A 57,671-nucleotide genomic window follows, 5' to 3' on the forward strand; every position below is an offset into this window, starting at 1 on the left:
TCAAATTTACCTTTAACTTCTTCCTTTTTACCACAACCTACTAAAGCAAAACATATTAGCAACAATAAAATAACTTAACTGCCCAAATAAAAAAGTGCGATCTCCTTCTTAGAAGTACCGCACTTAACGTTTGTTTTTTATGAGACTGATAAAGAAAAGGAGTAGACGTCTATTTCTACACCTACTCTTGTTTCTATTAAGCTTTAATTTAATCGTTTTTTAGTTTCTATACAAAAGATAATAAACAACCTATTCTTCATCATTTTGAAGAATCGGTTATAATGCCACATTTCTAATTATTTAACTCCCTGGGGTCACCACTGCTCGCCCGCGAAGTTTTCCTTTATGAAGTTTGTCGTAAGCTTCTTCAATTTGGCTGAATGGAAAGATCTCAACTTCGTTACGAATTAAACCAGCTTCAGCAAGTTTTATTACTTCTTTTGTGTCGGAAATTGAACCACCTTGATAGTTAAACACTTCTCCATCTTTCGGTAAGTTTCCAAACCATGGTTTATTATACGTTCCAAAACCTGCACCAACTAAACCGTAAGAGCCGCCTTTACAAACTGCCGCAATACCTGCTTCAATGGTTGTATCAAATCCTGCAAAGTCAAGAACGACATTTGCGCCTTTGCCACTTGTAAGATCAAGGATGTCTTTTGTTGTATTCTCATTTACACCGATAAGTGTCTCATGGGCACCTAACTCAAGGGCAAAGTCAAGACGTGCTTGGTTCGTGTCGACCGCTACTATTCGTGCAGGGCTTAGTACTTTCAACAATTGAATGGCAAAGCTGCCTAGCCCTCCAGCACCAATTACAACCGCGGTTGAACCAGGGTAAAGCTTAGGTAATACACGTTTTACACCATGGTAAGCAGTCGTACCTGCATCTGTTAATGGTCCAGCTTCAACCGGATTTAATTGATCTAGTTTAATAACAAGGCGTGCGGAATCGACTAACACAAAATCGGCTAGACCACCATCTCTTCCATAACCACGGCCATAACCGCCATTATCGCAATTATGATCTTCCCCACGAAGGCAATAGTCACACACCCCGCAAGAATTATTCCCCATTAAAACGACAGGGTCACCTACAGACAAACCGTGTACCCCATCACCTAGTTCTGCAACCCATCCTCCAGTTTCATGTCCTAGCGTAAAAGGCATTTTCCAGCCTAAAGCTTCTCCCTGTTCCTTAGGTAATGTTGCCATTCCAAAATCAGAGTGGCATAATCCATTTCCTGCAACTTTAACTAGAATTTGACCAGAAGCTGGCTTTGGAACTTCTACTTCGACTACTTGTGCTGGCTTTCCCCATTCTAGTAAACGATATGCTTTTATTTTCTGACCCATTAATATTCTCCCCTTTTTAGTAGAATACCCAAGAAGACTTACAGTGCTGTCCAACCGCCATCAATGACTAATTCAGAGCCCGTCATAAAGCGAGATTCGTCGGATGCTAGAAAGAGTGCTCCATATGCAATGTCTTCAGGTTCACCGAAATACGGTAGCTGTGTAAACGCTTTATAATAAGGTAAAGCTCCACCTTCCTCCATGGTTGGCAATGTCATCGGTGTAACAACGATGCCTGGATGTAAGGAATTTACGCGAATTTTATCTTTTCCATACTCAACAGCTGCTGACTTTGATAATACTCGAAGTGCACCTTTTGCAGCTGTATATGGGCTTGTACCGGCCATACCAACAAGACCACCTATAGAAGAAATATTGATAACCGATCCTCCACCCGCTTTTTTCATTTCAGGGATTACATATTTCATCCCAATTACACAACCATTTAAGTCAATATCCAGAATCTTATTCCATTCATCCATCTCCATGTTTGCGATGGTTTTTGGAGAAGATACGCCTGCGTTATTCACAAGGACATCGACTTTTCCGTATAATTTTACCGCTTCTGCAATGACTGATTTCCATTCCTCTTCAGATGTCACATCATGTTTCATAGCAATAGCTTCGCCGCCATTTTCTTTTATTTCTTGCACAACTTGGTTTAGTGGTTCTATTTGAACATCTGTAGCGATAACTTTTGCACCTTCTTTAGCAAATAGTTTTGCTTCAGAAGCGCCCATTCCCATAGCGGCACCAGTAATAATCGCAACTTTTCCTGCTAAACGCGTCATTTATATGACCTCCATTAAATAAATGTTATAAATCACCAAAATCCTTGGGATACTGTGAATACATAAACAACTAGTTGTATTATCAACAACTTGTTGTTAAAGTTATTATATCAACAACCTAAAAAAGGGCAACCAACAACGTTCCTAAATCCGTCGCTTTATCCACGAATCGTTCAGTAGTGTTGCCGAAGTTGAAAAAGTAATACAAGGAGCTTAAAAATGTCGAAAAAATTTCAAAAAATGGATCCGCGCGTTGTACGCACTCGCCAAATGTTGCGGGATGCACTCGTAGAATTAATACGTGAGAGAGGGTATGAGAAAATTACTGTACAAGATATTACGAGACGGGCAACGTTAAATCGTGCCACCTTCTACTTACACTATCGTGACAAATTCGATCTTCTTAGTCAAAGTTCGAATGAAATCTTAAATAATTTATCCGAGAGTATTGCCTTTTCATTTGCGGAAAAAGAGGAATTCGACTTTCAAAGCGGTCAACCACATAGAAGCTTTATCCATTTGTTTGAACATATATCGGCAAATAGTAAATTATATAAAGTTTTTCTGACCGAGAAAAACATGTCTCATTTTACTTCCTCAATGATGGATATCCTTGTCGATTTTATATCAAGAGGAATCAATAATATGCAACCGGAAGATCAGATGCTTACTATACCACGGGAAATCGCTGAAAGATATTTTGCTGCTGCTTTTCTAGAAGTGATTACTTGGTGGTTAGAAAAGGATATGCCTTACACAGCCCAATATATGGCTACACTATTGATGCGCATTACTATTAAGGGGATATATGTCGACAATCCCTTTTTGAATTAATTAGATATGTCTACCTAAATGGGATAAATAAGTAGTCTTACCTTAATTGAAGAAACCAGTAATATTTAATTAGCGGAGATTTTCCGCTTAAACTACAGAATAGAGTCCTGGTTCAGGGATATAAGCGGAGATTTTCCGGTTAGGCAAAGAAAAAATACCCATTTTTACTTTTTTCGAGTCAATAGGCGGAATTTCTCCGTCTATTTAGGTCACTTTCAGTGAAATTTCTTAATTAAGGGAAATTTCTCCGCTTATTTTTTTTCAAACTTGCTAGGGCATATAATGAACTTATACAACTGGTTTAGTAAAATTAAAAAAAGGCATGGGATATTTGTATCCCTACACCTTTTTGACTGTGCAATATACTGTGAATTGCGTTGTGAAATTTATGTGATTAGGTTTGTGATTTAGCGTTTTGCACCTAACAAGTGAACCCGTTCAAATTCGAACGGTATTTTACATTGTTTTATTGGTTCGCTCTAATAACCTGACCATTCATTCCGTCTGCTGGCAGGGTTGCCAACTTTACAATGCCATCAACAACCATAGCCGGATCCCCTTCTCCATAAGGGTTTTGTTCCGTTTTTAGATTTCCAGGATCAAACATATTTACTAATATTCCATGATTTTTTTCTTCGATTGCTACTGTTCGCATTAATCCTTCCAAACCTGCTTTAGCAGCCGAATACGCACCTAAACCTTCGTACTCAAAGTTAGCCATCGCTGATGTAATCGATACAATCCGACCGTATTGCTGTTTTCTCATTAATGGAAGGATTGCATTCGTTACTAAGAAAGAGCTATATAGGTTGAGACGAATCGTATGATCCCATGAAGAAACCGTCATATCATGTACCGTGCTGTAGTCTCCAGTTCCACCAACGTTATTGATTAACACATCACCCCGCCCTACTTGAGCAATCAATTCTTCACGCAGCTTATTAACCTCTTCCGATTGGGTTACATCAACTGGGAATACAATGGATTGTCCACCTATCTGTTCAATAACTTGTGCAACTTCCTGTAATTTTTCCTTACGTCTTCCTGTTAATATAACTTTTGCCCCTTCCGTTGCCATTTGAATGGCTGTAGCTCGGCCGAGACCAGTTCCTGCACCCGTAACTAAAACAACTTGATTCGTCATTAATCCCATCGTTTAAAAGCTCCTTTTCAATTATTTTTTTCCATTAATTCACTTGCTTTGCGAAGTAGGTGAATTAACTGTTGGCTATGATTTTTGTCCAAGATTTCTAAGTGGCGTAAATAAATTTTATTCAAATTCTCATAAATTTCATTGCACAAAGATGTTCCTTCTTCTGTTAAATAAATCAAAATATGTTTACCGTTACGTTTTCGCTCCACAAATTTGTTTTTGACTAACTTATCAATGAACCTAGTACTTGTTGACGGAGCAATCGAAAGCTTTTTACATAGCTCTTTTTGAGAGATTCCCGGATAATCATTGATTGTAATGATTAAATAAGCATAAGAAGGGGGTATATCCATTGATGAAAATGCTTCCTCAGCCAGCTTTTCCATCTGTCTTGCAAACCGAGAAGCGGTAAAATATAGGCAGTTATTTAGCAAATATTCGGAACCTGGTGTCTCCATTGTAACTCATCCTGTTCATTTGAATTTAAGTTCGAAAAAGCTAAACAAAGCAACATTTGTATATACAAATGTTTATTATGCTAATTATATCCATGTATGGCTCTGTTGTAAATAATTATGGTTTTGTACATTCCTAGTTATTTTTCATTTATTTTGGCTTTCGATGACGAAAAATTAGCCCCACCCTTCTCATTGAAATGCTTCCGCACGTTCTTTAGGAAGGGGATTTCTTATTAAATTAAGTAGAAAAACGCCTATACCATGAACTGGCATAAACGTTCCAATAATTAATTATGCATAACCCATATTGATCCTAACACAATGGTAAGGGCGATGATAATACTGTAAATGATATTTACAACTTGAACGACCGAATTGTCACTTTCTTTAATATGCATAAACATGAATAGCTGCATGCCTGCTTGTAAGAAAGCTAAAATACCGATAATCGACATAATTGTTGGTCTTGGAAGATTCGTGTGAAGAGCAACGAACATGGCTGCAATCGTCATCACTAATGATAGAAAGAAACCAACGATGTGCCCAATTGGGTATTTCGAATGATGTTGTTCCATTACTGAATCAACCCTCCTAAATAGACGAACGTAAAGATAAAGATCCATACAACATCAAGGAAATGCCAGTAAAGACTGATGATGAAAAATTTTCTTGATGTTACAGGTGTTAGCCCTCTTTTTACTAATTGGATAATCAACAGAATGCCCCATAAAATCCCCATCGAAACGTGCAAACCATGTGTTCCTAGTAAAACGAAGAATCCAGATAAGAATCCGCTTGTTTGTATAGTTGCTCCCTCATGTACATAATCGATAAACTCATGTAGCTCAAAGTAGATAAAGCCTGCCCCTAATAATAGGGTAATGATAAACCATAATAACAAGCCTTTTTTATTATTATTTCTCATTGAAAAAATCGCAAGCCCACATGTGAAACTACTAACTAAAAGGAGAATGGTTTCTGTCATTACATCTTTAATTTTAAACAAGTCTAATTGATCCGGTCCGCCAGCTGTTGAGCCTGAAAGAACAAAATAGGTAGCGAAGAGAGTCGCGAAAAGCGCGATCTCTGCACCTAAGAAAATCCAAAAGCCAAATATATTTAATCTGCTTTGCTCAGATTGATATTCTAATGGTAAAGATGTGTCTAAATGTTCACTCATCATCTTTCACCCCTTGCTGCAAGTTCTGTACTTAATATTTCATCTACCTCAACATGGTAGCCTTCATCTTTGTCAAATGAACGCCATGCTAGACAGCCAAGGATAATAATTAATCCAATGATCGCCATCCACCACCATGAGAAGACGAGCCCAAATCCTCCGATACCAAAACCGATAGCTGAAATAAATGGCATAGCCGTATTGTTTGGCATATGAATTGGTTTCACATCTTCTTTATTAAAGCGAGGAGTTTTGTTTTCTTTCATTTTCCAATATGCATCGACATCATCAACTACAGGTGCAACGGCAAAATTGTAATGTGGAACAGGTGTTGGTGTTGACCATTCTAACGTACGACCATCCCAAGGATCGCCTGTAACATCACGTTCACCTTTTTTAAGACTGTAAAGAATGTTCCATACTAAGACAAGGAAGCCGATACCCATTAAGACACCGCCGATCGTTGAAACGACATTTAATCCTCCCCATCCAAGGCCATCTTGGTATGTGTACATACGGCGAGTCATTCCTTTTAAACCAAGAACAAATTGCGGCAAGAAACATACATTAAAGCCGACCATCCAGAACCAGAATGTAATTTTTCCAAGTTTTTCATTTAGCATATGCCCAAACATTTTTGGATACCAATAATGTAATCCTGCGAAACAAGCAAAGGCTACACCTGGAATTAATGTGTAATGGAAGTGGGCAATTAAGAAATAACTATTATGATATTGATAATCAGCCGCTGCCATCGCTAGCATGACTCCGGTTACCCCACCAATTAAAAAGTTAGGAATGAACGCTAATGACCAAAGCATCGCTGACGTTAATTTTATTTTTCCTTTATACATCGTAAAGAGCCAGTTAAATAATTTCACACCTGTTGGGATCGCGATCAGCATCGTCGAAATGGAGAAGAACGAGTTTACTGCCGCTGAGTTCCCCATCGTAAAGAAGTGATGCACCCAAGTGAAATAACTAAATAACGCGATCGCTAACATGGAAAAGACCATCGATTTATATCCAAACAAACGTTTCTTCGCAAATGTACTGATAATTTCCGAATAGATACCTAAAGAAGGCAATAATACAATATAAACTTCAGGGTGTCCCCATATCCAGAACAGATTACTCCATAACATCGGCATACCGCCTGATGCCATCGTAAAGAAGTGGGAACCAAATAGTCGGTCAAATGTCATTAAACCTAAAGCTACTGTTAATACAGGGAAAGCGAAGATAATAATGATACACATAATTAATACAGACCAAACGAACATTGGCATTTTCATTAATGACATACCTTTTGCTCTCATCTTAAGAATTGTCACTAAGAAGTTTATACCCGTAATAAGGGTACCGATCCCGGCTATTTGCAAGGCAACTGCATAATAGTTATTTCCAACTCCAGGACTAAATTCAGTACCTGCTAATGGAAAATAGGATGTCCAACCTGCAGTAGGTGATCCACCAATAATAAAGGAGATATTAAAGAGTGCACACCCAGCCGCAAAAGTCCAAAAACTGAATGCATTAAGCATCGGATAAGCAACATCACGTGCCCCAATTTGAAGTGGAACAGCAATATTAATTAACCCCATTAAAAATGGCATTGCCATAAATAAAATCATAATTGTACCATGTGTCGTAAAAATACCATCATAGTGGTTTGCATCTAATAATTTTAAGTTCGGTGCCGTCAGTTGGGCACGCATCATCAATGCATCAACACCACCACGGAAAAGCATTAATACTGCGACTAATACATACATAACACCGATCTTTTTATGATCGACGGTTGTCAACCAGTTTTGCCAAAGCCATTTCCATTTTTTAAAGTATGTTAAGAAAAAAACGACAGCGATCATCGCAAGGGCGATTCCTGCTTCTGTTACATATATAATCGGTTCGCCGGTGACGAAAAATTCATCAAGCTTCATCCTGTTCTCCTCCAATCTATTTAGTGTTGATGTTCTGACATGTCCATGTTCATATCCATGTCCATATCATCCATATTATGTTGTTTTTGATTGGTTTCTTGTTTCTTCATCACACCATGTTGATGTGGTGCTTTCACCCATGGTAAATGTGTACCGGTAAAAGTCATTCGTCCAACTACACCAGGTTTCAAAATCTTGTTGTAATCAGCCTTAGTTAATTTAGATGCTGATTTCTTAACGTCCTTCACCCATTTATCGAAATCTTTTTGCGTTTGAGAAAGAACTTCGAAATCCATATGCGCAAAACCTTCACCATTAAAATTGGCATTTCTTCCTAAATAGGATCCCGGTTTATCTGCAAGTAAGATCAGTTCCATTGAATGATTAGGCATTGTATATTTTTGACCGCCTAGTTCAGGTACCCAAAATGATGCCATTGTTCCAGCTGATGTTAATTGGAATTTAACTGGCGTACCTTCAGGTATATTTACATAGTTCACCGTTTCAATTCCTTGTTCTGGATAACTAAAAATCCATTTCCAATCTGCCGATGTCACATTAATTGTAATCGGCTTTTTATCCTCATAACCTTTTGGTATATCTTCTAACGCGTAGTTTGCTTTAATAGTAGGAATAGCAACAGCAATAATAATGACAATTGGTATTGCCGTCCAAATAATTTCAAGCCACTTGTTACCATGTTGATCAGGTGGGATATAATCTGCAGCTAAGCGTTTTTCACGATATTTAAATACCATGAAAATAAATAATCCCAAAACAACAACTAAAATAATCATCATTAACCAAAATGAATAGACGATTAAATCATATTGCTTTTGCGCAACAGGGCCTTGTGGATTTAAGACAGCTATTTTACTAGTGTCACAACCACTCAAAAGAAATATTGATGATAGCAACATCAATACTGTTATTTTCCATGGGATATGTTTCTTTTTCACACTTTCTCTCTCCTTCCCAATCTACGAAGTATGTATCATCTTTCACAAGTAAAAGAAAATATCATCATTTATTTTTAAAATTTGTTCTGATAAATTGTACTGCAATTTATATCTTTTTGTGCACATTTTCACAATCTCGACAATTTAAATTCATAAATACGTCATAAAAATTTCTCCAATATTTTGTTGACAACTTAAAATTAGAATTCCTATGGTAATGTTGGATTTTACTTGGAAGGAGATTTGAATTGGGGATATTATTTTTATCAAACAAAAAAGACTAGTGACTAAATTACTGGTTAGTTCTAGTCTAATTTACTATTTACAGCTTTGAAATTTAAAAAAGAGGAATTAACCATCATTAACTTCTTAACAAGCGAATTAGTTGCAATCCATCAGACGGATGCCCCTTATATGCCCCCATCCAAGTTGGATAGGTAATAGGAATTATCGTTACAAAAAACTGAGAAAAGTTAAATATAGCGGTCCACCAGAAAAATGACGGTAATTCACCTTGAGGTACTGATATTGCTATCAAACCGCATAATATCGCAACTAATAAGGACATTATTGGTCCACCAGCCAATGCAGTAGCCCTCTGCCGACTTTTTAAAGTCCCTTCCCAACTAGCATAACCTACATATGACCAATGTAGATGAAAATGAAGCCTTCCTAATCTAAAATTTTCTTTATTCTCCTTATTACTATTTCCTAAATAAACATATGCGTGAGATTTTGAAGTTGAGACAACACCAATACCATGTCCTATTTCATGCAAGAGGACACAAAGCGGTATTACTAGAATATAAAACAGTAAGAAAATCAACATTTATTAAACTCCTTTATGTTATTTTTCACTTAAACTATTCATTAGGTAAATGAATGTTCCCAAGGTTTCAAAAGATTTGTATGTATATATTTCTACTCCTTCTTCGATATGTTTTACTTCTATTTACTCTTACGTTTAAATGGTATAAAAGTTACAATTAATTCAAAGGATTTTCTAGAATAGAGCTGTTCGTTATATAATTTAGCCTTATTAAATTTAACGTAATCATCCATATAAACTGAAAGTGAGTTATTCAGCTATATGGACCGATTACAGAAAAAAATCCTGCATATCAATACAGGATTTTTAATCAAACATTATTATAAATTATCGAACCAAAATCCATTCCATTACGAATTTTTAACAATTTTTGCTTTTCTCTCCGTTCGCTTTGGTGCTTGATGAATGGATAATCCCAATGTATCCTCCATCGCTTCAAGAATCGCCTCATTCATACTTGGATGCGGGTAGGTTGGAAATAGAAAGTCTTCATCCCTTGCCACCATTTCCCCACCAATAACAGCCGATGAAATTAGTTCAATCGCACCCTCACCAATGATGTGCATACCTAGTATCCTATTCGTTTCTTCATCAATTACAACTTTTGCAAATCCATCCCGATTTCCTGATAACATTGCAAATCCGCTGCCGGAAAGTTGATAACGACCTATTTTTACTGGATAACCAGCTGCCTTTGCCTGTTCCTCGGAAAATCCAACATGTGCAATTGGAGGTACAGAGTATACAACCTCAGGCATCCATGTTAAATCGATTTCACTTTTTCCTCCAGCAATGATTTCAGCAACCGCCTTTCCTTGCTTGATTGCTTTTGCAGCAAGAAATGGCCCCCCTGACACATCTCCAATTGCGAATATATGATCCATATTCGTTTTCCCGATACGGTCACACACAATAAAACCGTTACTATCAATCGCTAAACCCATTCTTTCCAATCCAAGTTCATTCGTATTCCCTTTAATCTCTTCTTCAATATAAATAGTACTCGAATGAATCATCACTGTTTCATCTTTATGATTTGTAAACGTACAGTCTACTCCAGACTCATTTTCCGAAAAGCGAAGATCTTTTGTATTAGGATATAATGATATTTTTCTTTTTTTCAATTGCCTCTTTAGTTCTTTAAGAATGTCTTTATCAAATGGAAAATCATGATTTTCTTCTAAAATAATACTAACCTTCGTCCCGAGTAAACTATAAGCAAATGCCGCTTCTAAAATTATATAGTCCGAACCAACTAACAGTAATTGTTCCGGGATCGTCTCCACTTGAAATAACTCCCTGGAATTCAACTGATAGTTAGCACTCACTTTATGACTTCCTGCTTTTGTACCCGTGGCAATTATTGCCTGTTCAAAATTAACAACCTCATAATGATGACCATTTTCTATTCCAATTTTATTAGCAGAAATAAATGATGCCCTTCCATACATTACATCAATCTTATTCGCTTTACAAAGTGACTCTATCCCCATTTGTAATTGAGAAAGTAATTTTTTTCTATATGCAAGAAAGGTTGAAAAATCAAATTCCTTCGTTTCGAATTTATAGCCTATTTCTATTAGATGGTCCCATGTATTCGTTTGTTTGGCTGTGTGTACAAATGCTTTAGAAGGAATACAGCCTTCATGTAAACAAATTCCCCCAAGTTTTTTCTGTTCAATTAATAGAACGTCTTTACCTAATTGTGCAGCACGAATCGCAGCAGTGTATCCGCCTGGCCCACCGCCAATAATCACTACTTCTTTTTCTTGTGCAATTTCTCCAACGACCATCCTATTTCATCTCCAATAACATTCTTGATGGATTCTCTATTAAATGAACAAATTCATTTGTAAAACGTACAGCGGTTGCACCGTCCGCCACACGATGATCAAAGGACATTGATAGATTCATCATGCTGCGAATAACAATTTCATCATTTATGACTACCGGTTTCTTTTTTGTTTTATGAAAGGCAATTAAAGCTGTTTGCGGATGATTAATGATCGGAGTTGCGCCGATTCCGCCTAATGGACCAACATTACTAATTGTAAATGTTCCATTTGAAATATCTGCTTTAGTTAGCGTGTTATTTTGCGCTTTTTCAATCGCGATTTTCATTTCTTCATGAATCGCTTTCACGGTTTTTTGTTCAACATGTGGAATGACAGGAACAATTAAGCCATCTTCTACATCAACTGCAATACCAATGTTATACTCTTTCTTAAGTTTGATTACTCCATGATCCTCGTCTAAAACAGAATTAAAAATTGGATACTTTATCAATGTGAGCTGAATTGCTTTTATAAAAAATGCTGCGACAGATACATTAACTCCAGAATCCTTACATTGTTGCTTGCAATCGAGGAGGTTGGTCATATCTACCTCTTCAAAATGGGTAACATGTGGAATCGTAAATAGGGATTTACTCATAAGGGAAGCGATTTGCTTTCTTCGCCCTTTAAAAGGGATTTCATCGCTCTCAACTTCATTGTTTGTTACTTCTTTAATTTTAGGAGCCATTGGTTCTACAGCTTTTGTTCCATAGTTATATACATCTTCATCCGTAATTCTTCCCGCTGGTCCGGTTCCATTAATTTTTTCGATATCAATGCCTAACTCACGAGCTATTTTTCTTGTGTATGGTGCAGCCAGAATTAGTCGGTTAGTCTTTTCTGCTTTGTTTCTATTACTAGATACAGTAACTTCATGCTGAACTTGTTTTGTTTGGCCAGATTCGATAATTAATATCGTTGTGCCTATTGGAACAAGTGAACCTTCACTAACGAGAATTTCCTTTACTATTCCTGTAGTTGGTGAAGGAAGCTCTGCCGTCATTTTATCCGTTTGGACTTCAACTAAAGGTTGATCACTTTGTACACGATCTCCTACTTTAACCAAGTATGAAACGATTTCTCCTTCCGTCATCCCTTCCCCAATATCATGAAGTTTTACCTCTACCAAATCTCTCACCCACTCGCATCATAAGTTTTTAATGGTCGATTTCCGCTCCATTCACTTTAGTTATCACATGACAATGAAATTAACACATGGTTTTAAAAATTCACTGCCCTTTTAATCGCTTCAATGATTCGATTTTCATCTGGCAGATAATGTTTTTCTAATGTATAAAATGGAACAGGCACATCAAATCCGGTCACACGTTGAATTGGTGCCTTTAAATATAAAAACGAAGTGTCTTGAATTAACGAAAGAATGTCTGCTCCCAATCCACTTGTCGCATGTGCCTCATGAATAATTACCGCTCTCCCCGTTTTCTGCACAGATGTTGAAATGGTTTCTCGATCGAGCGGGTATAATGTTCGTAAATCAATGACTTCACAATGTATATTTTGTTTTTGTGCATTTTCAGCAGCTTTCATCGCCAATGGGATCATCGCTCCCCACGCAATAACAGTAACATCTGTCCCTTCTTTTAAACGATTCGCCTTCCCAATTTCAACGGTATATCTTTCAGTAGGAACTTCATCCTTAAATGCACGGTAGGAACGCATCGGCTCTAAAAATAAAACAGGGTCGGGATCTTCAATACTCGCAATTAATAAACCTTTTGCATCATATGGATTGGATGGACAAACGACCTTTATTCCCGGCATATGTGTAAATATCGCCTCCACACTATCCGAATGAATTTCCGGAGCCTTTACACCGGCACCATATGGCGCACGAATGACCATTGGCACGTGAAAACGGCTCATCGTTCTCATTCTGATTCTTGTGGCATGGCTCATAATTTGTTCAAATGCAGGATAAATAAAGCCTAAAAACTGCATCTCTACTACTGGAAGAAATCCGTTAATGGCAAGGCCGATAGCTGTACCGACAATCCCTGCTTCACTCAAGGGTGTGTCGATAACTCGATCCTCCCCGAATTCTTGCTGCAGCCCCTCCGTTGCGCGAAACACACCACCATTTTTGCCAACATCCTCACCTAATACAAGGACTTCCTCTTGATCCTTCATCACTGTCCGAAGCCCATCAGTTACAGCTTGCACTAATGACAACTTTTGCGTTTTTGCTGCAATCACACTCATTGATTCACACCTCGCAAAAATTCATAATATTGATCTCTTTGGTCTTTTATCGTCCAAGTTGGCTCAGCAAATACGTGAGCAAATAGATCATCAATGTTTGGTTCAGGAAAACTCTCCATTTCTTCTATTGCTTTTTCAATTGTTTTTCCCGCTTTAGAAACGATTTCTTCCTTCCATTCCTCATCCCAAATTCCTTCATTTTTCATGTATCTTTCTAATCGAATGATTGGATCCCCGTTTTCCCGCCTTTTTTCACTATTATTTTGATCTCGATATTTTGATGGATCATCTGCTGTCGTATGTGCCCCATATCTCCATGTCACTGCTTCAATAAGCGTTGGTCCTTCTCCACGTCTTGCCCGTTCGATCGCTTTTTTCGTTTCAAAATAAACCGCAAATATATCATTTCCGTCAATACGTATACCGGGAATACTATAAGCTACTGATTTTTGCGCAATGGTTTCTGAATTCATTTGCTTTTCAATCGGCACCGAAATTGCAAATTGATTATTTTGATTAAAAAAGACTACAGGTGCTTTAAAAACGCTGGCAAAATTTAATCCTTCGTGAAAATCACCTTCAGATGTTGCCCCGTCTCCAAAATAGACAATGGCAGCATTGTTCGTTCCTTTTCTTTTTTCCGCCATGGCAGCCCCTGTGGCATGAAGAAGTTGTGTTGCAATAGGAACAGCTGGGGGGAAAATCTTTTTTCCTTCTGGCGGGACACATCCTTCCAATCTACCATTCCAGTAAAGAAGGATTGTTTTTAATGAATGGCCAAAAGTGATGCTTGCTGCATGATCACGATAAGTGGGAAAAAGCCAATCATTCGGTTGTAATGCGAGGGCACTGCCGACCTGTGCTGCTTCCTGCCCCTCAAATGGGGCATATGTGCCTAATCTTCCTTGCCTTTGAAGGCTAATTGCTTTTCGATCAAATGCTCGAACAAGCGTTAATCTTTCATATAGTTCTTTAATAAAATCTAGTGAAAGCGCTTTCGAAATTTCAGAGTTTAATAGATTCCCATTTTCATCGAGATAACGAATCATTTGAAATTGTTCCATTTATTCGTCCTCCTTGTGTCTTTTTTCCAAGACTAAACTTAATGCCGTATTTCCCATTTTGGCCGTTTGTGATGTGAAAAGAAGCTGTTTCTGTTTTTTCTTACTTCAATTTTTTGCTCGCAAAATTGATTTGCTGATTCGATTGTTGAAATATTTTTATTGTCAGCATTCCGATAGATTTCTAGCAAGGAATTATAGATTGCTTTTGTTTTTCTAATTACTCTATTTTTATTTGGACCGTAAAGCTCATCGGATACTTGAATAAGCCCACCCGCATTAACAATATAATCTGGTGCATACAAAATATTCTTCTTTTTAAGCAGGTCTCCATGATTATCATCTAACAGTTGATTGTTTGCTGATCCAACAATGGCTTTAGCCTTTAATACTTCAATTGTATCATCATTAATAACGCCACCAAGCGCACATGGGACAAAAGCATCTGCTTCTACAGCATAAATATCATTTCCCGATACTACTTTTACACTAAGATTTCCAATTTCCTTTGCACGTTTTAAAAGAGCATCAATTGCTTCCAAATTGATATCTGTCACGTAAAGTGATGCACCCGCTTCGAGTAATGTTTCTGCTACTTTAAAGCCCACCTTGCCTAAACCTTGAATTGAATAGGTTTTATCACCAATTTCATTGGAACCATAAAGTGTTTCATTTGTAGCTCTTATTCCGTAAATTACCCCTTGTGCTGTTGGTATGGAAGAATCGCCACTTCCACCATATTCCTCCGGTAATCCGACGATACAGTTTGTTTCTTTCATCGCATGCACAAAATCCTCTGGTGTCGTCCCCATATCTGTCCCTGTATAATAACGGCCATTTAAAGAATCAATGTATTGACCTAATGACCTGAATAATTCCGGCGTTTTATCTTTAACAGGGTCACCAATAATGACCGTTTTACCGCCTCCGAAATCAACATCGGCTGCTACACACTTATAAGTCATACCTTTCGATAGACGAAGTGCGTCGTTTAAAGCATGCTCGAATGTTTGATAAGGATACATGCGGCAGCCTCCTGTTGCTGGTCCGAGAGTAGTATTATGTATCGCAATAATCGCTTTCAGTCCTGTTTTAGGATCGTTGCAAATAACAACTTGTTCATGATTATAAATTTTTTGAAAAAAATCCATGTTCGAATCTCCTCTCAAGAAGTTCATTTTACGCTTCTGTAACTTTTTTTGAGTCATTAATCATTTGGGCAATTTTTTCTTTTGGCAAAATGACTTGTTTTACCTCTCCATGGCCAATTAAACCTTGATCGTTCCATGCTTCTGTCCTTGTGATTACAATATTATTCTTTAAGTCTATTAATGTCGCTTTTATCCTTACTTTGGTGTTTGAAGTAGTAGGTGCAATATGTTTAATACTAACTGCCCCACCCATTCCTTCTTCATGATCTTCTAAATAAGGAAGGATAATTTTCCTTGAAACCCATTCCATATGATAAACCATCGATACGGTAGAATATGCCTCATGTACTACTTTTCCTTCAAAACCAGCAAACATGTTTGGCGTTACCTCGAATTCCATCGTAGCCGTTTGCCCAATTTCCATGCCTTCCTTCAATTCAAAAGCACCTACCCTCTGATTAGTCTATGGAAAGAAGTGTTTTATCACTCAACATGCTTTCACCACGAATTTTCTGAAACTCTTTCATTAATAAATCAATCGTTAGTTTCTTTTTTTCTTCTTCTTTCACTTCAAGAATGATTTGTCCTTTATCCATCATAATTAGGCGATTTCCTAAATCGAGTGCCTGTTGCATATTATGGGTGACCATAATCGTCGTTAGCTGATCTTTATCTACTAATTCCTTCGTTAAATCGGTGATAAGTCTTGCACGTGACGGGTCAAGTGCTGCTGTATGTTCATCTAATAATAGAATGGATGGTCGTGTAAACGTTGCCATTAACAATGAAAGTGCTTGCCGTTCTCCTCCTGAAAGAAGACCAACTTTAGCATTTAAACGGTTTTCTAAATTTAAATGAAGTGCTTTTAATGAATCTTTAAAAAATTCCTTTCTATTCTTATCCACGCCTTTTCTTAATGTACGAGATTTATTACGTGAAAAGGCCATTGCAAGATTCTCTTCGATTGTCATCGATGGGGCTGTGCCTGCCATTGGATCTTGAAATACTCTGCCGATAAATTTCGAACGTTTAAATTCTGGTAATCTCGTAACATCTTTATTTTCAATTTGTATTTTCCCAACATCAGGTGATAAGACGCCTGAAATCATATTCATTAATGTAGATTTCCCAGCGCCATTACTCCCGATTACCGTTACAAAATCGCCTTTCTCTAACGTTAAATTGATTTGATCTAAAGCAATTTTTTCATCTGAGGTTCCTTCATTAAAAATTTTGTTAATCTGTTGGAGGTGGAGCAATGTCATCACCTTTCTTTATCGTAATCAATTCAGAATATCTTTTCGCCTTTCGACGTTTTTCTCTTTGCTTTTCAAGTATTTTAGGAAAAACTAATGCCAATGTCACAATAATTGCTGTTATTAATTTCATATCACCCGTATCCAAAAATTTAACCCGAAGTGCTAAACCGAGGATCACTCGATAAATAATAGCCCCTGTGATCACAGCAAATGTTGTCCTGACAATCGTTTTTGTTCCGAAAATCGCTTCTCCGATAATAACTGAGGCAAGACCAACAATAATCATCCCAATTCCTAAATTGATATCCGAAAATTTTGCGTATTGGGCAATTAATGCACCGGATAAGGCAACTAATGCATTCGAAATTCCCAATCCTAGGATAATTAATGAGTCCGTATTCGCTGAAAGACTACGAATCATTCTTTGATTATCACCTGTAGCACGTAAAGCAAGACCAACTTCCGTTTGTAAAAAACGATCAGTAATCCATTTGATGAGTAATGTAATAATGAACATGAAAATTGCGATTCCCCAAGTGGATGGTAAGTACTGAATTCCTGTAGATCCTATTATTTTATTCAGCCATTGATCAATACCTAAAGGCTGCCAAAAGTGAGTAAACTTTGTTAATATTGTTTCAGAATTTAATAGTGGGATATTCGGTCTTCCTACAGATGTATTAGACGATGTTCCCATAATTCGTAAGTTAATGGAGTAGAGCGCAATCATCATTAATATTCCAGATAGGAGTGGATTGATTTTTCCTTTCGTATGTAAAATTCCGGTGATACATCCAGCAATAAAACCGGCAATAATAGCTGCAAATGTTGCTAGGATTGGGTTATAGCCTAAAACAATCATCGTTGCAGCAACCGAACTTCCAGTTACGAAACTCCCGTCTACCGTAAGATCTGGAAAATCAAGCACTCGGAATGAAAGATATACTCCAAGTGCCATGATTGCATAGATGATTCCTTGCTCTACTGAGCCAAATATCGTTGCAAACATTGAATCATCTCCTATTACTCACTAAATTCCGCCTTCCAGTCCTCCTTAACCTCACGTCCAATCGTTTCGGCTGTTTTCTTGTTGATGACTAATTTTAAATTTTGAGGTAGTTGTACCGGTAAATCTGCTGGCTTCTTTTCACCTTTTAATATTTGAACAGCCATTTTCCCTGCTTCATAACCAATATCAGCGTATTCGAATCCGTATGCACCAAGTGCTCCTCTTTTTACTGAATCAAACTCTGCTGCCATCATCGGCAATTTATTATCGTTAGCAACTGATACGACTGATTCTAATGCTGAAACTACTGTATTATCAGAAATAATGTATAAACCATCTACTTTTCCGACAAGTGATTCTGTTGCTTGTTTTACCTCTGCTGAAGTAGACGCAGAAGCTTCCACAATACTTAAACCAATGTCTTTTGCTAGTTTTTTAACATTATCTACTTGGGCACGTGAATTTTGTTCGCCCGAGTTGAAAACCATGCCTACTTTTTTCATATTTAATTGTTCTTTCATAAACTTTAAAGTGTTTGGAATAGCGTCTGGGTGGGTATCTATCGTTCCTGTTACATTTGCACCGGGTTGTTCCATTGATGAAACGAGTTCGGCACCGACTGGGTCTGTCACTGAAGTAAATATTATTGGAATGTCTTTGGTGGCACTAGCTACAGCTTGAGCGCTAGGTGTTGAATTTGCGAAGATGAGATCTACGTTTGAACTAACTAAATTACTTGCAATAGATGTATTTGCACTATTGTCATTTTGAGCATTTTGTATATCATATTCAACTTTTAAACCTGATTCTTCAATCGCCTTTTTAAATCCATCGAATGCAGCATTTAGAGAAGGATGCTCGACAATTTGGGTAACACCAATCTTATACGTTTTCTCTTGCGGTTTTGAGTCACCACTGCTTGCTTCCCCTCCTGTAGTTTTCTTCTCACTTTGCGATCCACACGAGGCCAAAAGTATTGCACTGAATAAAACGATTGCGCTTTTTTTCCAACTTAATCTCATCCCATTTCCCCCCATTAATTTTAATCAATACTCTTTTGATAATTTCTTCATATAAGGAAAATGTCCTGCTTATATAATTAGTTGATTTTCAATGTTTTTCAACGTTTTTCGACAATCGCTCATCATCTGCTCAAGGAGTTGACTAACGGTTGGTTCATCGTGAATCATCCCTGCAATTTGTCCGCTGTTCATAAATCCTTCGGTCCCGTTTCCTTCAAGCGCTCCAATTAAATGACGCTTCTCACTTGTAGCCTCCATGTATTCAAGAAGAGAATAACTTTTTTCGTTTTTCAAGAGAGCAGAGGAATACTCATCGTCCAATACCCTACGTACTTGCCCTTTCGAACGACCAAGAATAATTGTTTGATGATCATTTGCATCAATAAGCTTCGATTTATATTCTTGTGAAAAAGGAGCGTCCTTTGTTGCAACAAATCTAGTCCCCATCTGTACTCCTTGTGCACCTAAAGCCATCGCAGCCAGCAATCCCCTCCCATCCGCAATGCCTCCCGCAGCAACAACCGGGATTTTTACTGCATCAACAATTTGTGGAATAAGCGTCATTGTTGTCGTTTCAAAGGGAGAATTTATTCCGGCAGCTTCAAACCCTTCTGCAACGATAATATCTGCACCAGCCGTTTCTGCCTTTTTTGCGTGCTTTACAGAAGCTATGACCACTATTACCTTTATATCGTGATGATGGAAGATAGGAATCAATGGTGCTGGATTTCCAGCTGATAAAGATACAATGGGCACTTTATGTTTAATGATTAATGAAACCATTTCTTGCATATGCTGATTCACATTTATAGGTAGATTGATCGCAAAAGGTTTATTCGTAAGCACTCCTATTTCTCGGATCATCTTTTCCACTTTCTCAGGAGTCATCGTTCCGACCCCCATCGTACCTAATCCACCAGCATTAGAGACTGCAGCTGATAATTTAGCATTACTAATATTCCCCATCCCTCCCTGAATAATTGGAAGCTCAATGCCGAGTAATTGTGTTAAGTAATTCATACTTCTCCCCCATTGTCTATTCCTCGATTAGTAAAGGATGCTGAAATATATCGTACTTTTTATTCTTTTTATGCATATGATTTCCTTCGCTGAAAACAGATTCAAAAAACTCACCCGCAGGTACTGCAAGTTCCTTGTAATAATCTGAGAAAAGTTGATCCGCCTGATTTCCTAACCATATTTTAGGAAGTAACTCCTCGGGTAATCCGGGATCAATGAATAAAAATTTCCGGTATTCATGAACTAGTTTTGTTCTCTCTACAAAACAATCTGCAGGTGTCATACTTCCAGTTTGAATTCCTATTTTTGCTTGATCATATTTTTTTTGATAAATATCTATAAACTTTTTGTACTGTGAATTGATTTCGGATATATCCCAACAATCCTGGACTAACCGTATATTTTCGTGTGGACCTTGATATTCTGTCAGAAAAATATGTACGTAATCGCTAATTTCATATTTTTCCACAAGCTTATTTACTTGTTTAATTAGCGGATTAGGGGATATCCAACAGCTATTCGCAATGCTTCCAAAACCGCTCCAAACTAATTCCTTCCTTAGTTCATCCCGAATTGCTCGCTTCTCCTCAGGAATTGAATAAGTTAGCATTGTCCATTTCCCGTCCCATTTATCTTTCTTTAATTTAAAGATCCGGGTCGCAGCCTCCTCCATTCGGTCGATGCCACGCGGGGTTAAATAATAATAGCTTCGATTCCTTTCTTTGCGTGCTTCCACCCATCCTTGCTTATTCATGCGGGAAATGGCTGCACGAACTGCCTGTTCATTATGACCAAACTCTTTCAATAACTTTATTAAACTGCCAATCCAAATTTCACTTCCATAATGCCGGATATAATCTCCATATATTGTAAAAATCATTGATCTTGTATTTAATGTCCCATTCATCCTATTTATACCTACCTTTTCCTGGAAGTGACGAATCTTTGTTGTGAGAGCAGATAGATTATGAGTATTCCTTTGTCTATACATTCTCCACTATTGTTGCAATTCCTTGGCCAACCCCTATACACATCGTAGCTAGACCTACTTCCGTATTTCTCCTTTTCATCTCATATATTAATGTCGTTAAGATTCTTGCTCCACTAGCACCTAGTGGATGCCCTAAAGCAATCGCCCCTCCATTTACATTTACCAGTTCTGGATTTACTTCAAGCTGGTTGATGCATTCAATAGATTGTGAGGCAAATGCTTCATTTAATTCTATTAGATTGATGTCTTTTATCGTCATATTAACCCGAGACAACAATTTTCTAGTCGCATAAATAGGTCCAAGTCCCATTACAGCAGGTTCCAGTCCGGCTACTGCTGTTGCTTTATATTTAACTAGCGGGGTTAGCCCTAATTTCTTTGCTTTCGTTTCACTCATTAAAAGTAATGCGGATGCACCATCATTAACTCCGGATGAATTCCCTGCTGTAACTGTCCCATTGGAAAATAGCGGTTTTAATTTTTGTAACGCTTCATAGCTTGAATTTGGTCGTGGATGTTCATCCAACGTTACTTCTGTGACTTTTCCTTTGCGATCAACTGTAGGAATAGAGATTATCTCATCAGAAAATCGTCCATGCTCATGGGCTTGTTTAGCCTTTAATTGACTCAATAAGGCAAATTGATCCTGCTCTTCACGCGTGATGTTATATTTTTTCGCTACATTCTCTGCTGTTTCCGGCATCGAATCTATTCCGTAGATTTGCTTTAATTTGTCATTTGCAAAACGCCAGCCAATCGTTGTATCAAACAATTCCATAGTACCTCTAGGAAAATCAGACTCTGGTTTTGCCATGACAAAAGGGGCTCTTGACATGCTTTCCGTTCCACCGGCAATAAAAATGTCACCATCTCCTACGGAAATTGCTCTAGCGGCATAATTAACTGCATCTAAACCAGATCCACATAAACGATTGATCGTTGTTGCTGCTGTCTCTACCGGCAATCCTGCTAGTAATGCGGACATTCGAGCAACATTTCTATTGTCTTCTCCCGCCTGATTTGCACAACCAAATACAACTTCCTCAATCTCGTTTACTGGGAGTTTAGGATTCCTTTCTAGTAGTGCATGAATTACCATAGCTCCTAAATCATCCGGACGAACATTTTTTAAGGATCCTTTGTATCTGCCGATTGGCGTTCGTACCGCATCAATAATGACAACATTATTCATTTCGCCACACTCCCTACTGAAAACAACACTCTACTTACCTTCGAAATTAGGTTTTCTTTTATTTAGGAAAGCATCGATTCCTTCTTTATGGTCAAAGGATTGCCCTGCGATTCTTTGGGCATATGCCTCTTTATCCAATACTTCTTGCAAATTGGAATCCCAGCTTTGATTCATATAACGTTTTATTAAACCAATCGCCTTTGTAGGCATTTTCGCTAATTTTTCTGCGAATTGAGCAATCGTAGTTTCCCATTCTTCGATAGGAACAACTTTTGTAATTAATCCAATATTTTTTGCCTCTTCCGCCGAAATTTTTTCACCTAAAATTGCTAACTCTAGTGCTTTTGCATGGCCGACAATCCTAGGAAGATAATACATATTTCCGGAATCGGGTACTAAACCAACATGGATAAATGCTTCGATAAAGCTTGCATTAGCAGAAGCTAAGCGAAAATCGCATGCAAGTGCTAAGCTCAATCCTGCCCCTGCTGCAGTTCCGTTTATCGCTGCAATGATTGGTTTTTCTATTGCAGCCATTTCTCTGATCATCGGATTATAGTATTTTCGCAAAAGCTCACCATAATCGGTATCTTCCTTTACTGCTTGAAGATCTTGACCAGAACAAAAGGCACGTCCCGCACCTGAAATAACAATACTTCTTATCTCTGGATTCTTCGCAGCATCTTTCAGTGCGTTTCTTACTTCTATTTTCATTTGTTCATTAAATGCATTTAATTTATCAGGTCGATTTAATGTGATCCATGCGACTTGATTTTTCATTTCATATAAGATTGTTTCGTACATACCCTCACCCCTACCGTCCTTTGAATTGCGGCTTTCTTTTTTCCACAAATGCTTTCATGCCTTCTTTTTGATCTTCTGTTGAAAATAATAATGAAAAGTTTTTTCGCTCATATTGCATTCCTTCGAGCAGGGAATTGTCGATAGCCTTATACACGGCCTCCTTAATGAATCGAACAGAGAGAGCTGGTTTTTCCGCTATTTTTTTCGCGTAATTAATTGTCTCTTCAATAACAAGTTCTTTCGGAAAACGTTTATTAATGATTCCGTGTTGTTCAGCTTCAACTGCCGTCATCATCTCGCCTGACCAAAGCCATTCCAAAGCTTTTGTTTTCCCCATAAGCTTTGTTAACCTTTGCGTCCCACCTGCACCTGGCATGACAGCTAAATTAATTTCAGGAAATCCGAATTTAGCATCTTCTGCTGCAAAAAGGAGATCACAAGCGAGAGCCAGTTCAAAACCACCACCTAATGCAAAACCGTGAACAGCACCGATAATTGGTTTTTTTATTTGTAAAAGACGATCCCAATCTGCAAACTGGTTTAATAATTCAAGATCAATTGCCGCATCATTTGCCATTTCGCTTATGTCTGCTCCGGCTGCAAATGCTTTACCATTTCCGTATAGAACGATCACGTTGACTTTTTCATCTTTTTCCATATTTTCGATCGTCCGAACAATTTCATTCACCATTTTTCGATTGAGTGCATTTAATACTTCCGGTCGATTAAGCCGGATGGTCCCGATGTTCTCATCCGTTTCTACCTGAATAAATTTCAGATTATTATCCATTCACATCTTCACCAAACATAAATGTAACTATATCTCCGGCAAATTCCATTACATCTTTTCCGGAAGCTTTGGATTCAGGCGTTTTAGACGCTTCTTTAAATGCTTCCTTGCTCGCATAGTACATGACACACATGAGGTAGTATGGACTTGAACTCGACATTTTTGTAATTTCCACCTTTTCTAGGCCGGGAATCTGATTTGTTATAGGCATATGTGTATTAAAGTAATGTTCATCAAAACTTGCAGGATCCTCTGGTTTTTTAAATAATGCGATCATTTTGTACATGTTGTTTCTCCTCTCATCCTCTTTTTTTAAATCTCCATTAAACATGTTGTTGATTTCCGCTGCAGGTGCTCGCTTTCCGCGGGCGGCCCGTGAGCTTCCTCGACGCTAATGCGTCTGCGGGGTCTCACGTAAACCGCTTTTCCCGCAGGAGTCTCGCACCTTCCGCTCCAATCAACTTAAACAATTATGAGCTGTAACATAGTATTTTAATAGAATTTACATTAGATTAGATATTGGTTTCATTGCTTCAAATGGGTTTTTGCATGCTTTGCAGTATAGGATACTGCGGCATGCGGTTGGTCCAAATAAGTTTTCCATTGTCGTATAGTAGGAGCCGCAATAGGGACATTCGACTTTCCACTCCTGGATTTCATCATTGAAAACTGGCGGTGGAGCAATTCCAAATTGCTTTAGCCTTTCTTTGCCATCTTCAGATATTCGATCGGATGTCCATGGTGGGTGATAAATAAATTCCACTTCAACAGAGGTTACTTCACTTATTTGTAAAATAGCCTCGGTTATATTTTTTCGAATAATCTCCAATGCAGGACATCCTAAAAACGTTGGTAGCGCTTTAATATGAATCTTGTTAAAATCCAAGATTTTTATTTCTTCAATCATTCCTAAATCAACGACACTGACTGATGGGATTTCCGGATCTTTCACATTTTCTAAGCATTTTTCCACTCGAATAAGTAATTCATTATTTAATGTCAAAATTTCCACCCTTCTTTTTTACCAAGTTGCTTGCGGATCAAAGGTGTACACTTCACTTAGTGTTGCTAATGCATCTTGCAGGTCTTCGGTATGGAATCCTTCCCTTCCATTTCCTTTTTTACTTTTTGGTTCACCAGGGTATGGCATCGAAATTTCTTCAAAAACCTTCTTCATTTCTGTTTCCCATTGCTTTTTAAATGTCTGTTCCGCATCGATTAAGCCGTTATCAAACATTAATTTGCCATTTGGACCATAGGATAGTACTCCTGAAAATTCATTCCATACTTTTTGAATCGCTGCACGCATTCTCGTTTTTCCTTCTCCACTACTTAAACACAATTGATTAAACCAAACTTTCCAATGCATAATATGATAATATTGTTCCATTTTCATTTTCGTCGCAGCATGTGCTAACGGTTCAAAGGATGATTGTTTTAACGATTCAAGTTTTAGTTTTTTATAAATATCATAGAAATAATGACGTACAACGGTAAAAGCCCAATCATATTTTGGTTGATTTAAATAGGTTCCGGTACCATTTGCCATTTCTAGTAAAATAGCATTTTTCCGGGATTCAGCTTTACGTGAATGGGCTAGTTCATCAGCTGTCCCTTCACCAAGAGATTCAAGTAGTTCATAGTACATGACAGCGTGCCCCATTGTAGCCTGATTAATCGATGCGTAGGCAATATCTTCTTCAATATGGGGAGCTAAACCGAGCCATTCTGAACCGCGATAGGCAAGGATAAAATCGTCATCTGCTAATTGATATAATAATTCGATTAGCACCTGTTTAAATTCTTTATTTTCGATCTGTTGTTCCACGCTGCACTCCTCCCCATGACATGATTTCCTTTTCATCTAATACTTGCTGTTCGTATTGGCGCCATTTCTTTTTCAAATAGCCGTATCCTTTTGTTAGGCGGTAATCTTTATTATCTAATCGTGAAATCGCCGCCCTTTCTTCAGGCTGTAATTTGCGAATATCAGAGCGTTTCACCACCCATATATCGACGACAGGTTCACGTCTCATAAAATTTTCTTGTGCCATGACAAATGCCATTTCTTGATTTGGTGCGAGCAAACTAAATTGGTATTGCATATCGGATTTAAATGTTCGTCGACTGAAAACTTCATAGACTTCGTAAAAATTATTGGAATTAGATTGTTTATCCAATACGACCACTCCTTTTGAATCTAGTTACCTTATCCTAACGCTTCACGCACCCAGCGGTTATTTTCATAGGCTGTTATGCGCAGCTGAAGTCTGGACTTCGATTTAGGACCATTATTCGAAATAATTTTTTTAAATTCATTCCAATCCGGCTGTTGGTATATCCATTCTCCTGTCTCTTGATCAAAATGCATCGTTTCATCTGGTAGCTTTAGTCCTAATGCAAGAACTCTAGGTACATATTTTTTAAAAAAGTCTTGCCGTAATTGTTCATTGGTTTTCGTTCTTATTTTGTATTTAATCGTTAAGTCCTGTTTAGACGAACCGGTTGTTTGTGCGGTTGCCGGTCCGAAGAACATTAACAGGGAATCCCACCAGCGATTTAAGGAATCTTGCAGCATTTCCCGTTGTTTATCGGTTCCTTCCGCGAGCGCCATAATAATTGATTCGCCGTGTTGCGCATGGAAAACTTCTTCTGCACAAATTCTTTGAAGAGCGCGTGCATAAGGGCCGTAAGAAGCTTGTAACATATTTGTTTGCGTCATAATCGCAGCACCATCTACAAGCCAGGCAATCATTCCAGCGTCCGCCCATGTCGGTGCTTCCATATGGAAGACATTGTGAAACTTCAATTTTCCTGAAAATAAATCATCCATGATATCTTCTCGGGTTTTCCCAAGTGGTTCAAGCAAATCTTCGACAACGCGTAGGAGAAGTTGCCCGTGACCCATTTCATCTTGTACTTTTGCCATAATGCCGAGTTTTTTTCGTAATGACGGGGCTTTAGGTACCCACTCTTTTTCTGGTAAAGCGCCCATGATTTCACTAATTCCGTGCATGGAAATTAATTTAATGAGGACCATGCGGTAGTCATCTGGCATCCAGTCATTGGCTTCTATCTTTTCGCCATTATTGATTCTTTCCATAAATTGCTGATGTTTCTCTTCTTCTGTTAACTGATGGGTATCAATGAAGTTCATAATTATCTCCTTTCGTGAGGCTTTTCATAATATAGACCGTTCCTTTTCGCTACAGGAACCTGCTTTCCGCGGGGAGGAAGTCGAGCCTCCTCAGCGCTTTGCGCTTGCGAGGTCTCGACATTTCCTCTATATCCCGCAGGAGTCAGGTTCCTTTCGCTCCAATCCACTCTGCGTTCTAGAAAGGGGCAAAATTCTAAAAAGTTATTTTCTAGGGTGTTTTTTACTTAAATATCACATTTCACCATCATTCAGCTACGTTGGTGTATCGGTGATCGATGATTCTGATGGCCTTCCCTTCTGATCTTGGGAGTGCTTTGGGTGGGTGTATTGTGATTTTCATTGAGATTAAGCAGTTTGATTTCATTTTTCCGTAAATTTCATTTTGAAGTGTTTTTATTTTTGGATGTTGTAGATTCTGTGATATTTGTTGAAAAAGTTCTTCTGTTATTTCTACGTGAAGCTCAATTTCGTCTAGTGAGGATTTTCTAAGAAGGTGTACTTGGTAATGTGGTGCGATGTCTTTCACTTGTATGAGATGATGTTCGATATCTGAAGGAAATACGTTGATTCCTCGTATTATGATCATGTCGTCAATTCGTCCTTTGATGCGGGACATTCTTGCTGTTGTTCGACCACAATTGCATTTTTCAGTTGTAATTGATGCGATGTCACCCGATCTGTAACGAATAATTGGAAACGCTTCCTTTTTTAAGCTAGTAAAAACTAATTCTCCTTCTTCCCCATTGGGAACAGGCTGCAATGTTTTTGGATTAATTACTTCAACTAGAAAATGATCTTCTGCGATATGTAGTCCATTCTGTCCTTCATAACATTCCATGGCTACTCCCGGTCCGATGACTTCACTTAGTCCATAAATGTCACAAGCTTTAATATCAAATAAATCTTCCAGCTTTTTACGCATTTCATCTGACCATGGTTCGGCTCCGAATATGCCAATCCTTAATGAAGTATCCCTAGGATTAAGTCCAAGCTCAATCATTTTTTCGCCAATATTTAATGCGTAAGAAGGTGTAGAACAAAGAATGGTCGGTTTAAAATCTTGAATAATATTAATTTGTCTTTCCGTGTTGCCACCGGATATTGGTATGACGGTTACACCTAATTCTTCGCCTCCATAATGAAGACCGAGGCCGCCTGTAAATAATCCATAACCATATGCATTTTGCAATATATCACCGCTATTTCCACCGGCAATTGAGATTGCTCTAGCTACTATTGATGACCAATTCTCAATATCTTTTTTTGTGTAACCGACTACCGTCGGTTTGCCACTTGTTCCTGAAGATGCGTGAATTCGAACTAATTCATTTTGCTTTGATGCAAATAGACCAAACGGATAATGATCTCTAAGATCTTTTTTCGTTGTAAATGGGAGCTTTCGTATATCATCCAATTGCTGAATATCATGAGGAGAAATTTGTAATTTGAGAAATTGTTGCTGATAAAATGGAACGTTCCGATAGACTCGATTAATCGTATTTTTCAAATCATGAAGCTGCTGATGTTGAATCAATGATCGCTCTGCTGATTCAATCATAATTGCCCCCCTTACGATTACTTTTCTAATAATTATATGACGTAATTTTTTCGTAGATACATAAATCCGTCATATTATTTTCAGAATAACGCGCCACTACTACATTGTCAATGTTTATTTCAGAAAATTCAGCTTTGTTTTTGTAAAAAAATAAGGATGTTCTTTATATGATTTACAAACTGAAAAAACGTCATTTGAAAAAGATGCTATGATCCACAAATGAGTTTGTATGATGCACAAATCAGGTTTTATGCGGCACAAATTTGGTTCTATGATCCACAAACTGAAAATCCGCCGTTCAAAAAGATGGCTATGGTCCACAAATGAGTTTGTATGATGCACAAATCAGGTTTTATGCGGCACAAATTTGGTTCTATGATCCACAAACTGAAAATCCGCCGTTCAAAAAGATGGCTATGGTCCACAAATGAGTTTGTATGATGCACAAATCGGGTTTTATGATCCACAAACTGAAAATCCGCCGTTCAAAAAGATGGCTATGGTCCACAAATAACATTGCATGATGCACAAATCTAAGTTTATGCGCCACAAAATATTTCAACAAAAAATTGAGCAGAACCTTTACATACCAATAACAAAACGAGTATGAAACCTTTGTGATTTCATACTCGTTTTCGAATGATAATTCTGTTGTTTCTCTTGATACAAACAATAATTAGTTTGTACTTAATACACTGTCATTGATTTCTTCATTTTTCTCATCTTCTACTTTTTCTTTTGTTGAATCATCGCCTAACATTTTCACAAGTTTTCTGGAAATTGATAGTAGGATAAGCCCTAGAACGATGACTACTACTCCGATAACAGAAAAGACTTCAAAATATCCTAATTTTCCAGTGAAGGAACCTAGTTGTCCGGCAATAATATTAGCTACGAAAGAGCTTGCCATCCAAACAGCCATTAATAAAGATGCATACTTAATTGGTGCATACTTACTTACAAATGACAATCCTACTGGTGATAAGAACAATTCACCGACTGTATGGAACAGATACGTAAATACAATGAATAAAATATTTGCTTTTGTCGTAATATGGTGTTCATTACTACCTGTTTGCATAATAGCAAAAAGTAATACGATATATCCAATTCCTAATAGCATCATCCCAAAGGCCATTTTCGTCGGAACAGGAATATCTCCGCGTTTACTATTTGAAAGTTTTACCCATAGCAATGAAACAAGTGGCGCTAATAATACAATAAATAATGGGTTAACTGATTGGAACCAAGAAGTTGGTATTTCCCAGCCAAAAATCGTACGATCAACAAACTTATCTGTATAAATACTTAAAGCTCCACCAGCTTGTTCGAATCCTGCCCAGAAAAAGATAACAAGTACTGTTAAAATAAAGATGACTTTCATTCTATTCTTTTCAACTTTAGTTAACTTTTGTTTTTCAACGGCACCACTAGTAGAAACTTGTGGTTTCCCAACCGGTTTTTTACCGATATCACCTAAGAAACGATTACCTAATGTATTAAACAGGATTTGACCAATAATCATCCCAATCGCTGAAGCAAGGAAACCATACTTATAACCATATTCAATGGCACCATGTGCATGAACAGCAAACCATTTATCTGTAATTAACCCGATAATTAACGGAGAGAAAAATGCGCCGACGTTGATTCCCATATAGAAAATCGTAAATGCCGCATCACGACGCTTATCTTTCGGGTAATACAGTTCACCAACAATCGTAGAAATATTCGGTTTAAAAAATCCGTTACCGATGATTAATAAGATTAGTCCAGTATAAACAGCTGCATAACTTTGATGTGCAAAAAGAACGATATTACCGATCGCCATGATAATTCCGCCAATTGTAACAGCGAGTCGTTGTCCCAAAAATCTATCAGACAACCAGCCACCAATTAATGGCGTAAAGTAAACTGCTCCTGTGAAGAAACCATATAACATAAGTGCAGTACTTTCGTTCATTCCTAATCCGCCATTAACTAATGATTTAGTTAAATAGAGTACTAGGATTGCTCTCATACCATAATAACTAAAACGCTCCCACATTTCTGTCATAAATAACAAGTATAATCCAGGCGGGTGCTTTTTTGATTGTTTGGATTCCAGTTGCTTGTTCATTGTTGCATCCATTCTTGTTCCCCCTAGTAGGTTAAATATTATTTCAGTATAATTATCATAATTTAAGAATAATTAAATCGTCAATAAAATATTTAGAAAAAACAAAATTATAAACTTTCTAAATTGGGTTTTTATTTAGAACAATGTTTATAAAACCCTTGAAATTTATAACTTCATATATATTTTCTAGTAGGAACAAACGGAACTTTATCCAACAATTACTATATTAATATATTTTTAACGTAAGGAAAAGATATCATCTTTTTTATTTTCTTATTCTCTCAATTTATCCAACAGACTGTCGTCTCTGTATTCGAATCTCCCAATTTTCCCTTTTTCTTTTGTAGAAAAAATAATGACTCCTTTTACATTTGCAACTTTTTCTTCATCTCCATTTTTCCGGTAACCGACATTTGCTATGAAGCTATAGCTATTTTTCTCACTTCGCTCAATCGTAACACCTTTAAGATTTAACTTATATCCATTTTCGTGAGCATATGTTGGGTATTGAGTACCGAATGCAGCAATAAAGGAGTCAAGCTCAGATTCTGTAAAGTATGGTCCGTATATCTCCGCTACATATTTATCAAATTCCTTGTTTTCCTCTTTGTTATTGACAACAGTTTTATATTTAGGATTCCACGTTAGGTCGATAAACTTCTCATCTGGACCAGAAAATTGGTGCTCAAGTACTTTATTAATTACTTCTTTATTTGTATCGGTATCGGCTGTTGTCTTTTCTGCTTCAGCCTTGGAGCAAGCAACTATAAAAAACGCTGACATCATAATCATTAGACTTAAAAATAATATGGATTTTGTTTTTCTAATATTTTTTAACATTACACCACACCCCTTTTAAAGGTAATACGTTTATAACACATTTAAGATTCAGATTAATACAACTTTTTCTTTGTATAAAAAAACCCTTAAGTCACTTTAAGGGTCTTAAAAATTATGAAGTTATCCCATCATATGTTCCTCTATAGAAGGTTAATGGATCGCCATCTTCAGTATGAATGTCTTTTACCTCACCTATAAATAGAGTATGATCCCCTGCTAAATGTGAATCATAGACATCACAAACGATATTTGCAATGGACCGGGGAAGAATTGGTACCCCTTCTATCCATTGAAACTGTATTTCCCTTTTTTCATTTAGCTGACCCGCGAAATATTTGGATTCTTCTTGCTGTTCCTTGGATAAAATATTTACGGTAAACTTACCGGATTCTTCGATATATTTTTTCATATTTGCGTGATTGCCAATAGAAATTAAAATTAATTTCGGGTTAAGTGAGACTGACATAAATGCATTAGCAGTCATTCCATGGACTTTATCATTCGTTGATGTTGTTATCACAGTAACGCCCGTAGCAAATTTCCCCATTACCGTTCGAAATAATCGATCATCCATTTAATCCCTCCTAATTAGAAAAGCTCGGGGCGCCTTGTTCATCGACGTAAAAGTCCTGAAATTTTCTAGTCGATAGGCGCTGGACAGAAATGAAATGTTACACTTTCTTTTATTTGTTATTAGAGGCATTTGCTTTCTTATATCGGGTATGAATATTATTTAATTTATAAGTTCCCGCCTCGCTAAATTCATTTAATTCAAGTGATAATGCAAGATAACGATGTTGGTACAAATGGGAAAAATGATCCTTCATAACATTGAATATCTCATTACACGTAGCTTGCTTTACCTCTTCCGACCGTCCGGAACCGATTTTCAAGCTTGCGTGGACAAACGCATCATCATGACTTCCGTCTGCAATACAGTAATTATGGAGTTCAATCGCCCTTGAACGAATCCCGCCAACTGGGAATATATCATTTTTTGAAATGAGTACTTCATTTATTTTTTTTAATAATTCCTGTATTCTTGCCTCTTCTTTAATATTATCGGTATATTCTATGATAAAATGCGGCATTATTCTCCCCCCACATCACGTACAATCGTATTAACTAAACGGCCAATTCCTTCAATCTCTGTGATGACTTCATCTCCTACTTTTGTATCAACAGCACCTTTAGGGGTTCCCGTTAAAATAATATCTCCTGCGTTTAACGTCATAAAGCTACTTAAATATTCAATTAAAAATGGAATGTCAAAGACCATATCCTTCGTTGATCCCTCTTGCGTTAGCTGGCCGTTTACATAGGTTCGCAGTGTGAGATTCATCGGATTGTCGATATCTGCCGCATCAACAATCCACGGTCCGATCGGTGTGCATGTATCGCGGTTTTTAACCCGTAAATTGGGGCGATAATAGTTTTCTAAATAATCGCGGATCGCATAATCATTAGCAATTGTATATCCTTCAATATATTCATAGGCTTCGTCTTTTTTAACATGTCGTGCCTTTTTTCCAATGACAACTACTAACTCACATTCATAATGCATATATGTGGCATCAGCCGGACGCTTCGTATGGCCTCGATGACCAAGTAGTGTATTCATTCCTTTTAAAAAAACTAATGGCTCACTCGGTGCTTTAAAATCAAGTTCTGTTGCGTGGTCTGCATAATTTAAGCCAAGGGCAAAAATCGTCTTCGGTGTAACCGGTGGCAGCCAATCAACTTCATGTTCGGATACGATCTGCCCATCTGGAAGCTTAAGTTTCCCCTCTGTTTCTACAACATGATGAATGGCTCCCTTATAGACAATGCGGGCTCTTTTCAAATTGATACCCCCAATGCTACGTTCTTCTCATGAACTACGGTATTCTCCAAATTTCCGATTTGCTCAATTTCTATTCTAATTCGATCTCCATCTCGCACGAAAGGTGGATTTTCGGGAATACCTACTAGTACTGTGTCCCCAGGATACAGCGTCATAAACTCCGTAATGTCCTGTAAAAGTTTCGATACAGGGCGAATCAAATTGGCTGTTGTATTTTCCTGTCGCAGCACTTCGTTAACAAAAACTTTTATTGTTAGATTGTCAGGATTAATATGTGCACCCTTTTCAACAATCCATGGGCCGATTGGACAAAACCCATCACGAGCCTTTTCGGTAATTGCCGGACGGTACACACTTCTATGCGGGATACTAATGTCATTTACAATTGTATAGCCAGCTATATAATTAAATGCTTGATCTTCTTTCACATTTGTAGCAGGTCGCCCTATCACAATTCCTAAGGCTGCCCCTACTTCCAATTCCGGTATGTCTGTTGGAAGTGGGATAGGAGTGTTAAAGCTAGTCATTGTATTTACTGGTTTAATATATAAAATTGGCGCTTTCGGTGGTGATTGATAGGGTGAATGATTTAATTCATCTCCCATTGCTTCAAGTGCACCTTTGTAATTTAATAATGTTCCATAGATAGTTCCGGAAATAGGGACGTCCCACGGAAGTTGATTTACCTCATAATTAGAACCTTGAATGAGGATTTTATTACCTTTTTTATTGATGCTTGCTTCTTCTATTATTGATTTCCCTTGGAGTTTAAACTTAATTTTCGTTTCCACTTCCACTTCCACTCCCTCCTTTCTAGTTAATCTCCTAAAATTGAATAAAACATAGATAATGGTAGATAAATAAGAGGTAAATCTACCAAAACTTAATGTGACATAGATTATGGTAGATAAACCTTGAATTAATCTCCTAAAATTGAATAAATCCGAAATAATGGGAGATAAATCGGGGGTATAACTACCAAAATTGAATATGATCATAGATAATGGTAGATAAACTAGTAGTCTAAGCTAATAGTCTATCTAAATAATAATCGTCGGCTTTTTCTTTTCTAATTTCGGATCGTCTGTCTTGACGGCGTGCCCTGTATGAATATCTAATACGGTTGATGCTTCATTAAACCAACAATCTGGAGCGGCGTGCCCCCAAAAGGTTTGGCGCATCGGATCATCCAAATCCCATTTTACAGGTTTGAAGTCTGGATCACTTGTTAAGTAGTCTCCGTTATACAGTTCAATTCTGTGTCCGTCCGGATCTCGTAAATAAAGGAAGAATGCGTTTGATAAGCCATGCCGTCCAGGTCCTCGCTCAATACTGGAGCCATACCCTAATGACGCCAACACATCACATGTATGAATCACACTCATCGGATCACTCAACCAGAATCCGACATGATGAAGTCGCGGTCCTACCCCATTCATAAATGCGACATCATGGACCGTCGGTTTACGATGAAGCCATGCAGCCCATATCTTTTCATCATCTGCAGTTGTATACTCTGAACATGCGAATCCAAGCTCATTAATGTAAAAGTTGTAGGCTTTTTCTACATCGGTTACAGCGCAGTTAAAATGATCAATCCGCTGAACTTTTGCCCCTTTATATAAATCGTAACGCTGCAACAAACGATCTGCAGGATCCATCGTTGCAAAAAACTCAAGAGGAAGTCCTGAAACATCCTGCACTCTTAATGTTCGTCCTATCGCCTTTTGCGAACCCGATTCCATCCACTTAATCCGATACCCTTTTTCTGTAAAAAAAAAAGCAGATAATGTATCCAAATCTTCCTCTGCAAAAACTTTATAACTAATTGCCTCTACACTAGGCTGGTCGCTTTCTTTCAGAACTAAGCTATGGTGGGTATGCTCTTCAAGACCACGCAGGTAAATATGTTTGTCATCACTTTCCGTCTCAATAAATCCAAGTGCATGAACATAGAAACGTCTTGATTCTTCTAGATTTGTCACATTCAATACCGCTCTAGCCGCTCGAATGATATTAAAATTCACCATACTTCCCCCCGCCATTACACATTTAAAAAACTTGATTTATCTGAATTGACTTGACCGAGAAAATTGCGAATGATTTCCTTATATGGCTCCTTTTCATATCCTTCAAAATAGGTCATTCCCATTCTAATCGGATCCCCGAAAAAGTAATATTCGTAATGCATTTGTCTACTTCCAAACGCACTCATTGTCATATCCCATGCCAATCGAAATAATTGCACGCGTTCATATCCTTCAAGATTTTTCCCCTGTAAACCCCGATCAATTAATGCACCAATATCTTCATTTTGGAAATCTGCTTGCGTAGGAATGCCCATCAATCCAGATGCCCCTAAGATTCTTAAAATTTCTACTAATCTTGGATAAACTCTTGGATACCAATTACGCGCAGCATCAAGTGCAGCATAATCAGGTGTCATCGTTCCCCATTTATCGAGCTTTGCATTATGCTCCGCCCTATACAAATGACTTCTCATTGTCTCAAGTGCTAACATAATTTCTGTCCCTTTGTCTTGAACATGCTGGAATTGATCAATTCCAATTGCATCCATTACGGAAAGAGCTAATCCGAGAAGAAATTCCGTTTTCACAATATTTTTGGCAACCACCTGATGAGCCATATGAACGACCGCATTCGTTTCACGGAAAGTACGATTACATATCGATGAATTTCCACATACGAACACTCGATTCCAAGGGACAAAGACATTTTCAAAGGAAACAATCGCATCCCCCTCTTCAAAACGAGAGGAAAGTGGATGATCCCATTGATTTTTTCCATAATCAAATGATTCTCGGCTAATAAATTTCAATCCAGGAGTATTATTCGGTATCGCAAATGCAAGTGAGTATGGATCATCTAACTCACCGGCCTTTTTAACTGTGGAAGGAAAAACGAGAATTTCGTCAGTGATCCCACCTTGTGTGGCAAGAAGTCTAATCCCATCAACAATAATGCCATCTTTATTTTTCTCAACGAGATGAAGGGCAACATTGGCATCTTTTTGTTCATGTTGTGCTTTCGCGCGATTCACTTGGGGATGAATTAATGTATGAGTTAAACTAATATCATTTTCCCGGGCATATTCATAATAGTTTTTCGCATTTTCCGCAAGTGATGGATCACATTCAGAGAAGAAATCATAAGCCACTCCCATCGCCATAACTTCCGCATTTAGATAGTCAGGTGAACGTCCCATCATTCCCCCTGAAACTTTCGCCCATTCTGTTATGGCCATTCGTCTTGCTATTAAGTCATCAATTGATTTCGGATGTAAAAACGTCATCCCAACCTTGTCACCTGTAGTTGGTGATTTGTATAATAATTTGTCTTCCTTTTCGTATTGAAGGTCATATAATTTTGCCATTGATTGAATGACATGTTTAAAAGCTGAATGCTCTGTTACGTCATTTACTCTTTCTCCATGTATATAAATATTGTTATTTGCTTTTTTTAATCTCTCAATATACTCTTTTCCTGTTTTTGCTGGCATATATCATTCCTCCTTTAGTTAATTCTTTTTTCCAAATTGCGGGATATGATGATCGCTTAAGGCAACATGGATTACTTGTGTTTCAGTATAAAAATTAAATGCGTAATGTCCACCTTCACGACCCATTCCGCTATATTTACTGCCACCGAATGGAATACGAAGATCCCTCACATTTTGTGAATTAATCCAAACCATGCCTGAATCAACACCTTGAGCTACCCGATGCCCGCGTTTTATATCATTTGTCCATACGTAACCTGCTAGACCGTATTTCGTGTCATTTGCCAGGCGAATCACTTCTTTTTCATCCGTAAATTTCATTACTGCCATAACAGGACCAAATATTTCTTCTTGTGCCACTCGCATTTCATTCGTCACATTTAACAGAAATGTTGGTGGAACAAAATTTCCTTTTCCGAATTCTTTTGGAACTTCTCCACTATAGATTTCAGCCCCTTCATCTTTCGCTAGTTGGATATATTTTTTCACATTGTTAAAATGTTCGATATGAATAAGCGGTCCGACCTCTGTTTCATTATTAAGCGGATCACCGACAATAATCTTTGGTATTCGTTCTTTTAATGCATCAACAAATTGTTCATAAATTGATTCTTGAACAAATAATCTTGAATTTGCTGTGCAACGTTCACCGTTAAAAGAAAAGATCCCCCATGTACATGCATCAAGAGCTCGATCAAAATCAGCATCGTCAAAAACAATGATTGGTGATTTTCCCCCTAGTTCAGCGGATACTCTTTTTAGTGTATCTGCGCCATTTTTGATAATTTCCGAACCCGTTGTCGTTTCACCTGTAAAAGAAATTAATTGCACATTTGGGTGGGCGACAAGTGAGGCACCTGCTGTTTCTCCAAAACCGTGTACCACATTAAATACACCTTTTGGAAGTTCGGCTTTGTCAATAATTTCCGCTAATCGATTGGCTGTCACCGGAGACCATTCACCAGGCTTTAATACGACTGTATTTCCTGTCGCTAGAGCGGGAGCAATCTTCCATGTTTCAAGCATAAAAGGAGCATTCCATGGGGTAATTAATCCCGCTACACCAATCGGCTTGTGAATCGTATAGTTAATAAACTCATCATCGACCTGATATGCTTCACCGACTAAACGATTGGAAACCATTTCGGCATAGAAGCGAAAATTTTGTGCAGATCGAGCCACCATATTTTTCGTTTGGCTGATAGGCAGCCCTGTATCCATTGATTCCAAAGGAGCAATCTCTTCAATATGTTCATCAATTAAATCAGCAATTTTATAAATATATTTTAATCGTTCACTTACTTTCAATTGCCCCCATTCACCGTGGAATGCACGATGTGCCGCTTCTACGGCCACATGAATATCTGCGGCATCACCTTCAGCAATATAGTTGATTACTTCATTTGTAAATGGATTGATATTTTCAAATGTTTTGCCTGAAGCGGCGTCAATAAATTCACCATTTATATAAAGCTGAATATCTTTTAAATTGCTCATTTGTTTCCTCCTATCTTTTTGCTGCGATTTCATCTGGCAATACTACATGCTGCTGTAATACGTCACGAATTTCGTTTTGCAGTTCAGCAGTTGGCAGATCCATCGGCAAACGCAGGACTGGTTTAATTTTCCCCATCATTCCTAACGCGGCCTTTAATGGTGCAGGATTTGTATCTTTAAATAGGACATCATTTAACTCCATTAATTCAAAATGCAGATCTAACGCTTTTTGCGCATCACCGGCCACCCATGTATTATAGAGATCGGCTATTTTGCCAGGGACAACATTGGCTGTGGCACTAATATGTCCGGCTCCACCGATAGCAAGCATTGGATAACATAATAATTCAATTCCTGAGTAAAGCAGAAAATCTCTCCCACATTTAAGAAGGACACGATTCACATGTTCAAAATCTTTGTTGGATTCTTTCACTCCGATGATATTAGGGCAGTCCTCATGTAATCTTGCGAGCGTATCGACATGAAGATTGGTTGCTGTTCTTCCGGGGATGTTATAGACGATGATGGGGATATCAACTGAATCGGCGACAATTTTATAATGCTTATATAAAGCATGCTGTGAAGGCTTATTATAATAAGGGACAATGACAAGTGCAGCATCGGCACCCATTTCTTGTGCTTTTTTTGTCAAATAAAGTGTTTCCTGATGATTAGTTGATCCAGTTCCTGGTACGAAAGGAACTCTTCCATTGATTTTCTTAACGGCTGTTTCCATTACGCGAATCCGTTCCTCCACAGTAAGGGAACTTGGTTCACCGGTTGTACCTGTTACAGAAATGGCGTGTGTTCCACTACTAATATGCCAATCAATTAGATTTTCAAATGTTGCATAATCAATGGAATAATCTTCGTGGAATGGTGTGACGATTGGTGCAATTGACCCTCTCAGCTTTTGCTTTGCTTCCTCAAACATTTTCAAGTCTTTCACACTCCTTAAAAGTATGTATTTTTTGAAAACCCTTACATTTCGAATGTAGCATATGGTAAAGTATATTTAAAATATTTAAAATATTTGTTTTATATACTTTAAAAGTATGCATTAGGTGGGATGAAATGGATATACGGCAGTTGCATTACTTTTCAACAATCGTTGAGGAAGGCCAAATTACTCGTGCTGCGAAAAAACTTCATATGGCCCAGCCTCCATTAAGTCATCAATTAAAACTCTTAGAAGAGGAACTCGGGGTAAAATTAATCGAGAGAAGCGGGAAGAAATTAGAATTGACGAATGCTGGAAAGGTTTTATATAAAAAAGCGCAGAAATTAATCCATCAACTTGAAGAAACGATTATAGAAGTGAAAGAAACAGACGAGGGTTGCAGGGGAACTCTTTCATTAGGTGCATCCAAATCTTGCTTTTCATTCTTTTCAGAAAGACTTCCGGATTTTGTGAAAAAATATCCCCTTGTCTCCATCCAATTAAGGGAAGGCGATTCATTTGTCATAGGTGAACAGATAAAAAATAAGGAGATTGATATTGGTGTTACCCGTCTGCCAATGGATTTATCGGAGTTTTCCTATTTGCATTTATCAAAAGATCCTTACGTGGCAGTGCTTCATCATGATTGGGTCCGAGAGATGGCCCCCTGTTCCTTAACAATAAGAATGGAGCAATTAAAGGGGATTCCGCTTCTGCTTCTGCATCGCATTAAAGGTTCCGGTCAATATGAATTGGTAGTCAATGAATGCCGAAGACATGGATTTGAACCAAATGTTATATGTGAATGCCCGGATGTGACGATGATTTTATCTCTCGTTTCGAAAGGGATGGGAGCTACGATTATTCCAAAATATTCACTGCTTTCTTTCCAAACATCGAATGTTCAGGTTCTTCAACTAGAAAATACAAATATCGTAGCGGAATCCGCACTCATATGGGGTAAAGACCGTTACTTGCCGAAAAGTGCGAAAAATTTCATTGAAATGTTCGAAGAAGTTTTTCCGTTAGACTAACAAAAAAAGACCATATTAAGAGTTTAATATGATCTCAGTATAAATTTTTTATAAACTTTTAGGAACAGTTAAACGAAACAATCCGATTGGTGTCCATTCCTTCATATCTCCAGCGATTGTTAATCCATCTGTAGCCGGCAACTGATGTTCTTCCGATAAAGGTTGGATAAAACCAAAATCTTTGGCCATTACGTAAACGCACTCTTGTGTATCGATGTAAACATCCTTTAAATGCACCTGGGTCTACCGCATAAACGGATGGACTAGATGAATGGTTGCTAGATTGCATCCCTTGCCCGGCACCAGGTGGTGGGCCAGGTGGATATCCTTGTCCCTGCCCTTGTCCCGGTGGTGGGCCCGGAGGATATCCTTGTCCCTGCCCCTGTCCTGGTGGTGGGCCAGGTGGATACCCTTGTCCCTGCCCCTGTCCCTGTGGCGGTCCAGGCGGGTGCCACTGTCCTTGTCCAGATGGGTTTCCAAACGGAAATCCTTGGTTATTGCCACTCCCTTGAAAAGGTTTCAATAAGTCCCCTAACCCAGCACCTACTTGATTCATATTACCTAGATTTGGGAGGAGTTGTTGTCTATAATAGTCATAATCCCAATACATACTAAATTCTCCTTCCGATCTTTTTCCCTAGATAAAATATGTATCAAAGTAAAAATAGGTGCATGCCCTTATATGAAATTAATAATAAAAAACGATAAAACAGTTATTCACCTTTTCCAAATATATCCTATTCCCCAATATGTCTTTAGAAATTTAGGATCAGATGGACGATCCTCAATTTTCTTTCTAATCCTTCGAATATTTACATCGACAATTTTCAAATCACCCACAAACGATTGTCCCCATACATGATCTAATAATTGATCTCTAGAAATAGGCTGGTTCTCATTTTCCATTAAAAATTTTATTAATTCAAATTCGGTTGGGGTTAAATTAATGAGTTGATTATTTTTAGTAATCGTATTATTGTTTTTATCCAACGAAAAAGGAGGAATCGAGATGACATTTTGTTTAGGTACAGCTTCGATTGCTTTTATTCTTCTAAGTAAAGAGCTGATTCTTGCCTCTAGTTCCTTCATACTGAATGGCTTCGTTATATAATCATCCGCACCGGTATCAAGACCTATTACTTTATCATCTTCCTGTGCTTTCGCCGTTAACATAATAATTCCGATTCGTTGATCCTTTTTTCGAATTTCTTTGCAAACATCAAACCCATCGATTCCAGGAAGCATGACATCTAGAAGTGCAATATCGAGATCGGGATGGGCACGAAAAAGTTCTAACGCTTCCTCTCCTGTTTCCGCTTCATATACTGTTAAATTTGCCTTTTTTAAATTTAAACTAATAAAACTTCTAATCGACATTTCATCTTCTAACAAAAGAATGGAAGACATCCTTCGAACCTCCTTTTCATTTCATTCTAACGCCATTATAAAATAATAAGAAAACCTCCACAAACATGGAGGCGTCGCACAACGATTATTTTAAAACTCAACTGGTATAATACTTTGCTTAATTTTTTTAAATGTATATCCATTCTTTTTAAAATAATTTAATAGTTTTGGAAGACTATTTATCGTTTCTGCTCGATCATGGAGTAAAATGACGGGTGTTACGTTTCTGCTTTCTAAATTTTCAACTTGCTGAATAACTTCATTTACATAGCGGCTATTCCTATATTTCCAATCCATACTATCTACATTCCAGTCCCACAAAATAAATCCGGCGTTATCAACTGCCGTTTTATATTTTGGCGTCATATATGGATAACTCCCATATGGAGTTCTTATCAACCGTGTCGACTTTCCTGTAATTTCTTTAAGCGTGCGATTGGCTGTATCCATTTCGTTTACAACCGAATGACTTGATGCATAAATTTTCTTGGCATCATGAGTCACTCCGTGAAGACCAATTGAAAAACCGCGCTTCACAGCATCCTTCGCCTCTTTTGAATATCTCTTCATATTTGGTTCTAACCAGAAGAAAGTCGCATCCGCCTTATAGTCTTCCAAAATATTCATTAAATCTCCTAATCTATTAGATGGTCCATCATCAAATGTTAAGTAAATTACTTTTTCCTCGGAAGGTTTTACAATTGGAATAGATGGCTTTTTATATTTTTTATGCGATATTTTTTCTTTTTTTTCAGATGTATGTTGTTTTTCTATTCTTTTATTATCCTTTGATGTCTCTGCTTTTTTTTCCTGACTTTTTTTCGTTTTATTATCATTTTCTTTCGCCATTGCTGCCGAAACAGCCGTCCGTTCTGAAAGATGTTTTTTATGAAATTGAATCCCCATCGTAATAGAGGCAATAATTACAATTAAACCAAATAAAGTAATTTTCCCTCTCCTATTAAGCCGTCGCATTTTCATTAGTCCGCTCTACCACCCAAAATGTTTATATATTTTAAGTATAAAACATCCTCCATATAAAGGGTGACAAAGAAGTTACAATTTGATAAATGTACATGCCTTTTAAAAAAGGAATGAATCTATTTGATTCAGTCCCGAATTCTATACCAATGTTATATTATTACTACTAAAGAAGGTGCATTCATGCAGATGATGGAATCCTTTTTTGTTTTACCTTCTTGAATCCGACATATTCATGCAGGTAGGACTTCCTTTTTACGCCTTTCCTTCTCGAATCCACAGTATTCATGCAGGTGAGGCTTCCTTTTTACGCTTTTCCTACCCGAATCCACAACTAAATTGACATATATAAAGGCCAGTTAGATCCGAGGATGGCACCATAATTTCTCACACTACCAGACTTTTCTTTTAGTCTTCAGCGATTTTCAATACCATTTTACCCTTGGCTCTACTGCTCACAATATGAATTTGCGCTTCGGCTGCTTCTTTAAGCGGCAGTATTGTACCAACAAATGGCTGGAGTCCACCGTTTTTCAATGCCGCTTCAACGGCGATTAAACTTTCATTATATTCATCTATTGGGGCATTCCATACGGCCATGCCAAGAATATCCGCTTCTTTGGCCATTGTCAGCCGAGGGTTGAAATCCAATGATCCACGGTTGCCAATTATGACAATGCGGCCAAACTTATTGAGAACCTTGAGGTCTTCCTCTAAATTAACGTTAGCAAGCATCTCAATCACAACATCAACGCCCTGAACTTTTTCCAAATAACCATGCTCATGGTGATTAAGTACGACATCAGCACCAGCTTTTCTTACCAACTCCATGCCCTCTTCTGTTCCGGCTGTTCCGATGACTTGTGCACCATTATATTTTGCTAGCTGTACTGCTAAGAAACCTACACCACCGGAAGCACCATGAATTAATACTGTTTCACCCGGTTTTAAATGAGCCCGGTGAAATAGTGCACGATAAGCGGCTGTGACTGGAACACCAAGTGCAGCTCCTTGTTCGAAGCTGATGGACTCTGGCAATTTATGTACAGCCTCGACATCACAAACCATTTTTTCCGCATAGGATCCAGTTTTTCTTTTAGCTAAAATGGAAGCGACAAATACACGATCACCAGTCTTAAGCCTAGTGACACCCTTTCCGACTTTATCGACCACGCCTGCACCATCAAACCCAGGAACATATGGCAAGTCCGGATTAAAAAAGGCATAACCTCCAGCACGGATATATGTTTCAGCAGGATTTACACCAGCATAATGAAGCTTTACACGCACTTCCTTTTCCGCTGGTTCAGGTTCTTCAATTTCTACCCACTTCAATACATCAGGTTCTCCAAAGGACGACATTTGAATAGCTTTCAATGGACTTCCCCCTTTAAAAATTAAATTACTTCCTTTTAAACATAAAACAGTGGATGCAGGCATTCAAGTATTAACCCGATTATATATGTATGTTCATCCTTTAGTTGATTTTGCAGTAACTAGTTGGGTAGGAGATTGCCCAGCCAATTCTTTTTATCTTCAAGTTGACATTCTACTTGACGTATTAGTGAAAGCTGTTTAAACAATTGATACTCAAACCATTGTTTTACTTTTCAGCAACATATCCATTAAAAAATGATGTAAGCAGGTACACCTGTTAATGGCACTAAAAAGAGATAAAACACTTCAAAATTTGGGTAATTTTTTATTTTACTTTTATAAACTATTAGATTAATTAAATAGGGATGGGCTTATTCATTCCCATAGCAGTGCTTATAAGCCAACCCCTTTTTCCATATATTTCAAATTAAGTTTTTTAAGATTAATTATTATAGCCATTGTCGTCTACACCATTTTTTGGATTGCATTTTATATGTAATTTAAAAATCCTTAAAAATAAAGAAGAGCACATATTAGTTGTATAAATAATATATGCCCTTCTTTTATTCAATTAATTACAATTGGTAACAACTTCAAAAACTCTATTAAAAAAAGATTGATTAAACTAGAGTTACTCTTTTTAAATAAGTATGAGATTTTTATAAAAAAGTTTAATCAATTTCCTACTATTTTATTCAAGTTTAGAGCCTGATTGAGGAATAGCCTGTCAACTTTCCGAATAGCAAGGCACTTCGACCATAAACCCTCCAGGAGCATCAACATAAAAGGTATAGCAACCATGAGCATATCCTGGAGGCTTTACATCAAATCCATTCTCCCTCAAACATTGATTAATCTTGTTCACCTGTTCTTTATTTTTCTGAGAGAATCCAATATAGAAGGTTTTTGGATAGTGGACTTCTCTTCCCTTCATTAATGTCAACGCTAAACCATCGTCATCATACATTAAGGCAAATCCATTTCCTCGACTGACTTCACATGTCATATTAAAGAAGGTTTCTAAAAATTCTCGAGCAGCTGCGACATCCGACACGCTGAGATTAAGATGATTAAGTTTCATATTTCCTCTAAGTCTCCTCTTTTAATTTTTTTCTTCAGGTTCATTTTAAGCATTTTAGGCTATCTCTACATCGTCAATTAGAATGAGACTCTCTACAACTTCAGATTGATTTTTATTAAGGAAGTGTCATCATCACTTTTTTCGTTTGATGATCCGATTGTTGAATAAAAGCTAGTGAAGAGTGGCCAACGAAACACCCTATAGAAAAAAAAATCGAACTTTGTTTTATATGATCAATCTTTTTTATAAAACTACAAAAAATGTAGATGTAAAATAAAGCTTGGTTAAAAACACCCCGTAAATCCACATTTCACGTTAAAGTAAGTGAGCATGTTTTGAAAAACTTTGATCTAAACGGGCTCATTCTCTGAAGCACTATATAATTTTGATAAAAAAGTTTGATCACTTTCTGCCTATGATCCCAAACAATCACGCCCTTTTCCGAAATAACTAAGAAGATACATCAGCTCGTTTTGTGGAACAAGGCAAGCTTAAGAGATGTCTTTTTCTCTTCATAACATTAACCTTTTAGAGGAAGTTAAAATCTTCTCGTTTATAATATAATTCTCATAATAAAAGTCTATTAAAAACCGAATCCAGCTAAAATAACAGCTATCAAAAATATAATTTGTAAAATCGTTCGAGGGATAAGAGTAGTACTCGGTCTTCCACCAATGGTGGCCCCTTTTCGTGCAGCGCGAATATTAGCTGGGAACATAACAATAAGTAAGATTGCCAAACCGATTGAAGCAATACTTGATGTAATGGGAATTAATAGACCAATGGCTCCAACGATTTCAAGAATTCCAGTAATAGTCACGATGAATTCTGGATTTGGTAGAGCTGGAGGTACCATTTTGATAAGATCCGGGCGTCTCTTTCCCCAATGAGCCGTTGCTGTAAATATAAACATCAGAGCAACGGCCATTCGTAAAGAAGTTTCCCAATCATCAAAATAGGACAGTCCAAGAAAACCAATCAAGCGAAAAATCAAGAATGACACAATCAATAGGATAAACGGAGCCATTCGTATTCCTCCTTTATTAAAAACCTTTGGTTATCATAAAATACAAAATAATGACAGGTAATAAAGTAGCAGTGATTCCAAAAATAGCCCAATAAAGCGATGCTTTCCGGTACGCTTTACAAATGATACCGGTCTCTATCGATTTGGCGCTGTGGCGGATCATGCTGCGCTGTGCGGGCAACAGTACCGCCAACCATAGAATGCCGGTTAGAAAAAACAGGACCAACGAAAGGGTAAGCCAATTAAAACCAGACATCGAATACCCTGCATGAACAGCCATTAGACTACCGGAAACGATAATTAAAATTAAACCTGGCAGTGTAAATATAAAGTCGGCCAACATCACGTTTTTCACCGTGTTGTGAATGAATGCAGGCTCCTCTTTTATATCGGCCCGAATCTTCCAAAACGCTGCAGTAATTATATTCCCTAAAAAAATAACCGCCCCTAAAAGATGCAAAAACAACAGTAAGCCCACGTGGTCCACATCCTTATCATTTATTCTTTTTTGACCGCAGTATTTTGGTCATGAATGTTGCGAAATCATCTATGCTAAATTACGTGAGAGTGCTTTTAATTTGAATATTAATTACAGCATTTTATATATTTCACTTTATTGAATAGGATTTCTCGGAAGTTGTTACTTTGTTAAATAGTATTTTTTATATTTCTTAGATTCTCTATATCTCCATTAACTATCACATCAATATGAGCAGAAATAATATCAATATCTAAATCCCACCATTTAATTTCTAGCAATTCGTTAACAATTTTTTCTGAAAAACGACTTTTAAGTTTCTTTGCTGGATTTCCCCCAACAATAGTGTAAGGTTCCACATCTTGTGTAATAACTGATTTGGCTGCTATAATTGCACCGTCCCCTATTTTTATTCCAGGCATTATGAAAGTATCCATCCCAATCCAAACATCATTTCCAATTATGGTATCACCTTTAAACGGCAACTGATCTATCGTTGGCGTATATTTCTCCCAACCGTTTCCGAAAATATTGAACGGGTACGTTGAAAAACCATCCATTCTATGATTAGCTCCATTCATAATAAATGTGACACCGGGTGCTATTGCACAAAATTTCCCTATAATAAGTTTGTCACCGAAGAATTCGTAATGATATAACACTTGATCTTCAAAAGATTCACCATTTCTTGCATCGTAATATGAGTAATCACCCACAATAATGTTTGGTCTAGTAATTGTATTTTTAATAAATTGCACAACTTCATTTCCTTTAATTGGATATTTTTCTTTAGGATTAGGTCCTCTTTGATTATTTGATTCCATCGTATCTACGTCCTTTCATGATTTTAATAACAAACTTAGCCGACCTATCTTATTGCACTCCTCAGCGAACCAAATGGCACCGTCTGATCCTAATGTAATACCATGTGGCTCCGCATTTTGGGTAGGTATTGAATATTCTGTAATTTCACCTTCCGTTGAAATGCGACCAATTTGATTACTCCCCCATTCGGTAAACCATAAAGCATGATCAGGACCTTCTGCTATTGCGTGTGGACGAGCATTTGCAGTAGGGATATGATATTCACTTATTTTTCCAGAAGGAGTGATTCTGCCGATTTTATTCCCGTTAATTTCTACGAACCAGAGGGCGTTGTCAGATCCGCATGTAATACCAACGGGACCAGCATGTTTTGTTGGTAAAAGATAATTCGTTATTTCTCCCGATATTGTTATTCGGCCAATTTGATTACTTTGATTTTCAGTAAACCAAATGGCACCATCCGGGCCAGCTACAATAAAAGAGGGGTAGGAGTCAGGATTCGGTAAATCATACTCAATTATTTCACCTGATGATAAAATTCGCCCTATTCTATTTCCATTCATTTCCGTAAACCAAATGTCTCCATTGTGCCCTTCCGTTATTCCAAAGGGAGCAGAATCTGAGCACGGTAAAACATATTCGATCATTTCGCCTGTTACTGTCAGTTTTCCAATTTTATTCGCCTTATTTTCCGTAAACCATACATCACCTTGGGTTGTGGAGGTTATAGACAGCACACCAGCATTGGATGTAGGAATAACGAAATGAGTGACTTCGCCGTTAACAGTCATTCGACCAATTTGATTAGCTCTATGTTGTGTAAACCATAGCGCACCATCTTTTCCTATCGTTATTCCATAAGGGCCAGAATCTATGTCAAGAAGTTCATATTCCTCAATCTTTACAATCATGTAGTTCCTCCTTTTCTTTATAGGGAATGTTTTAGGTTAGAATATAGTCCACTTAACAAATTAGCCAAGTGGTTTATTGGATCATGACAAGTTTTCTTCTAGATGAATAATTTTTTTAACGATTTCTTTTCGATTAATTTCTTTTAAAGGAAGGAACCTTGGTGGCGCTGGAATGTTAAAGTCAATATGTGAATGAGATAGCTCAAACAGTAGAGTTCCTATCTTATCTTTATGTTGATTTTCAATCACAATCCAAAAAACACGTTTTTCATGGTGAAGTGTGCCCCACTTAGCCTTTTCTATTGAATTTCTAAAATGCAGACACTCTCCAATAACAAAGTCATCTTCTTTCGTTTTTTCTGTAGACCGAAAACCATTTTCTTTTACTATTTTCCATATTGGTGGAATAAGTTTATCCAAATACATGCCGTATGTTGCATCTTCATATTTCGGAAACAGTTCTTCAAGCTCTGTGATATTCCTGTTCAGTACTTCTTTCCAGTGTTCTTTTAAATAAGTAGATAGCACTTCACCTAACTCATGGATCGTCATCTGCGGTTGAACATTTACTGTTGTCATAAGAATCCCTCCATTTTTTTCATCTTACAAATCAAGCTTACAACATTAAAGCCAATTCTAAAGTTTCTAGAAAAAATGGCTGAATTTTCAATACTTTATTTGATAAACTTTACATGAAGGTACAATAATTAAATATAGGAGTGTGCTCATTGAAAAAATTAAGACCTATAGATATTGCAAAAAAATTAAATATTAGTACAAGTTCTATAAGAAGCTATGAAGAAAGAGGAATTGTGCCGAAATCTGAACGGTCATCTACTGGTTATAGGATATTTACAGAGGAACATTTTGCCTATTTTGAGTGTATTGTAGCTATGTCTCCTGGGTTTGGAATGGAAATAACATCAGCTGTTCTAAAAAAATTGCAACGAAAAGAACTAGATGCTGCTCTTTGGATAATAAATAAAGCGCAAGTAGCTAATTATGAAGACAAAATAATTATTGAACAGGTAAATAATTATTTGGAAAAATTGACGCATGAAAACTCTATGACTACCGGAGAAGTGTCACTTAAGACAAATATACCTCCATCAACTCTTCGCTATTGGGAAAAGGAAGGATTTATTACGTCCAAAAGAGGAGAACTAAATAACTATCGTCTATTTGACACTTTCCAACACATAAAAATCTTATTAATGAAAATAACTCAGAATGCCGTTTATTCATATGAGGTTATTCAAATAAAAAAGGAGATTAAAGAATTAAACCAATATGATCTTAAGGAAGTAAGAAAAGTAATACATGATATTCAAAACCATATAGATAAACGTAACCAAAAACAGCTTAAGGGGATATTCTATCTATATAAATTGTCTAAAAAATTAAACCTGCATTGAATATATAGTATTTTTCTATGATATTGTTGGCAACTTTAGAAAGTACATGAAAACACCACCCCCTTATCAAGGGATTAGCGTATTTATTTTTAATCGTTTAAATTTCATTCAAAAAGTTCTATGTATTCTCCTCCCAACATAGTAAAATCCTTTTCTACCAAACCCAATCGTTGTGCGTTATATTAACTTATTTGTTTTTTAATTGTTGGATGGTTGACATATCCCAATCCCATTATTGCCCAGAAGGTGATCCATTTGGTTTAACAATCTTTTTATTTGGGTAATCTTCACTATACACTTTGGAAAGGGAGGATATAAAGATGTTTTGGACAATTATCGGAATTTTATTTGTTCTTTGGTTACTGGGGTTTGCTTTTCATATCGCCGGTGGATTTATTCATATTCTCCTCGTGATTGCTGTTATTGTACTTATTGTTAAATTGGTTCAAGGATTTATAGCCAATGGATGAATGAACCTCTCCTAATCTATTGGAGAGGTTTTTTTTATGAAGAGAAGTAGTCCTTTCTTATTAATTTTTAGTATATATCTATCAAAGAATACTGCATCGTACATATTTCTTGTATAATATGATAGTAGATTAGATGGTTTGAAAAATACAAATATTTTAAGAAAGGAGCTTTATGATGAACCAAGATATCCTAAACCGAAATAATGTAACGATAAAAGGCAATGGGGAACGGGCTATGATATTCGCACCCGGTTTTGGATGTGACCAAACTGTATGGAAGACTGTATCTGAATCATTTGAATGTGACTATCAAGTTATTTTATTTGATTATGTAGGTATGGGACAATCAGATATAGAGGCATTTGATCCGAATAAATACAGCAAGCTTTCCGGCTATGTACAAGATGTGTTGGATGTTTGTTCAGCTTTATCTCTAAAAGATGCGATATTTGTTGGTCATTCTGTTGCGGGGATGATTGGTTTATTAGCCTCTTTACAACATCCAGAGTACTTTTCCCGTCTGATTATGATCGGGCCATCTCCCTGTTATCTTAATGAGCCGCCCGAGTATTTTGGAGGTTTTGAGAAAGAAGATCTGACTGGCTTAATCGATATGATGGAGAAAAATTATATCGGCTGGGCAACTAGTTTTGCCTCAACCGTTACTAATAATTCTAGTCGGCCAGATGTTGCAAACGAGCTGGAAAATCGCTTTTGTTCCACCGATCCTGTCATTGCTCGTATATTTGCGGAAGCTTGTTTCTTTGCAGATAACCGTCAAGACTTGCCGAAAGTTACTGTTCCTTCTCTTATTATGCAATGTTCAGATGACGTTATTGCGCCGATCGCAGTAGGTGAATACCTCAATCAACACATACCTAATAGTACAATTACATATATGAATGCAAACGGGCATTGTCCACATTTGAGTCATCCTGAAGAAACAATCCAATTCATTCGTGAATATATTGGAAAGATTCCCGATAAAACGATCCTAGAGGTGAGCGTGGCTAATGAATGAGCAATTAGATCACGCTCCTTGTGGTTTCGTCACACTTTCAAAAGATGGAATTCTGTTATCCATTAATCATACATTAATTCAATTGCTTAAATATGGCGCGGAGCAACTTGTTGGACAACATATCAATGTAATTCTTACAGGATCTGCTCAAGTATTTTTTCAGCTTTATTTCCTTCCATTAATAACCGTTCAACATCGAGTGGAGGAAATGTATCTTTCATTAGCAAATGAAAATGGAGAAGAAATACCAGTTCTCATGAATGCATCTCTAAGTCAGGATCCGGATGACGGAGTGATAACGTGTGTCATAATACCCATGAGGAAAAGAAATGAATACGAAAACCAGCTACTAATAGCAAAAAAAGTCGCTGAAGATGCTTTAACGGAAAAAAACAAAGCGATCATTGACTTAGAGGAAACCCTTAATGCCTTGAATAAAAATCAATTAAAACTTCTAGAAGTGAATAAGCAAAATCAAAAATTTAAAATAGATACACAAAACGAATTAACACTTGCGAAAAAAATACAAGAAACATCGCTAACTGAAGCCATATCCAATGATTACATTGACATTGATTCACACTATCATGCATCAAGAGAGTTGTCTGGTGATATTTATGGTTTCTATCAAATTAATACACATCAGTATGGAGTTATTTTATTAGACGTCATGGGACATGGAATTTCTTCTGCACTCATAACGATGGCCCTTCATTCCTTATTCCAACGGTTGATTACAAAAGGAGTTCCTACCGCTGTAGTGATGAAAGAATTAGATAATTATTTACATAATTTGTTTCATTCTAATCAGGATTCTTGGCATTATTGCACAGCAATTTATTTAATTATCGATACTGATAAACAAACCATTGAATATACGAATGCTGGTCACCCACCGGCTATTTTTCAGAATCCGGCAAAAGAGCAGCAAGAACTTCGTTCAACCTCGCCCCCAATCGGAACATTCGAGGGATTACGGTTCAAAACGGATACATTTAAATATGAAAAAGGCAGCAGAATTCTTTTATACACGGACGGTGTTTCAGAACCTCTTGGAGAAAAACATTTACGTTCACTATTAATGGAGAATTCATATAAGTCTTTGGATCATTTAAAAGATAAGATTTTGGAGTCCCTTCAAATTGAGGGAGAAAAAAATGATGATCAGTGTTTTATTTTGATTGAGTTAAAATAAAACGTATACACAATGCATACCAAATATTGATTCAATGAAAATTCAGGGTTTTAAATCATACGAATGATAAAAGTATTTAAATGAAACTTCCCAAGTTTTACTTAGGAAGTTTTCATCATGACAATCACTTATTCTACATTTTTAATTAAATTCGCCATTTCAATCGCAGATACTGCTGCGTCCCAGCCTTTATTGCCTGCTTTTGTACCTGCTCTTTCAATTGCTTGCTCAATGGAATCAGTTGTTAATATCCCGAATATGACTGGAATTCCTGTATTTAATGAAATAGCTGCTACTCCTTTTGCCGCTTCATTACAAACATAATCGAAATGTGGTGTAGATCCCCTAATAACCGTTCCTAATGTGATCACCGCGTCATACTTGTCTGTTTTCGCTAGTTTCTGTGCAATTAACGGGATTTCAAATGCACCCGGCACCCATGCTACATCGACATCATCTTCGTTTACGCCATGTCGTTTAAGTGCATCTATTGAACCGCTCAGCAGCTTATTCGTAATAAATTCATTAAATCTACCTACGACAATTCCAATTTTCAATCCTGATCCTACTAAATTTCCTTCAAAAATTGTTCCCATTATGAAAAGCCTCCATTTTATATAATTAGTTAATACTGCCTACTCTTTCGGTTTCTTTCCGATAATTGATTAAGTCTTGAATCGTAATCATTTTCAGCTGAAATTGATCCGCGATTATTCGCAAATCATTGACTCTTGCCATCGTTCCATCTTCTTTAATAATTTCACAAATGACACCCGCAGGCGACGCCCCTGCTAGTTTCGCTAAGTCCACTGCGGCTTCAGTATGCCCCGCTCGTTTTAGTACACCTCCGTCTTTTGCGATAAGTGGGAACACGTGGCCCGGTCGTTTGAAATCAGAAGCTATCGTATTTCCATTTGCCAATGACTGAATCGTCATTGAACGCTCGGTTGCTGAAATACCTGTCGTTGTTGAACGATGATCGACACTGATTGTAAAAGCTGTACCATATGGATCGGTATTTTCTTTAGCCATTGGGTTTAGTTGAAGCTGTTTGGCGATTTTTTCTTCCACCGGAACACAAACAAGGCCCTTTCCATATGTAATCATGAAATTAATAACCGATGGAGTAGCTTTGTCAGCTAAAGCGATAAAATCACCTTCGTTTTCTCGATTTTCATCATCACAAACGATAATTACATTTCCTTCCTTTAATTCATGTAGTGCTTCGTCTATTGAATCAAACATATCCATCACTCCTTATGCAAAGCCATTTTTTTGTAACAAGTCATAGGTTATTGATGTTTTATTTTCTTCCTGCGAATTCGAAAATCGAGAATGAACGAAATGTTCGATATATTTTCCAAGCATATCGCACTCGATATTAACTAAGTCACCTACTACTTTCTCACTTAGAATCGTTTCGGCTCGCGTATGAGGGATTAACGAAATCGTAAAAGTAGAATCGCTCACTACAAAAACCGTTAAACTAGTTCCATCAATTGCAACGGAACCTTTTAGTATCGTGTATTTGATTATTTCAGCATCTGCTTTGATTTCATAATATCGGGCATTACCAGCGTCTTTTATGTTCTTTACCGTTCCCACTCCATCCACATGCCCTGATACGAAATGGCCACCAAATCTTCCTTGCGGGGACATTGCTCGTTCAAGATTCACTGTTGATCCATTCTTTAGTTCTCTTAAACTTGTAGATTTAATGGTTTCAGGCATGACATCTAAATGAAATTCATCGTTTGAAAAGGAGGTAACCGTCAAGCATACCCCGTTAACGGAAATACTATCTCCATTGTGCATATCCTTCATTATTTTGTTAGCATGTATTGTTAATTCGACTGCTTGAGACGATTGTTTGATATTTTTCACACGACCAATTTCTTCGATAATTCCTGTAAACATATTCATTCACCACCTTTACACGGGAGTTGCCGTAATTCGAATATCTTTTCCAATCATTTTCACTTCGGTAATATCAACATTCGCGGCATCCTCTATTTCTGTGATTCCTTCACCGCTAAACGAAGTAGGAGCCGTTTTCCCTCCGATTAGTTTTGGTGCAATATAAGTTATCAATTGTTGAAATGCCCTTTCCTTTAAAAAGCTCCCATGTACTTCTGCCCCACCTTCGACGAAAATGGAGCATATTCCTTTTTCTGCTAAGATTTTTAGCATAGGTTTTATTTCTATCGTTTCTGTTTGCATATTAATGATTCGAACGCCTTTGTATTGATATGCAACCATTCGTTTCTCATCAACATGCATTCCCGTAATAATCCATGTTTCCGCATGCTGTTGATCGATTACTTTTGAATCGATAGGGGTTCGAAGGTGTGTATCAAGGATGATTCTTATAGGATTTTTCCCGCCACCTTCTAGTCTTGTTGTTAAACTCGGATTATCTTTAATAATCGTATTTACCCCTACTAGAATTGCATCGTGAATATGGCGAAAATAGTGGACATCCTCCCTTGCCTCCTGGCTTGTAATCCATTTACTACTCCCAGTTTTTGTTGCGGTTTTTCCATCTAAACTTGCTGCTGACTTCAATGTGACAAAAGGCAAACCTGTTCGGATGAAATGAAAGAATACTTGATTCAGTTGGATGGCTTCTTTTTCGAGTAAACCGACCTCTACATTTATACCAGCCGCTTTCATCGTTTCGATCCCTTTTCCGGCAACTTTCGGATTAGGATCTGTTGTAGCAATCACTACTCTTTTTATCCCCGATTCAATCAATAGCTTCGAACACGGAGGGGTTTTTCCAAAATGGCTGCAAGGTTCAAGGGTGACATACATCGTTGCGTCTTTTGTTCTCCCTTTAGCCATTTGAATAGCATGTACTTCTGCATGTGAATCCCCTGCTTTGACATGTGCCCCTATCCCGACTACTTGGTTGTTTTTTACAATCACAGCCCCGACTGTTGGATTAGGAGTGGTTTGACCTTTCGTACTTTTTGCAATATCAATGGCAAGCTGCATGTAGTATTGGTCATTCATTTTTCAAACTCCTTATCTTAATAAGAAAATAAAAAACCCCTAAAGAATGAATTTCTTCAGGGGTTACGTGTTTTTGGGTATAGGAAATAAAGGTGAAGAATAGACTCTTCCCTTTCCAAATTTATGTATAGTTAAAAAAGGTATGATATTGATCAAACCATTTTTTTACACATCAACAAAGAAAGGTAGAGAATTCCTCTTACCAATACTTTTTATTTTTTCCTTCTCCCATCCAGACTTTAACTGTCGGCTCTGGAGTTTCACCAGATCCACCGTTTAACAATTGTTAACCGGGTCACGGACTAAGAAGCATTGCAGCTTCATCACCGCCGGTAGGGAATTTCACCCTGCCCCGAAGGATAGTATTTATTTTAGTGACAATTATACAGAAAAAAAATAAATAAGCAAATAGAAGAATTTTTATTTTTTGAACATGTCGATGACGCTAGCGATATTTTCCGAACAATTTTTCAGATATTCATAAGCATTTGTCATGGCATCTTCGAGGGATGTAGCACCTGGGACAATTGAAAATAAGGCGTCGATTCCTTCTTCTCTTACTCTCCCATTTTTGTCTTCAATATATCCCGCGATTCCAATTACTGGAATCCCCTTCTTTTTTGCTAGTTTTGCAACCCCGATTGGTGTCTTGCCAAAGATGGTTTGTCCATCTATTTTCCCTTCGCCAGTAATGACGAGTTCCGCCCCTTCGAGATGGGTTTCTAGTTTCAATGTTTGAGTGATAATATCGATTCCCCGTTTTAATTCGGCATTGAAAAAGGCTAACATGCCGGCTCCCATTCCCCCTGCCGCACCTGCTCCCGGAACACTGTCAACGTTTTTATGCAGTTCTTTTTTTATGATGTCTGCAAAATGCGTTAAGCTTTTGTCCAAACGTGTGACCATCTCTTGTGTTGCACCTTTTTGTGGTCCAAAAATAGCAGATGCGCCGTTTGCTCCGGTTAATGGGTTGTCCACATCACATGCTACAATAAATTGGATATTTGATAATCGTGGATCCATTTGCGAAATATCAATTGTTTTTAAATCTGAGAGGGCACCGCCGCCAAAACTAATTTGTTCCTTTTGATTATTGAGAAGTTTTGCGCCAAGTGCTTGCGCCATCCCTGTTCCCCCATCATTTGTTGCACTTCCCCCTAGACCAATAATAATTTTTTTTACACCGTAATCCAGTGCTCTTAAAATAAGTTCGCCTGTTCCATAGGTTGTTGTTAAAAGTGGATTGCGTTTGTCTAAAGGAACATGATGAAGGCCCGAAGCGGCTGCCATTTCGATTACTGCAGTTTTTCCATCGCCTAGAAGACCGAAAAATCCTTGAACAGGTAACCCAAGCGGACCAGTAACCGTCTTTTCAATAATTTTTCCTTCTGTCGCATCAACGAGCGATTGAACCGTTCCCTCTCCTCCATCTGCCATTGGAAGTTTAATATATTCGGCATCCGGTATGACAGCAGAAAATCCTTCTTCAATTGCATTTGCTGCTTCTAAAGCGGTTAAACTCTCTTTAAATGAATCTGGTGCAATGACAATTTTCAATTTGGTCACTCCGATTTATTTTTTGTAAAATCTATAAATAACTTTATTTTCCTTTTTCTCATATGCATTTGGTGTGAACAATTTTAGTGTACATCAATTAGAACTACAGTGGAAATTTTCTATTTAACAATATGAAAATGGTAATTCTTTTATCTATGAAGTACTTCTTCCTTTAATTTTGTTGATCATGTTCCTCTTGAACGCTTTATGAAGCACTTCTTCTTTTAATTCTCCCGATCATGTGCCTTATAAACACTTTATGAAGCACTTCTTTCTTTAATTTTGTTGATCATGTTTCGCTTGAACGCTCTATGAAGCACTTCTTCTTTTAATTCTGACGTTCATGTGCCTCATAAACACTTTATGAAGCATTTCTTCTTTTAATTTTGTTGATCATGTTTCTCTTGAACTCTCTATGAAACACTTCTTCTTTTAATTCTGCTAATCATCTGCCTCATAAACACTTTATGATGCACTTCTTCTTTTAACTCTGCCGATTATGTGCCTTATAAACACTTTATGAAGCACTTCTTCTTTTAATTCCGT

60 protein-coding genes, 2 pseudogenes and 1 riboswitch (1 of these 63 cut by a window edge) are annotated in these 57,671 nt (G+C 37.4%); of the genes and pseudogenes, 7 read left to right on the forward strand and 55 right to left on the reverse strand.

The genetic code is table 11. From position 1 onward, the window contains the following. The 3 genes from I5776_RS15005 to I5776_RS15015 all read right to left on the reverse strand — a co-directional run. A protein-coding gene (locus I5776_RS15005) for a DUF3221 domain-containing protein (protein ID WP_202777187.1) crosses the window boundary here: on the reverse strand, nt 1-65 show its beginning. Its footprint begins 220 nt before the window's first position; the window shows 65 of its 285 coding nt (coding positions 1-65); the start codon lies at nt 63-65; the stop codon falls past the left edge of the window. Between the two features lie 235 nt (nt 66-300). Next, nucleotides 301-1,356 carry an NAD(P)-dependent alcohol dehydrogenase gene (locus I5776_RS15010; RefSeq protein WP_202777188.1) on the reverse strand — a complete coding sequence of 352 codons (1,056 nt, stop codon included), beginning with the start codon at nt 1,354-1,356 and terminating at the stop codon, nt 301-303. Nucleotides 1,357-1,394: 38 nt separating this feature from the next. Then, nucleotides 1,395-2,147 carry an SDR family NAD(P)-dependent oxidoreductase gene (locus tag I5776_RS15015; protein WP_202777189.1) on the reverse strand — a complete coding sequence of 251 codons (753 nt, stop codon included), beginning with the start codon at nt 2,145-2,147 and terminating at the stop codon, nt 1,395-1,397. 219 nt (nt 2,148-2,366) lie between these two features. Between I5776_RS15015 and I5776_RS15020 the strand changes: the two genes are divergently transcribed. After that, nucleotides 2,367-2,981, forward strand: a complete 615-nt coding sequence (locus I5776_RS15020; protein ID WP_202777190.1) for a TetR/AcrR family transcriptional regulator — start codon at nt 2,367-2,369, stop codon at nt 2,979-2,981. Nucleotides 2,982-3,447: 466 nt separating this feature from the next. On the opposite strand, the gene I5776_RS15025 is transcribed toward I5776_RS15020, so the two are convergent. The 37 genes and pseudogenes from I5776_RS15025 to hpaI form a co-directional block, all read right to left on the reverse strand. Then, the gene (locus I5776_RS15025) at nt 3,448-4,134 is read right to left on the reverse strand and encodes an SDR family NAD(P)-dependent oxidoreductase (protein WP_202777191.1); all 687 of its coding nucleotides are present in this window, start codon (nt 4,132-4,134) and stop codon (nt 3,448-3,450) included. A 17-nt stretch (nt 4,135-4,151) separates the two neighbouring features. After that, nucleotides 4,152-4,592: a MarR family winged helix-turn-helix transcriptional regulator gene (locus tag I5776_RS15030; RefSeq protein ID WP_202777192.1), complete on the reverse strand. Its 441-nt coding sequence runs from the start codon at nt 4,590-4,592 to the stop codon at nt 4,152-4,154. Between the two features lie 287 nt (nt 4,593-4,879). Further along, nucleotides 4,880-5,167, reverse strand: coding sequence for a cytochrome aa3 quinol oxidase subunit IV (gene qoxD / locus I5776_RS15035; RefSeq protein ID WP_202777193.1), 288 nt, complete (start codon nt 5,165-5,167; stop codon nt 4,880-4,882). Beyond that, on the reverse strand, nt 5,167-5,775 hold the full coding sequence (qoxC, locus tag I5776_RS15040; protein WP_425490281.1) for a cytochrome aa3 quinol oxidase subunit III: 609 nt from the start codon (nt 5,773-5,775) through the stop codon (nt 5,167-5,169). The genes qoxD and qoxC overlap by 1 nt, the downstream gene beginning before the upstream one ends. Next, complete coding sequence (qoxB, locus tag I5776_RS15045; RefSeq protein WP_202777195.1) at nt 5,772-7,715, reverse strand: cytochrome aa3 quinol oxidase subunit I; 1,944 nt, start codon at nt 7,713-7,715, stop codon at nt 5,772-5,774. The genes qoxC and qoxB overlap by 4 nt, the downstream gene beginning before the upstream one ends. Before the next feature lie 20 nt (nt 7,716-7,735). After that, entirely contained in the window at nt 7,736-8,674 is a 939-nt protein-coding gene (gene qoxA, locus I5776_RS15050; protein ID WP_425490282.1) for a cytochrome aa3 quinol oxidase subunit II, read from the reverse strand. A gap of 361 nt (nt 8,675-9,035) precedes the next feature. Next, nucleotides 9,036-9,503 (reverse strand): hypothetical protein, encoded by a 468-nt coding sequence (locus I5776_RS15055; RefSeq protein ID WP_202777196.1) that lies wholly within the window; start codon nt 9,501-9,503, stop codon nt 9,036-9,038. A 350-nt stretch (nt 9,504-9,853) separates the two neighbouring features. Continuing rightward, entirely contained in the window at nt 9,854-11,296 is a 1,443-nt protein-coding gene (gene lpdA / locus I5776_RS15060) for a dihydrolipoyl dehydrogenase (RefSeq protein ID WP_202777197.1), read from the reverse strand. 1 nt (nt 11,297) lies between these two features. Next, the gene (locus I5776_RS15065) at nt 11,298-12,467 is read right to left on the reverse strand and encodes a dihydrolipoamide acetyltransferase family protein (protein ID WP_202777198.1); all 1,170 of its coding nucleotides are present in this window, start codon (nt 12,465-12,467) and stop codon (nt 11,298-11,300) included. A gap of 92 nt (nt 12,468-12,559) precedes the next feature. Next, complete coding sequence (locus I5776_RS15070) at nt 12,560-13,558, reverse strand: alpha-ketoacid dehydrogenase subunit beta (RefSeq protein ID WP_202777199.1); 999 nt, start codon at nt 13,556-13,558, stop codon at nt 12,560-12,562. Further along, nucleotides 13,555-14,622, reverse strand: a complete 1,068-nt coding sequence (gene pdhA / locus I5776_RS15075) for a pyruvate dehydrogenase (acetyl-transferring) E1 component subunit alpha (protein ID WP_202777200.1) — start codon at nt 14,620-14,622, stop codon at nt 13,555-13,557. Before pdhA ends, I5776_RS15070 begins: the two co-directional genes overlap by 4 nt. 38 nt (nt 14,623-14,660) lie before the next feature. Then, entirely contained in the window at nt 14,661-15,770 is a 1,110-nt protein-coding gene (locus I5776_RS15080) for a Leu/Phe/Val dehydrogenase (RefSeq protein WP_202777201.1), read from the reverse strand. 28 nt (nt 15,771-15,798) lie between these two features. Next, nucleotides 15,799-16,206 (reverse strand): thioesterase family protein, encoded by a 408-nt coding sequence (locus tag I5776_RS15085; RefSeq protein ID WP_202777202.1) that lies wholly within the window; start codon nt 16,204-16,206, stop codon nt 15,799-15,801. A gap of 22 nt (nt 16,207-16,228) precedes the next feature. Then, nucleotides 16,229-17,029 (reverse strand): ABC transporter ATP-binding protein, encoded by an 801-nt coding sequence (locus I5776_RS15090; RefSeq protein ID WP_202777203.1) that lies wholly within the window; start codon nt 17,027-17,029, stop codon nt 16,229-16,231. Next, the gene (locus I5776_RS15095) at nt 17,007-18,038 is read right to left on the reverse strand and encodes an ABC transporter permease (RefSeq protein WP_202777204.1); all 1,032 of its coding nucleotides are present in this window, start codon (nt 18,036-18,038) and stop codon (nt 17,007-17,009) included. Before I5776_RS15095 ends, I5776_RS15090 begins: the two co-directional genes overlap by 23 nt. A 14-nt stretch (nt 18,039-18,052) precedes the next feature. Beyond that, nucleotides 18,053-19,060: an ABC transporter substrate-binding protein gene (locus tag I5776_RS15100; RefSeq protein WP_202777205.1), complete on the reverse strand. Its 1,008-nt coding sequence runs from the start codon at nt 19,058-19,060 to the stop codon at nt 18,053-18,055. A gap of 69 nt (nt 19,061-19,129) precedes the next feature. Further along, the gene (locus I5776_RS15105) at nt 19,130-20,080 is read right to left on the reverse strand and encodes an NAD(P)H-dependent flavin oxidoreductase (protein ID WP_202777206.1); all 951 of its coding nucleotides are present in this window, start codon (nt 20,078-20,080) and stop codon (nt 19,130-19,132) included. Nucleotides 20,081-20,096: 16 nt separating this feature from the next. Further along, a complete protein-coding gene (paaX, locus tag I5776_RS15110; protein WP_246483803.1) occupies nt 20,097-20,987 on the reverse strand; it encodes a phenylacetic acid degradation operon negative regulatory protein PaaX in 891 nt (296 codons plus the stop codon). A gap of 76 nt (nt 20,988-21,063) precedes the next feature. Beyond that, nucleotides 21,064-22,263 (reverse strand): acetyl-CoA C-acyltransferase, encoded by a 1,200-nt coding sequence (locus I5776_RS15115; protein WP_202777207.1) that lies wholly within the window; start codon nt 22,261-22,263, stop codon nt 21,064-21,066. Nucleotides 22,264-22,293: 30 nt separating this feature from the next. Next, nucleotides 22,294-23,067 (reverse strand): enoyl-CoA hydratase-related protein, encoded by a 774-nt coding sequence (locus I5776_RS15120; protein ID WP_202777208.1) that lies wholly within the window; start codon nt 23,065-23,067, stop codon nt 22,294-22,296. A 10-nt stretch (nt 23,068-23,077) separates the two neighbouring features. Then, on the reverse strand, nt 23,078-23,857 hold the full coding sequence (locus tag I5776_RS15125; protein WP_202777209.1) for an enoyl-CoA hydratase-related protein: 780 nt from the start codon (nt 23,855-23,857) through the stop codon (nt 23,078-23,080). Beyond that, the gene (locus I5776_RS15130) at nt 23,850-24,143 is read right to left on the reverse strand and encodes an EthD family reductase (protein WP_202777210.1); all 294 of its coding nucleotides are present in this window, start codon (nt 24,141-24,143) and stop codon (nt 23,850-23,852) included. Before I5776_RS15130 ends, I5776_RS15125 begins: the two co-directional genes overlap by 8 nt. A 216-nt stretch (nt 24,144-24,359) precedes the next feature. Then, on the reverse strand, nt 24,360-24,860 hold the full coding sequence (paaD, locus tag I5776_RS15135) for a 1,2-phenylacetyl-CoA epoxidase subunit PaaD (RefSeq protein WP_425490283.1): 501 nt from the start codon (nt 24,858-24,860) through the stop codon (nt 24,360-24,362). A gap of 18 nt (nt 24,861-24,878) precedes the next feature. Next, complete coding sequence (gene paaC, locus I5776_RS15140; RefSeq protein WP_202777212.1) at nt 24,879-25,721, reverse strand: 1,2-phenylacetyl-CoA epoxidase subunit PaaC; 843 nt, start codon at nt 25,719-25,721, stop codon at nt 24,879-24,881. Then, nucleotides 25,663-25,962: a 1,2-phenylacetyl-CoA epoxidase subunit PaaB gene (paaB, locus tag I5776_RS15145; protein ID WP_202780818.1), complete on the reverse strand. Its 300-nt coding sequence runs from the start codon at nt 25,960-25,962 to the stop codon at nt 25,663-25,665. Before paaB ends, paaC begins: the two co-directional genes overlap by 59 nt. A gap of 104 nt (nt 25,963-26,066) precedes the next feature. Next, the gene (gene paaA / locus I5776_RS15150; protein WP_202777213.1) at nt 26,067-27,014 is read right to left on the reverse strand and encodes a 1,2-phenylacetyl-CoA epoxidase subunit PaaA; all 948 of its coding nucleotides are present in this window, start codon (nt 27,012-27,014) and stop codon (nt 26,067-26,069) included. Between the two features lie 244 nt (nt 27,015-27,258). Further along, nucleotides 27,259-28,572 (reverse strand): phenylacetate--CoA ligase family protein, encoded by a 1,314-nt coding sequence (locus I5776_RS15155; protein WP_202777214.1) that lies wholly within the window; start codon nt 28,570-28,572, stop codon nt 27,259-27,261. A gap of 754 nt (nt 28,573-29,326) precedes the next feature. Then, a pseudogene (locus I5776_RS15160) lies at nt 29,327-30,703 on the reverse strand (peptide MFS transporter); the annotation flags it as partial. Between the two features lie 261 nt (nt 30,704-30,964). After that, entirely contained in the window at nt 30,965-31,531 is a 567-nt protein-coding gene (locus I5776_RS15165) for a hypothetical protein (RefSeq protein ID WP_202777216.1), read from the reverse strand. Nucleotides 31,532-31,643: 112 nt separating this feature from the next. Continuing rightward, a complete protein-coding gene (locus I5776_RS15170) occupies nt 31,644-32,105 on the reverse strand; it encodes a flavin reductase family protein (protein ID WP_202777217.1) in 462 nt (153 codons plus the stop codon). 109 nt (nt 32,106-32,214) lie between these two features. Further along, nucleotides 32,215-32,622: a 5-carboxymethyl-2-hydroxymuconate Delta-isomerase gene (locus tag I5776_RS15175; protein ID WP_202777218.1), complete on the reverse strand. Its 408-nt coding sequence runs from the start codon at nt 32,620-32,622 to the stop codon at nt 32,215-32,217. After that, nucleotides 32,622-33,374 (reverse strand): fumarylacetoacetate hydrolase family protein, encoded by a 753-nt coding sequence (locus I5776_RS15180; RefSeq protein ID WP_202777219.1) that lies wholly within the window; start codon nt 33,372-33,374, stop codon nt 32,622-32,624. The genes I5776_RS15175 and I5776_RS15180 overlap by 1 nt, the downstream gene beginning before the upstream one ends. Then, nucleotides 33,371-34,171 (reverse strand): fumarylacetoacetate hydrolase family protein, encoded by an 801-nt coding sequence (locus I5776_RS15185; protein WP_246483805.1) that lies wholly within the window; start codon nt 34,169-34,171, stop codon nt 33,371-33,373. The genes I5776_RS15180 and I5776_RS15185 overlap by 4 nt, the downstream gene beginning before the upstream one ends. Before the next feature lie 243 nt (nt 34,172-34,414). After that, nucleotides 34,415-35,401, reverse strand: coding sequence for a 3,4-dihydroxyphenylacetate 2,3-dioxygenase (gene hpaD, locus I5776_RS15190; RefSeq protein ID WP_202777221.1), 987 nt, complete (start codon nt 35,399-35,401; stop codon nt 34,415-34,417). Nucleotides 35,402-35,418: 17 nt separating this feature from the next. Beyond that, nucleotides 35,419-36,894 (reverse strand): 4-hydroxyphenylacetate 3-monooxygenase, oxygenase component, encoded by a 1,476-nt coding sequence (hpaB, locus tag I5776_RS15195; RefSeq protein ID WP_202777222.1) that lies wholly within the window; start codon nt 36,892-36,894, stop codon nt 35,419-35,421. Between the two features lie 18 nt (nt 36,895-36,912). Then, nucleotides 36,913-38,391 carry a 5-carboxymethyl-2-hydroxymuconate semialdehyde dehydrogenase gene (gene hpaE, locus I5776_RS15200; protein ID WP_246483806.1) on the reverse strand — a complete coding sequence of 493 codons (1,479 nt, stop codon included), beginning with the start codon at nt 38,389-38,391 and terminating at the stop codon, nt 36,913-36,915. Nucleotides 38,392-38,401: 10 nt separating this feature from the next. Beyond that, nucleotides 38,402-39,325, reverse strand: a complete 924-nt coding sequence (hpaI, locus tag I5776_RS15205) for a 2,4-dihydroxyhept-2-ene-1,7-dioic acid aldolase (protein ID WP_107921339.1) — start codon at nt 39,323-39,325, stop codon at nt 38,402-38,404. 140 nt (nt 39,326-39,465) lie between these two features. On the opposite strand from hpaI, the gene I5776_RS15210 reads away from it, so the two are divergent. Further along, the gene (locus I5776_RS15210) at nt 39,466-40,365 is read left to right on the forward strand and encodes a LysR family transcriptional regulator (RefSeq protein ID WP_202777224.1); all 900 of its coding nucleotides are present in this window, start codon (nt 39,466-39,468) and stop codon (nt 40,363-40,365) included. Between the two features lie 58 nt (nt 40,366-40,423). Here I5776_RS15210 and I5776_RS15215 read toward each other — a convergent pair whose 3' ends face one another. From I5776_RS15215 to I5776_RS15230, 4 genes are all read right to left on the reverse strand, one after another. Further along, nucleotides 40,424-40,975: a transporter gene (locus tag I5776_RS15215; protein WP_246483807.1), complete on the reverse strand. Its 552-nt coding sequence runs from the start codon at nt 40,973-40,975 to the stop codon at nt 40,424-40,426. A 107-nt stretch (nt 40,976-41,082) separates the two neighbouring features. Continuing rightward, entirely contained in the window at nt 41,083-41,772 is a 690-nt protein-coding gene (locus I5776_RS15220) for a response regulator transcription factor (RefSeq protein ID WP_202777225.1), read from the reverse strand. A 90-nt stretch (nt 41,773-41,862) separates the two neighbouring features. Next, nucleotides 41,863-42,753 (reverse strand): polysaccharide deacetylase family protein, encoded by an 891-nt coding sequence (locus I5776_RS15225; RefSeq protein WP_202777226.1) that lies wholly within the window; start codon nt 42,751-42,753, stop codon nt 41,863-41,865. Between the two features lie 408 nt (nt 42,754-43,161). Further along, complete coding sequence (locus I5776_RS15230; RefSeq protein WP_246483808.1) at nt 43,162-44,115, reverse strand: NADPH:quinone reductase; 954 nt, start codon at nt 44,113-44,115, stop codon at nt 43,162-43,164. A gap of 64 nt (nt 44,116-44,179) precedes the next feature. On the opposite strand from I5776_RS15230, the gene I5776_RS15235 reads away from it, so the two are divergent. Next, nucleotides 44,180-44,332, forward strand: coding sequence for a hypothetical protein (locus I5776_RS15235; RefSeq protein ID WP_202777227.1), 153 nt, complete (start codon nt 44,180-44,182; stop codon nt 44,330-44,332). A 525-nt stretch (nt 44,333-44,857) separates the two neighbouring features. On the opposite strand, the gene I5776_RS15240 is transcribed toward I5776_RS15235, so the two are convergent. The 6 genes from I5776_RS15240 to I5776_RS15265 all read right to left on the reverse strand — a co-directional run bounded on the left by I5776_RS15240 (nt 44,858) and on the right by I5776_RS15265 (nt 49,031). Next, nucleotides 44,858-45,211: a VOC family protein gene (locus tag I5776_RS15240; protein ID WP_202777228.1), complete on the reverse strand. Its 354-nt coding sequence runs from the start codon at nt 45,209-45,211 to the stop codon at nt 44,858-44,860. Between the two features lie 583 nt (nt 45,212-45,794). Further along, nucleotides 45,795-46,238 carry a DoxX family protein gene (locus I5776_RS15245; protein WP_202777229.1) on the reverse strand — a complete coding sequence of 148 codons (444 nt, stop codon included), beginning with the start codon at nt 46,236-46,238 and terminating at the stop codon, nt 45,795-45,797. A gap of 16 nt (nt 46,239-46,254) precedes the next feature. Continuing rightward, nucleotides 46,255-46,716 (reverse strand): DUF2269 family protein, encoded by a 462-nt coding sequence (locus I5776_RS15250; protein ID WP_202777230.1) that lies wholly within the window; start codon nt 46,714-46,716, stop codon nt 46,255-46,257. A gap of 170 nt (nt 46,717-46,886) precedes the next feature. Further along, complete coding sequence (locus I5776_RS15255) at nt 46,887-47,540, reverse strand: Vat family streptogramin A O-acetyltransferase (RefSeq protein WP_202777231.1); 654 nt, start codon at nt 47,538-47,540, stop codon at nt 46,887-46,889. Between the two features lie 15 nt (nt 47,541-47,555). Beyond that, nucleotides 47,556-48,452, reverse strand: a complete 897-nt coding sequence (locus I5776_RS15260) for a Vgb family protein (protein ID WP_202777232.1) — start codon at nt 48,450-48,452, stop codon at nt 47,556-47,558. An 81-nt stretch (nt 48,453-48,533) separates the two neighbouring features. Then, nucleotides 48,534-49,031 (reverse strand): DUF6022 family protein, encoded by a 498-nt coding sequence (locus I5776_RS15265; RefSeq protein ID WP_202777233.1) that lies wholly within the window; start codon nt 49,029-49,031, stop codon nt 48,534-48,536. 149 nt (nt 49,032-49,180) lie between these two features. On the opposite strand from I5776_RS15265, the gene I5776_RS15270 reads away from it, so the two are divergent. From I5776_RS15270 to I5776_RS15285, 4 genes are all read left to right on the forward strand, one after another. After that, nucleotides 49,181-49,867, forward strand: a complete 687-nt coding sequence (locus tag I5776_RS15270; RefSeq protein ID WP_202777234.1) for a MerR family DNA-binding transcriptional regulator — start codon at nt 49,181-49,183, stop codon at nt 49,865-49,867. A 320-nt stretch (nt 49,868-50,187) separates the two neighbouring features. After that, nucleotides 50,188-50,337, forward strand: coding sequence for a lmo0937 family membrane protein (locus I5776_RS15275; RefSeq protein ID WP_202777235.1), 150 nt, complete (start codon nt 50,188-50,190; stop codon nt 50,335-50,337). A 175-nt stretch (nt 50,338-50,512) separates the two neighbouring features. Further along, on the forward strand, nt 50,513-51,358 hold the full coding sequence (locus tag I5776_RS15280; RefSeq protein WP_202777236.1) for an alpha/beta fold hydrolase: 846 nt from the start codon (nt 50,513-50,515) through the stop codon (nt 51,356-51,358). Beyond that, nucleotides 51,351-52,553, forward strand: coding sequence for a SpoIIE family protein phosphatase (locus tag I5776_RS15285; protein ID WP_202777237.1), 1,203 nt, complete (start codon nt 51,351-51,353; stop codon nt 52,551-52,553). The genes I5776_RS15280 and I5776_RS15285 overlap by 8 nt, the downstream gene beginning before the upstream one ends. 128 nt (nt 52,554-52,681) lie before the next feature. Here I5776_RS15285 and ribH read toward each other — a convergent pair whose 3' ends face one another. The 5 genes and pseudogenes from ribH to I5776_RS15310 form a co-directional block, all read right to left on the reverse strand. Next, entirely contained in the window at nt 52,682-53,149 is a 468-nt protein-coding gene (ribH, locus tag I5776_RS15290) for a 6,7-dimethyl-8-ribityllumazine synthase (RefSeq protein ID WP_202777238.1), read from the reverse strand. Between the two features lie 40 nt (nt 53,150-53,189). Then, nucleotides 53,190-53,798: pseudogene (ribB, locus tag I5776_RS15295) on the reverse strand (3,4-dihydroxy-2-butanone-4-phosphate synthase); the annotation flags it as partial. A 12-nt stretch (nt 53,799-53,810) separates the two neighbouring features. Next, nucleotides 53,811-54,470: a riboflavin synthase gene (gene ribE / locus I5776_RS15300; RefSeq protein WP_202777240.1), complete on the reverse strand. Its 660-nt coding sequence runs from the start codon at nt 54,468-54,470 to the stop codon at nt 53,811-53,813. A 15-nt stretch (nt 54,471-54,485) separates the two neighbouring features. Further along, nucleotides 54,486-55,568, reverse strand: coding sequence for a bifunctional diaminohydroxyphosphoribosylaminopyrimidine deaminase/5-amino-6-(5-phosphoribosylamino)uracil reductase RibD (gene ribD, locus I5776_RS15305; RefSeq protein ID WP_202777241.1), 1,083 nt, complete (start codon nt 55,566-55,568; stop codon nt 54,486-54,488). Between the two features lie 216 nt (nt 55,569-55,784). After that, nucleotides 55,785-55,932: riboswitch (FMN riboswitch) on the reverse strand. Nucleotides 55,933-55,988: 56 nt separating this feature from the next. After that, the gene (locus tag I5776_RS15310; RefSeq protein ID WP_202777242.1) at nt 55,989-57,125 is read right to left on the reverse strand and encodes a glycerate kinase; all 1,137 of its coding nucleotides are present in this window, start codon (nt 57,123-57,125) and stop codon (nt 55,989-55,991) included. Nucleotides 57,126-57,671 lie beyond the last annotated feature (546 nt).

It is taken from the genome of Heyndrickxia vini (assembly GCF_016772275.1).
Lineage (GTDB): Bacteria > Bacillota > Bacilli > Bacillales > Bacillaceae_C > Heyndrickxia > Heyndrickxia vini.

Coding starts and splice junctions, on each gene's coding strand:
- ribH (WP_202777238.1), bottom strand. CDS start 53,149: ATGGGAACAATTTTTGAAGGAAATTTAGTAGGATCAGGATTGAAAATT.
- I5776_RS15010 (WP_202777188.1), bottom strand. CDS start 1,356: ATGGGTCAGAAAATAAAAGCATATCGTTTACTAGAATGGGGAAAGCCA.
- I5776_RS15220 (WP_202777225.1), bottom strand. CDS start 41,772: ATGTCTTCCATTCTTTTGTTAGAAGATGAAATGTCGATTAGAAGTTTT.
- qoxB (WP_202777195.1), bottom strand. CDS start 7,715: ATGAAGCTTGATGAATTTTTCGTCACCGGCGAACCGATTATATATGTA.
- I5776_RS15095 (WP_202777204.1), bottom strand. CDS start 18,038: ATGTTTGCAACGATATTTGGCTCAGTAGAGCAAGGAATCATCTATGCA.
- I5776_RS15100 (WP_202777205.1), bottom strand. CDS start 19,060: ATGAGATTAAGTTGGAAAAAAAGCGCAATCGTTTTATTCAGTGCAATA.
- I5776_RS15240 (WP_202777228.1), bottom strand. CDS start 45,211: ATGAAACTTAATCATCTTAATCTCAGCGTGTCGGATGTCGCAGCTGCT.
- I5776_RS15030 (WP_202777192.1), bottom strand. CDS start 4,592: ATGGAGACACCAGGTTCCGAATATTTGCTAAATAACTGCCTATATTTT.
- I5776_RS15020 (WP_202777190.1), top strand. CDS start 2,367: ATGTCGAAAAAATTTCAAAAAATGGATCCGCGCGTTGTACGCACTCGC.
- hpaB (WP_202777222.1), bottom strand. CDS start 36,894: ATGCCAGCAAAAACAGGAAAAGAGTATATTGAGAGATTAAAAAAAGCA.
- I5776_RS15125 (WP_202777209.1), bottom strand. CDS start 23,857: ATGGATAATAATCTGAAATTTATTCAGGTAGAAACGGATGAGAACATC.
- hpaE (WP_246483806.1), bottom strand. CDS start 38,391: ATGAGCAATTTAAAAGATATTCAGCTTTATATAAATGGTGAATTTATT.
- I5776_RS15245 (WP_202777229.1), bottom strand. CDS start 46,238: ATGGCTCCGTTTATCCTATTGATTGTGTCATTCTTGATTTTTCGCTTG.
- ribD (WP_202777241.1), bottom strand. CDS start 55,568: ATGAATGACCAATACTACATGCAGCTTGCCATTGATATTGCAAAAAGT.
- I5776_RS15055 (WP_202777196.1), bottom strand. CDS start 9,503: ATGTTGATTTTCTTACTGTTTTATATTCTAGTAATACCGCTTTGTGTC.
- I5776_RS15265 (WP_202777233.1), bottom strand. CDS start 49,031: ATGACAACAGTAAATGTTCAACCGCAGATGACGATCCATGAGTTAGGT.
- I5776_RS15260 (WP_202777232.1), bottom strand. CDS start 48,452: ATGATTGTAAAGATTGAGGAATATGAACTTCTTGACATAGATTCTGGC.
- paaC (WP_202777212.1), bottom strand. CDS start 25,721: ATGAAAAGGAAATCATGTCATGGGGAGGAGTGCAGCGTGGAACAACAG.
- I5776_RS15080 (WP_202777201.1), bottom strand. CDS start 15,770: ATGGATTTTTTTCAAAAAATTTATAATCATGAACAAGTTGTTATTTGC.
- paaX (WP_246483803.1), bottom strand. CDS start 20,987: ATGAATGGGACATTAAATACAAGATCAATGATTTTTACAATATATGGA.
- I5776_RS15115 (WP_202777207.1), bottom strand. CDS start 22,263: ATGAATAATGTTGTCATTATTGATGCGGTACGAACGCCAATCGGCAGA.
- I5776_RS15175 (WP_202777218.1), bottom strand. CDS start 32,622: ATGCCGCATTTTATCATAGAATATACCGATAATATTAAAGAAGAGGCA.
- lpdA (WP_202777197.1), bottom strand. CDS start 11,296: ATGGTCGTTGGAGAAATTGCACAAGAAAAAGAAGTAGTGATTATTGGC.
- I5776_RS15015 (WP_202777189.1), bottom strand. CDS start 2,147: ATGACGCGTTTAGCAGGAAAAGTTGCGATTATTACTGGTGCCGCTATG.
- I5776_RS15255 (WP_202777231.1), bottom strand. CDS start 47,540: ATGGAATCAAATAATCAAAGAGGACCTAATCCTAAAGAAAAATATCCA.
- I5776_RS15165 (WP_202777216.1), bottom strand. CDS start 31,531: ATGTTAAAAAATATTAGAAAAACAAAATCCATATTATTTTTAAGTCTA.
- paaA (WP_202777213.1), bottom strand. CDS start 27,014: ATGAACTTCATTGATACCCATCAGTTAACAGAAGAAGAGAAACATCAG.
- I5776_RS15285 (WP_202777237.1), top strand. CDS start 51,351: ATGAATGAGCAATTAGATCACGCTCCTTGTGGTTTCGTCACACTTTCA.
- I5776_RS15120 (WP_202777208.1), bottom strand. CDS start 23,067: ATGTACGAAACAATCTTATATGAAATGAAAAATCAAGTCGCATGGATC.
- I5776_RS15105 (WP_202777206.1), bottom strand. CDS start 20,080: ATGAATTACTTAACACAATTACTCGGCATTGAGCTTCCAATTATTCAG.
- qoxD (WP_202777193.1), bottom strand. CDS start 5,167: ATGGAACAACATCATTCGAAATACCCAATTGGGCACATCGTTGGTTTC.
- I5776_RS15170 (WP_202777217.1), bottom strand. CDS start 32,105: ATGGATGATCGATTATTTCGAACGGTAATGGGGAAATTTGCTACGGGC.
- I5776_RS15025 (WP_202777191.1), bottom strand. CDS start 4,134: ATGGGATTAATGACGAATCAAGTTGTTTTAGTTACGGGTGCAGGAACT.
- I5776_RS15275 (WP_202777235.1), top strand. CDS start 50,188: ATGTTTTGGACAATTATCGGAATTTTATTTGTTCTTTGGTTACTGGGG.
- I5776_RS15230 (WP_246483808.1), bottom strand. CDS start 44,115: ATGTCGTCCTTTGGAGAACCTGATGTATTGAAGTGGGTAGAAATTGAA.
- paaB (WP_202780818.1), bottom strand. CDS start 25,962: ATGCAATACCAATTTAGTTTGCTCGCACCAAATCAAGAAATGGCATTT.
- hpaI (WP_107921339.1), bottom strand. CDS start 39,325: ATGTTTGAGGAAGCAAAGCAAAAGCTGAGAGGGTCAATTGCACCAATC.
- I5776_RS15210 (WP_202777224.1), top strand. CDS start 39,466: ATGGATATACGGCAGTTGCATTACTTTTCAACAATCGTTGAGGAAGGC.
- I5776_RS15130 (WP_202777210.1), bottom strand. CDS start 24,143: ATGTACAAAATGATCGCATTATTTAAAAAACCAGAGGATCCTGCAAGT.
- I5776_RS15155 (WP_202777214.1), bottom strand. CDS start 28,572: ATGATTGAATCAGCAGAGCGATCATTGATTCAACATCAGCAGCTTCAT.
- pdhA (WP_202777200.1), bottom strand. CDS start 14,622: ATGGAACAATTTCAAATGATTCGTTATCTCGATGAAAATGGGAATCTA.
- I5776_RS15215 (WP_246483807.1), bottom strand. CDS start 40,975: ATGTATTGGGATTATGACTATTATAGACAACAACTCCTCCCAAATCTA.
- I5776_RS15225 (WP_202777226.1), bottom strand. CDS start 42,753: ATGAAAATGCGACGGCTTAATAGGAGAGGGAAAATTACTTTATTTGGT.
- ribE (WP_202777240.1), bottom strand. CDS start 54,470: ATGTTTACAGGAATTATCGAAGAAATTGGTCGTGTGAAAAATATCAAA.
- I5776_RS15070 (WP_202777199.1), bottom strand. CDS start 13,558: ATGAGTGTGATTGCAGCAAAAACGCAAAAGTTGTCATTAGTGCAAGCT.
- I5776_RS15280 (WP_202777236.1), top strand. CDS start 50,513: ATGAACCAAGATATCCTAAACCGAAATAATGTAACGATAAAAGGCAAT.
- qoxC (WP_425490281.1), bottom strand. CDS start 5,775: ATGATGAGTGAACATTTAGACACATCTTTACCATTAGAATATCAATCT.